The sequence below is a fragment of the Pectobacterium actinidiae genome (genome assembly GCF_000803315.1).
GTDB classification, from domain to species: domain Bacteria; phylum Pseudomonadota; class Gammaproteobacteria; order Enterobacterales; family Enterobacteriaceae; genus Pectobacterium; species Pectobacterium actinidiae.
Genome location: NZ_JRMH01000001.1, coordinates 1,613,416 through 1,671,086 on the forward strand (window position 1 = coordinate 1,613,416; position 57,671 = coordinate 1,671,086).

Consider the following 57,671-nt stretch of genomic DNA (forward strand, 5'->3'; position numbering starts at 1 on the left):
GGTTGATAGTCAGGGTCGGTGCCGAGGCCAGCGTCCAGTAGCCATTGCAGTTGGACTGGCGTGCAGTCAAATAGATCAGCAGCATGGCGGGAAAAATAGTGCCAGAGCTGTTGTGCATCGGTACGGATTGCGTCCGGGACGATCATCAGCGTGTGGCCTGATAGTATTTGAATCCAGTTTTGCACCGAGGCATCGAACACAATGCTGGCATTGAGGGCAATGCGCTTGGGGTGTTCGAACGCGAGTAGCGTTTTCAGACCGGTGGCAAGGTTGAGTACGTTTCTGTGTGTGACCATTACTCCTTTGGGCTTACCCGTGGAGCCGGAGGTATAAATCACATAGGCCAAATGTGTTGACGTCACTCCCAGCGCCTGAGCATCAGGATTCGATGTGTCGTAAGCATCAAAGTTATCGGTATCAAGCATGATCGCCGGAATATCCGCGGTCTGTATTACTATCTGGTTCGCCTGAGTCAGCAATGCCACCGGTTTAGCATCATCGATCATGTAGGCCAATCGCTCAGCCGGATAGGTCGGATCGAGCGGTACATAAGCGGCACCCGATTTCAGTATCCCCATCATGCCAACGATCATTTCCAGACTGCGTTCTACGCACAGCGCTACCCGATCGTCTGGCTTAATGCCCAAAGTAAGCAGGCGATGCGCTAACTGGTTCGCACGACGGTTGAGTTCTGCATAACTGAGCGATTGCGTTTCAAAGACCACTGCGATTGCATTAGGCGTGAGTTCGACTTGCTGTTCGAAACGCTGATGTATCAAGGTGTGTTGCGGGAACTCGGCATCAGTGGAATTGAAATCTACGACGATTTGCTGGCGTTCTGTGGGGGGCAAGATCGGCGCATTCTCAACGGTCATATCCAGAGAAGCCATCGCTGCATCCACCAGCATGGCCAGACGTGATTGTATGGTCATCACGTCTTCACGATTCAGGTAGCGTGTGTCGAAATTGAATTCTATTGTTACGGGGCTATTTTTATCTTCAAAGTCATACTGATAAATACTGATGGCGAGAGGGAACTGTGTTGCTCTGTGCGGGGTTTGGAGGGTAGTGTGAGTCCCTTCCATATGCACGTTAATATCAAACCACTCAAGCGATAACGTAATATCAAAAAGCTGAGCACGACCTGTTTTTTGTCTAATTCGTGTGTTCTGGTTAATTTCTGTTATGGGTAATCGCTGGTGTTTATAACAATGGCGTAGCTCCATTGCCACGTTACGCATAATATCAAGGAAAGAATCTTCTTTTTTAATGCTCACGCCGATAGGAATAACGGATGAAAACATCCCTATTGTATTCTTTTGTTTTGCATTTCTACGATTATGAATCGGAATGCCAATAACAATGTCTTCTGTTTCTGTCGTCCGCGAAAAATAACAGGCGAGAATGGCGTACATAAAATGAAGAACTGAGAGCCCATGTTCCGCCGCAATATTTTCAATCTTATGAAAGTATTCACTTTCTAATTGCCAAAGATGAGGAGCAGGGAGTTCGTTCGTCAACTCCTCATCTTGGCTTGAGATTGGAATCAATGCTGGCGGTAGCGTTTTGTAACGATCCAACCAGAATTTCAGATCAGACTGATAATGTTTCGAATCAAGATAAATTAAATCCTCAGCGATGTAATCAAGGTAGGAAGGAGCGACTTCGCCCGCATTATCATCTTTGTTTTTCAATCGGTTGTAGGTAATAACAAGTTCATTAAGCAGTAATTTCAAGCTCCACCCATCGGCTACCAGATGGTGGCAGCAAAATTGCCAATACCAATGTGTATCGCTAACCCTCAAAAGATCGGAAGACCACAGTTTTCCACGGAGATCAAAGGGACGCATCCATGTTGCATGGATATGCTGCTGTGCTCGCTCTTCCGCATCGTCATATTGCGAAAAGTCATACACGTTTATCGATGAAGAGGATGCATTTACCAGTGTCTGGAAAGGAAGACCGTGAGTGTGGACGAGCTGTAAATGCAATACATCATGGCGAGCGACAAGTATTTCAAAAGCCTGGTTAAAAAGCGTTTCATCCAGATATTCATCGATACGAAGTCGTGTACCAATGTTGTAATTCGGTGATTCTGGGTTAAGTGTCTGATCGAGCCAGACAACCTGCTGTGTGGAGCTAAGCGGTAATTTGTTAGAGTCAGAGGAATGGTCACTGTTTAAGACGGATTGGTTTTTCGAAGAATGATTTTGAATAGATGACATTGAAGGACTCCAATTCTGGTTCACTTAGGCTGTGTTTTTAACTAAGTTCACATTCCTACTAGATTTTTATGACTTTATTTGCCTGCTATTAATTAATTTAAGTAATGCTTTGTTTTTGGGCATAGCTCAGCGGGCGAAGATAATTTCGCTCAATTTATGCATCTAATTGATTAATTAAATTGGTTTTTATGTTATGAAAATAAAATTTAACAGCGTGATTTTTTGAGGTTTGGATTAAATATAGACGTGGATTTTGGTTTATCAATTAAAAATATTAATTAATTGTCGGTGGTGAAAAAGTAATACGCAAAATATTAACCGTCACGATGGATGTCATAACTTGCCTGGGACATGGAGAATCATGTGAGTCGGAGATAGTAGGGCGTTTATCAAGGGATTTTTGAGTCGTTAAGAGACATGTGGGGGTCACTTCGTCATCGAACCAACGTGACCCTTAATCTGATCACCACATTCTTCCGATGCGGAGGGAAAACGGAACGTACACGGGGAACATTTTTCCCGTGTACGTATTGAATAAACGACTAAAAACAAAAATCCCGCTTAAGTTTCCTTCAGCGGGATTTTTTAAATTTGGCTCCTCTGACTGGGATCGCCTTTGCCAGTAACTGGCTAATAAATAGGCTAAACATGAATTTCCTTTCTGTCAAGACCACCAGAGTGACCACCAATAGTTTTTGGTTACTTAAGGCAGGTTTAAACGCTTCGCTTCATGTGTTGGTCGTTCTACTGAGTTCGCGCAAAGGAAGGGAAATTAGAATGAGCATAAAAAAGTCGGATCGAGGCGAGATTGTGTCCAAAGGCTCTGACAGTCTGTTCTGTGAGTTCAACCGATGGATGCAACATACTAATTGAACTCACAGTACAGAGCAGACATACATTCTGATATTCCTATGATGAAAAAATATAGCTATTGACCTGTTCCTCGTTGTGTAAGTATCCCGCTAAACCGAACCATTCACTTTTAGAGATCTTCCGACATACTGAGCATGTTCCGTGAGGAGATCGTCATGCGTAAAGCCCGATTCACTGAACACCAGATCATTGCCGTTTTGAAGTCTGTCGAAGCTGGACGTACCGTCAAGGATGTCTGCCGCGAAGCCGGCATTTCCGAAGCCAGCTATTACAACTGGAAAGCGAAGTTTGGCGGTATGGAAGCCTCTGATATCAAAAAGATGAAAGATCTGGAGGACGAAAATCGTCGTCTCAAACAGATGTTTGCCGATCTGAGTCTTGAGTGTCGTGCTCTGAAAGATGTCATCGAAAAAAAGCTTTAAAACCAGCGATAAAGCGTGAGCTCGTCAGTTACCTGACCGCGCAGTTTACGATGAGCATACGCCAGGCATGCAGGACGTTATCGCTGAGCAGGACGGTGTATTTTTATCAGCCGGACACCTGTCGTGATGAACTGGTGATCCAGGCTCTGTCGGAGGTGGCTGAACGCTACCCCCGTTACGGCTTCAAGAAGCTGTTTCAGGTGCTGCGCAGGCAAGGCAATGCCTGGAATCATAAACGCGTTCACAGGATTTACTGCCTGCTTAAACTGAATTTTCGTCGTAAGGGAAAGCAACGTCTGCCGGTGCGCAATCCTACTCCGTTGGCGACGCCGGAAGCACTTAACCAGAGCCGGTCGATAGATTTTATGCATGATGCGCTGGTCTGCGGCAGACGCTTTCGGACCTTCAATGTAGTAGATGATTTTAACCGCGAGGCTCTCGCAATAGAAATCGATCTGAATATCCCAGCGCAGCGGATGGTCAGAGTACTGGACAGGATCGTGGCAAACCGTGGTTATCCGCTGAAACTGCGGATGGACAATGGCCCGGAGCTAATCTCGCTGACGTTGGCGCAGTGGGCTGAAGAGCATGGCGTGGTGCTGGAATTTATTAAACCGGGAAAACCCACGCAGAATGCCTTTATCGAACGTTTTAACCGAACGTACCGGACAGAAATACTGGATTTTTACCTGTTCAGAACACTGAATGAAGCGAGGGAAATCACAGAGCGCTGGCTGACGGAATACAACAGCGAACGGCCTCATGAATCCCTGAATAACCTGACGCCGGAAGAATACCGGCTGATGACCGAGGAACCGGAAATCTCAAAAAGTGTGTGGAACTAAAAGCGGTCTACTTACACAAGGATTCGGCTAGTAATATTTTAACAATCGAGTGCTCATGACCAACTAACCAAGTGTCTATGATTTGTTGATTTGGGCAAATATACTTACCCTCTGTACATACTGAATAATATTCAGAGCTGAAATGGAAACTTTCACTGATAAATTCATTTTTGTCTTCTACAGTAGTATTTATAACCTTGAGTTTTAACTTATCCTCTATTTTCTGTACCTTACGTACTATAACTGGAGATTGGAAATAAATTGAGAGAATAATATCTCCGCAAAGCGCATTGCGATATATATCACTATCAGTGATTGGTGAGTTATAAATCTGTTTCGAAATATAAATGGCCTCCGATATTGTTATCCACTTTGGCATGATTTCTGATTTTGAGTTTGTTTGTATTTGAGGCATGGTAACATCTCCATTTTTACATGACAAATAGTCCTAAACCTGGTTTTGTGATGTAATAGGAAGAAGTTATTTATAAATTAAGTGGTCAAGAGTATGGTTTTTTTGTGGGTTTAGAAAATGGTTGTAGTATCTAGGTTATTTAAATTTATATTTTCCTTTCGTATTTTTTAAATTTCTTGGTTTTATTTTTATGTATTTTGCTTCAACCCAGAGATTCTTTAAGGAGGTTTTGAGAGGTGAGGTTTTGTTTTTGTTAAGTGTTTTGTATGGATGTTTTTATGAAATAACTTATAGGGGCTTGCTATATGGAAAATATTTTTTGTAATAATGATTTTTTTGTTTTTATTCAGAGTGCAAATAAAAAACTTATTTAAGTCGTATAATCTTATTTTGACTGAAATTATCCAAGGATGTCTTTAAGCACCGTTCTATAAAAAATTTTATCACGATGAGGTTTTATGCTATGGTTCTGCTAATAACTAAACACATCGGTTTACTTATGCGAGGTAAAGATAAGATGAGAACGCTTACCGAAGAGCGGAGAAAATCCATCATAGATGCAGCATCCAGTATTTTTCAGGAGATGGGGTACGAGCGGGCCTCTATGAACGAAGTAGCAAAGCGAGTCGGGGGCTCGAAGGCTACTTTGTATAACTACTTCAATTCTAAAGAAGAACTATTTGAAACAGTTGTTCGTACTTACAGCACACGCTTTCTAAGCGAGGCAGCAAACGAATTACTTGATGCCAAAAATGCCAGTTTAACGCTGGAGCAAAAGCTCAATCGATTTGGAGAGCGTATGCTTCAGGTGCTTGCTGGTGATGATCAGGCTTTACAGATTTATCGGGTTGTCATTGGTGAAGCCGGGCATTCTGATATTGGCTCACTTTTCATTGAATCAGGTATTAGTGAAAGTATGGGAACACTATCTATGGTTATGGCAGAAGCGATGAGCAAAGGAGAATTGATAGAAGGCGACCCTGTAATGAGAGCTGCTCAATTTACCGCGTTGGTAAAAGCAGAGGCCGATGCAATGATTCTAAGACGTGATCTTCCTCGCTATACAACTGCGCAGATCAATCAGATGGCCCAAAAAGGTGTACATTTATTTCTTTATGGAGCCCTTCCCCGTAATAGCTAAGATAAACATGCATTTTTACCTTACAGGAATCGACATATTTACATTTCGATTCCGTAAGATCTCGCTGAGTTTTAATCATTGCCATTCTGCTACATTCTCAGTTTTCTTAGCTACATCATCTGCAGTTCTTCAGGTTGACAATTACATTAAGGTAAGGTTAAACTAAACCGTACAGTTTAACTAAGGGGTGAATCATGAAGAAATTAGCGATGATTGCAATGTTGTCGTCAGTCGTTCTTTTGTCAGGTTGCGTGTCTCTTTTCTGATAAAGAGATCTTTCAAATACATCGGGAGAAGATATGAAGCTGCTTGCGCTAAGTTCTGTTATCGTGACTGTAATGTTAATAAGTGGTTGCTTATCTATTGGAAGCCATCTTTAAGTAAAAATCAATCCAGTATCAGTCACAAGTTTCTTTTTCATAGACTGATACTGGATAGAAAACATTATTCCTGTCGCCTATTTAGGACGAATTTTATATACAGTTTCAGTAACTTACTTCGCAATATGACGATCCAGCCTCTATCCATTTTTTTGCCGTTTCTGAAATATTGATTGCAAGTCGATTAACCAACTGCTGGGCTACAGGTACCACTTGCAGATAGTTTCCAGGTGCATTCTGGGTTAGCTGGCTCTGGCAAAGGATAAATTGTCTTTTGTCACCTTTTCTTGTTGAAAGGCTCCAGTCTGCCTCAAGACGTACTTGGTCCCCAGGCCAGAGGTCAAAACGCCGTATCTGTATCAGTATCCTCACCACTTGTTTTTCATCAGCCTTCGATAAACCTGACACATCCTGAGTGCCTAAGCGCTGTGCGATCTCAGTTGAGAGGGCTGAATGCATTTCGTCCCCCAGAGTACTCAGCCACCGGTCATTATTGAGCACCTGAATAGTGCTTTCACCCTGGCGCACCACTACTTGTTTCATATCCAGTTGAACCGGCACACCTACGGGCAGAAGTTCTATGGCAAAAGAAACTTTTTTTGCTTGGCTGGCTGAGGGAGCTGGTAGCACTAAAGTGTGGTACCTGATTTGTGGGGAAGAACAGCCACTTATCGCGAACAGCAGCACCAGCACCGAAACATACGACAGCAATTTCATTAGCGTTTACCTTGGTATGAATTAGCGGGGTTCACCGTGCTCTCAGGTACGGGGTCCACGGGTGTACCCTGTAATAAGGATTCCGGATGACGGTCTAACTGATCTGAAAGACCGCGTAATGATTTGAGTGTTCTGCTGGTTTCCTGAAGTGTCTGCATGATATTGATAATGAGGGGTGAGTCTTCAGCTATCAGGTCCTGAACACCTTCAGTAGTTTTTTGTGTCTGGCTCATCAGTCGGTTTGCCTCAGGCAGTGTCTGGCGGTTAACCATCCGAAGAGTTTTACTGAGTTCTGCCAGTGTGGTGTCCAGATTGTTGCCGATTGACTCCAGGGGGAGTTTGTTGATTTTTGTGACGATCCCGGCTACCTGCTCCTGAATTTTATCCAGTCCACCGCTGACGGTAGGCACCAGCAGAGGACGAGCAGTCAGGTCAAAAGGGACCTTAGGGGCGTCGGGTACAAAATCGAAAGTAATAAAAAGCTGACCTGTCAATAAACTGCTAGGAACCGCCTGCGCTCGTAAACCATGAGAGACAAGATCACGCACGAAAAGCGCAGCGATATGTTCAATGTCTTCCGATTCTGCCGGTTGGGGTAATTTTTTCAAAACTTGGCCAATGCGGGACGGATATACGTCAATCCCTACTATAGTGGGAAAACGATAGCCTGTCGGATTGTAATCGAGATCAATCGATGTCACACGTCCAATTACCACACTCGAGAATTGTACCGGAGCACCGACAGAAAGGCCGCGAAGAGAGCGCTCGAATCGCAATCTGAATGGAATGGCAGGACCATCTGGATGAGCCAGTGCGGTAGCCTCATCGGGGGCAAGTGAGTAACGGACGTTTTTATTATGAGGGTGAGGATCGCTGGTTGTGGCTGATGCAAATGCAACACCTCCGGCCAGCATGGCGGCAACCGTCTGCGTTTTCAGGCGGAATCCTTCAGTTCCCACAGAGAGGTCAATACCACTGACATTCCAGAAGCGTGTCTCGGACGTTACCAACCGGTCATAGGGCGCGTCTATGAAGACTTTAAGAATGACACCGACACCATCCTCCCTCAGATGGTAAGAGGCGACCCTGCCAACCTGAATCCGCCTGTAATAAACAGGTGAGCCGATATCAAGCGATCCCAAGTCTGCGGCTTCAATAATGAACTGGCTGCCTTGTACATCACTGATAATTGATGGAGGGATTTCAAGCCCAACGAATTCACGCCTACTTTCGGCTGATTTACCTCTGTCCATGCCAATATATGGCCCTGAAAGAATAGTATCGATGCCACTAACACCGCTTATTCCAACACGAGGCCTGACTACCCAAAAGCGTGTATCTTCCCGGATAAGACTTTCTGCACTCTTTGCTAATTGGACTCTCACAAGCACCGCCGAATTATCTGTGCTGAGAATAATTTCTTTAACTGTACCCACGGTGACGTCTTTATATTTAACTGTAGTTTTACCTGCCTCAAGCCCTGCGGCACTACGAAAAGATATAGAGATCTCCGGTCCTTCAGCCAGTTTAGTCTGCAGCAACATAGAAAGGCCCGACAGCAGGGCAATTACCGGCACAATCCATATAAGAACATTACGCCAGTTTTTTCGGGCAAACACAGGTTCACCACGTAGCGTTTGCTTCATTTATCACCTGCCCAGATTAGTCTAGGGTCAAAACTCAAGGCGGATAACATCGTCAGAAATACGACCAGTCCAAAAAAAAGAATCCCGGCGCGAGGCTCTGCTTCTCCCAGTGAATGGAACTGAATCAGCCCGCTGACTACAGCCACGACAATGACGTCCAGCATTGACCAGCAGCCAATCCATTCCGTAATGTGATAAAGCCGTGTTCTTTCACTTTGCGCCCACTGACTGCGGATCGCTGAACTTATCAGGAGTACAGCCATGGATAGAAATTTCATACAAGGAATTACCACACTTGCAATAAAAATAATTACGGCAATGCCGTATGAACCCGCATGCCAGAAATCCACGACTCCCTCCATAATCGTGCTTTCTTTTCCGCGGCCAAACAGACTGGTAAACATTACCGGCAAAACGTTGGCCGGGACGTAAACAATCACAGCGGCAATCAGCAGGGCCCAGGAGCGTCCGAGACTTTTTCTGTCAGGGAGACGTTGCCGAGTGTGGCAGCGGGGGCAACTTTGCATAGAGTCAGTTGCTGGCTGAAATACCAGGTGACAAAAATGGCAGCCAGTAACGCCAGCCTTACGAGCAGACAGAAGCCTACACATGTTCGCTCTCTGCAAAAGGAACAATCGGGCAAAGAGTCCACAAGGACTGCAGGTCATGACTGGTCACTATAATGATGAGCACTACGGAAACTGCCAGTGCCCAACCACCGATGCCGGGAGCCACTTCCAGCAGTGAAGATAGCTTAATCGCAGCAACCAGAAAGCCCAGCACACCTACTTCCACCATACTCCAGGGGCGTAGCCATACCAGCGTTTTCATCATGGCAATAAAACCCGGTGCCCGCTGTTTGAAATGAGCAAACACGAGTAGCCAGAGCATAAGTAAGATTTGCAAAAGAGGGGCGATAATAAGCAGAAAGGTTGTCAACATTGCCATAAGTGGAAAGCTCTCCCCCTTTGCTAGCGCCCACACCGCCTGCCATAGGGTGATTTCATTTCTGACGCCATGGAAATTAACCATGATGACCGGATAGATGGACGCAAGTGAAAAAGTGATGAGTGCTGCCACGGTAAGAGGCAACACCAGATATATCCCCGCGCCACCGTTCTGCCAGAGTACTGAATGGCAGCGTTCACAACACGCTGTGCGGCCCAGTTGGTCTGAGCGATAACGGTACAGTGTGTTGCAAATCGGGCACACGATAAGATGATGGTATATTTTCATGGATTTCATCAGCAGCGTTAAATTATATGGCGGCGCTGATGTGTTCAGTCCGCCGCCTTTTTTCATTGTAACTTTCGTTACGTTATCCCTGGTGTTGACTACCTTTAAACGTTGACCTTTCCTGTGTTTTAATACGCTTATCGTCCATCATCAGAAGGTATAGCTAATGCCGGTGGATACTATGCCCACACCGTTTTTATCTATCATTGGACTTTTCTTCACTTCATCAGCAGTTATGTCATAACGGGCTGAGAAAAATGCTTTCCAGTCGTTGCTCATATGATAGTTAGCTGAAAGTACAATATAAGGCGTGAAGCTATCGTCAGGCGTATAAGACGGTAACCCACTGCGGCGTGATTCATCTATGCTTATGCCAGCGTAGTAATTATTTTGGTCCTTATTGTCCCAGCGAACGCCTATTTCAGGTGTCAACTCCCAGTCCGTTAAGGCGAAAGGATACATATAGGAAGTGTTTGCAAACACTCCGTCGCTATTATTCAGCGCATCATGGGCTACAGAAGCGGTAAAATGGCCGAAATAAGTTCGCAAAGAATATTCAAGTCCGGTTGTAACTGTTGACCGTCGTTTGTCTAATCGTTGTATCTTCGAATCATTACTATCCTGCGGTCGGAATTGTCGGGGATCGTAGGCGGCGAAGACATCAAACTGATTTACTCTGTCTTTCAAGAGGTGAATACCTCCCTGCCCGCCATGGAAGAATAGAAAGTCACCTTCATAATCTACAAAGGGAAACGGAAACACCCGAGGGGGCGTTTCCTTGTAAGGGCTTTCTGCCACGCCAGCCATTAACCCAAGTGCTAGGTCATCTGAAACTGCCGGAGGAGACACAATAAGCGTGAGCCCTAAGGCCAGCCTCTGTTTGTTAGCAAATCCTGATGTCATGTTTTTGTCTCCCCCGAAGATACCTTTGAGCGTATGGCTGCTATTGAAGTATTTCCGCCAGCTCATCTGCACCCTTATCAATGCCTACTTCTGCTGCACTGAGGGAGCCGATAGTGGCGGAGATATTCATGGCGTTCGGGTACTGTTTTGCTACATAGGCATGCAACAGCTTGTTTGTTGAGGTGTCATAAATTTCGACCGCATAGTTTACATAACCACTCAGCATGCCCTGTCCTCCTCGGATGGACTGAACGATATTGTACGGCCCCCCGGCAAGATCAAATTTAGTAAAAGTTCCCACGAACTGAGTCGTTGTATCTGCCCCTGTTAGTGTCAGCTTCAGGCGTAAAGTTGATGGTGAAGGAGATCCTCCTTCACGAAAACGCGGGCGTAACTTCTCTGCAAATTTCTCCTGCATGTAACTGGCCAGTTTCTGACGATCTGATTGCTCCATATCACCAAACTGATTGTCTGGACCCTGATAAATAATTACCGGGTCAATAATGAGGCTGTTATATTTTTTCCAGTCGATCTGAGGTCCATAACGGAAGGGGATACGATCAGACTCGGCTCCAGTGTTGGGGGTCAATTGTGAGGATGAGTCGAGGCCAGAATAACGGACGGGATCATCACTCGCGCAACCAGCGAGCAAAGCTACCGCAGCCAAAAGTGTCAGGCGTATTGCCCGTGAGAATGTAATCATCTGAAGTTCCTTTAGTTAAATGCGTCTATAAATCAGTCTGTTATCTGGGCCGTCAGTAGCAAGGAAAGCTAGACTCATTTCAAAATCTCATTGAAGAAATGATTTAACCTATGACTAAACTGTACAGGCTAGTTTTGATCCACTACGATTGCTATGTCAAGGAAATGTTTCGTGATCTAAATTTTTGTTTAGGGTTGTAATTTATGGGGGGAAAGGAATTCTTGGTCGTGAAATGTGCACGGCTTCTCGATGATGCGGCTAGATTTTCTATCCATCAGGATGTGATGCATTGTATTTACGGTTGCTTGCCAGTCTTATGAACTGCCCGCAGAAATTAATCAGCTATTATCTTTCGAGATCATTAAGCGCATCATGATGGAAATTATCTGAATTTATGGTTATAAGCATCTCTGAAGAGCAGTAACCTTTAAGTGCTCGCCTAGAACGAAGTTGATGCGTTTTGCAGATACCATTGCAGTTGTTTTTGAGAGAAGATGAAAAGTTGATTGTATTTTTCGGGGTAAATTAAGGGATATCGCCCAGTACCGGCAGAAGTGCGGATTGCGGTTGGCTTAGGAAAGACTCACAGATGCTATTGATAAGCCGATACAAAAAAGGGATATACTTACCTTTTATCAATATATTTTTATGTAACTGTGAATGATTTCATTGGGAAACATCTGATTATACAGGAAAATAAAAGTTTAGTTTCTATCAGACTAGATAATCTGCAGGCTTTTTTTTCATGCACAACAGCATGAAAGTAAGAAATTATATTTAACATATAATTAACCATCCATCAATCAAATTGGTTTAGTAACTATTGTTATTTAATGATGGAGAGGTTTTGGGGATTGAAAATATTATCAGCGACAGTGGTAGTGGAACCTTTCGACTGATATGCATCTGTTAAAAAGAAAAATCAATGACAGGCGCACTGCATGAGTTTGTTTTTTTACCCCTGATTTCTTTCTGTAAGTATTAGCTGAAGCTTAAAGTATAAATCTTTACATAATCATATCTCTCGAGTGAGCTTTGCTTTATTTTAATTTGAGCTTACGTCATAGGCTCAAAGCACGCAAACGTAATAGTTAAGAATGATTTGATCCTGTTTGGAAGGGTAATAATAAAACAGATGTGGCATTATTTTTAGAACAAAGCGGGCAAGTACACTGTAGAAGCTTGCACTTTTCATTAAGTAGTTATATTTTACCAATGAATAGATGTGCCTCTGAATGCATATCTATTTACTGGGTGGTTTCAACGTTGCAAGTGCGAAAATGTTGCACCAGTGAAATTTTATTATTCCAATTTCAGCTACTGTATTTTTACATAGCCACCCATTATTTAATGCTAATGCATATTTCTCGTAATTCTGGCGAGATCTTGCTTTGCATTTTCAGGCTCGTCTGCAAGTGGCATGTTCAGGGAGTCCATCGCACCATCAATCCCGTTATCAGCAACCAGTTTCTTAAATAGTGCGCCCCATTCATCGGGAGCGTTGCCTTGACCAGCCACTAGCTCGAATGTTTTACTCAAGGCAGTGTTATTTAACAAGCTTTGTACCAGTACATCTGCAATTTGTCTACGTCCAACCCCGCCATCTAATTTGTCCCCCTGGCCCAAAATGAGACAATCATCCCCTGGTTTGATGAGATCAAAATAACCCGGACGAACAATTGTATATTCCAGACCGCTCGCACGGAGAAGACGCTCAGAACGTCGTTTCCAATCTTTTAATTCCATCAAAGTTCCAGAACGTTGGGTCACATAAATTGATGTCATAAGCACGATTCGAGGCCGATGACATTCCAAGGCATGCAAAACGTTTGCGACCCCTGCATAATCCAACTCCATCGCCCCTGCATTACTGGATGAACCATGTGTGAAGATTATTGCATCTATATTTGCTCCGATATTTTTAAGCGAATGAATATTTTGAAGATCACAAATAAAAAGCTCTGTATTCCCTAACATTTCCTTTCCCCGAAGGGCATCCCGTACCATAGCCACAGGAATAAGATTGTTTCGAACTAAGATATTGACGACTTCCCTGCCAACGCTGCCAGTTGCACCGGTTACTAAAACACGTTTGATATTGTTATTCATCATAGCTCCTTTCGTATGAACCCGACATTCGTCACTTTTGCTCTTAATGGAATGCCGGGCACTGTTGATCTGTACTAATCCCTCAGAGATGTTCTTTGAAGAACGGCACAATTTTCTTCAGGGCAAGCTCAGTCGGTTCGGGTTTATCATAAAGGTCATAATGTGACCAGCCTGCAATCTCCACGATTTCTTTTTTCCTAGATGCTGCTTTTCCAAAAATTTCATAACCGTCGCGGTAAGCACCAAAAGCACCAACCTTGTTACCGACAACAACCATAAGAGGCTGTGTAAGAAGTACTTCAGCTAAATGGAATGCGTCCCAGCCAACTGCTGCAGACTGGTGTGAAAATAACCAGCTATTAACTCCATTGGGTTTTTGTCCTCGCGGTGTACGGTAGTATTCTGTGGCCTCAAAGACATCGATTTCGGTTAAACCAAGGCGTGTGGCCTCTTCCGGGCTTGAAGGTAATACATCGTCAACTCGAGCAGTGCTACCAAGTATCTCTGCAGTGCGTTGATTGCTTATCGCCTCCAGTAAAGGCAGTGGGTCATTGCTGCTGAATGCTTCCCGCATCAGTCGGCCAATATTAACCCCGGTCACTGAAACAACTGCCTTGATCCGCCGTTCAGTCATTGCCGCATTAATTGCATACCCACCACCACCACATATTCCAAGTACGCCAATCCGTTCCTGCTCAACGTAAGGAAGAGTTATTAGATGGTCGACAACAGCTTTAAAATCCTCAACACGTAGTGCCGGGTTTTCAAGATGGCGTGGCTCACCAGTACTATCACCTTGGAATGAAGCATCAAAAGCGATGACAACATAACCTGCGAGAGCAAGACCAGTGCCGTAAATGTTACCTGAAGTTTGTTCCTTACAGCTTCCAATCGGATGTGCACTGATAATGGCTGGGTATTTTTTAGTTTCGTCAAAGTCAGGAGGGTAATAAAGGTTTGCCGAAATGGTGCTGTAGAAATTCTTGATATTGATGGAATCCATAAAGTTCACCTTCTTGAATAATTACCTGTTTGATAGAAATGTTGCTCAAAACAACAATTAAGTGTAGGTAGGTAGTAACGCTGGAACAAGACAACAATATCAACTATAGTGTCAATTTGAATTTGACAATAGGATGAGGTTATGGAGCCATATCTACTCCCCCAACTCGCACTTTTTGCAGAGATAGCACGTCATAAAAGCTTTACCCGAGCTGCCGCAGAGTTAAAAGTATCAAGGGCAGCTATATCTCATAGTTTAAAGACACTTGAGCAGCGTCTTAACGTGCGTTTACTCAACCGTACTACCCGAGATATGTCATTGACTGATGAGGGGTTACATCTACTCCGTGCCCTTGAGCCTGCACTTGGCTCCATTGAGCGCGCGATTCGTGAGATAGGCAATTCCCGTAATCATCCCTCAGGTCTTTTACGTGTGAATACTTCGAGGTCGGCCGCCAAAATGCTCATAGAGCCGCATTTGGCAGAGTTTCTTGTGAGATATCCCGATTTACAGTTGGAGCTGGTAATGGACGATGGTCTGGCGAATATTATTGCAGATGGTTGTGATGCGGGTATACGACTGGGCGAAAGTCTGGCTGAGCATGTTGTTGCAGTGCCTGTTACCCAAATGCTGGAGATGGTGGTGGCGGGTTCCCCCTCCTACTTCGCCAAAAATGCTATTCCAAAGACGCTGGCAGATCTTGCGGAGCACAATTGTATTTCTTACCGCAGGCTGACAAGTGGCGCAGTATACGATTGGGAATTTAGTGCTGAAGGCGATGCGCACCATCAAATCACGGTAGAACCCAAAGGCACTTTTATTACTAATGATGACGAAGGAATGATTAATGCAGCCCTCCAAGGAGTCGGGCTTATACAACATATCAACCTTTGCCTGCATCGTCATCTTGAAGAGGGATCGTTAGTACGAGTGCTTGACGAATGGTGTCCACCATTCCCAGGCTTTTATCTCTATGTTCCTACAAGGGAAAATATGCCAGCAAGGGTGCGTGCATTCATGGATTTTTTAATTGAGAAACGGGATGCATTTCAAGGTTAATGAGTCGTGGAGAGTTCGTTAAAATAATATTTATCAGGATTTAATAATATTGTATGTCTTACTATATTTATATCATTTGATGAAATAAAAAAGCTGTCATTGTAATTATTTCAGGTATGAACCATACCTGAAACTCGCACGTCAAAATAAATACTTTTTTGTGATTTTATGTTAAAGCGAAGAGGCTATATAATCAGACAGGATTTGCTGTTTTGTGAGATTATAAAATATAATCTTTCTAACTTTTATTGTAAGGTCAATATATTCTTTATGTTTTATTTGTCATTTATACTTAATTTTAATCTTGGTAATTAGGTGCCAATTTAAGCTGTTTGTCGGATTGTGTGAAGTAGCTCACGTCCGTTCTGCTATAGCAGATTCTTACTGATCGATAGCGATATATTTATGATCACTCTTTTTGTGGGGCGCTAACTTAATTGCGTTTCTACAAATATATTCCCTTGCGAGGAAAAGAGGGTGTCATGAATAAAAACTATTCTAGAAGTTGCTTATTTTTCTTTTTCTTTTTTATCGGGTGGGGTTGTTGTTACCCTTACCTTTCTCTTTGGTTGACAGAAACAATTGGCATCAACTATAGAGATGTCGGTATGGTTTATTCGTTCACCGCCATTATCTCTGTGTGCGTGCAGCCGCTCTTTGGTTATATATCCGATAAACTTATCTACCGCAAACATCTTATGTGGATGCTGGCCATCATTATTACGCTGTTTGCCCCCTACTGGATCTACGTGTTTGCACCTTTGTTAAAGTTCAGCGTGCTTCTTGGCGCGCTGGCTGGCGGTGTTTATATCGGTCTTGCGTATGGGGCTGGTTGTGGTGTCTGCGAAGCATATATTGACAAAGTAAGCCGGGCTTCTAGTTTTGAGTTTGGTAGAGCACGTATGTTTGGAGGAATTGGGGCTGCGATTGGGACATTTGCTGCTGGAAAACTTTATGGCTTCGACCAGACCATGATTTTCTGGTTGGCTAGCGCAGCTGGTGTCTGTCTGTTGCTCATCGTCTGGAAAACACAGGTAGATACAACAAAAGATGCAGGTAACCATGTCAAAGCCAAAGCAGTTACTATTAACGATGCAGTTGCGTTGCTGAAAAAGAAAAAATTCTGGTTTTTCGCCTTCTATATGATTGGAGTCGGAGCAGTATATGAAACTTACGATCAGCAGTTCGCTATTTACTATAGTCATTTTTTTGAGAGCAAAGCTCGAGGCGCAGAAGTTTTCGGTTACCTCACAACCGGACAGATAATTCTCGATGCTGTAGTAATGTTTTTTGCCCCTTGGTTTGTTAACAAAATCGGGCCCAAAAATGCCCTGCTGTACTGCGGTATGATTATGAGTCTTCGCATCATTGGCTCCGCATGGGCGATAGGTCCAATATCAATCAGTCTGATTAAGCTATTGCATGGCTTCGAAAGCTCAGTGCTGCTAGTCGCAGCATTGAAGTATATCTGCACTAACTTCAATCCAATGCTTTCCGCTACGGTGTATTTAATTGGTTTCCAGTTTTCCAAAAGTTTCAGCTCTATCTTTCTCTCTACCGGAATCGGCTACATGTACCAAAGTATGGGGTTCACTAGTAGCTACATTGTTCTCGGAAGCATAGCTCTTTGCTTTACACTTCTCTCTATTATCACACTTGAAAAGGCGCGGCTTATCAATCATCAGCCCGCACTTTCTAATTAATTCACGAGGTAACCTGAATGTCTTATCTATATTACGGAGTCGCTTATTACGATGAATATATGCCGGAAGACCGCCTTGCAAAGGATATCTCACTGATGATTGAAACTGGCATTAATGTGGTTCGCATTGCAGAATCTACCTGGAGTACCCTAGAACCTAAGGAAGGTGAATTCAACTTTTACCATATCGACCGTGTTCTTGACGCTATGCATGGTGCTGGGATTTCCGTAATCATTGGTACACCCACTTATGCAGTTCCAGCTTGGCTCGCAGCTAAGCATCCGGATATTCTGGTGACCACTATAGAAGGACATCAGAAATATGGCCCGCGACAGATTATGGATATTGTTAACCCCACTTTCCGCCTTTATGCGGAAAGGATTATTCGTGCGCTACTGGAGCACGTACAGCATCATCCGGCAATTATTGGTTGGCAGTTGGATAACGAAACAAAGCATTATGGCAACGTAGGGCACCATATGCAGAAGGGTTTCATATATAGCCTGAAGGAAAAATACGCAAGCCTTGATAGGCTAAATTACGATTTTGGCCTCGACTATTGGAGCAACCGTATTGACAACTGGGATGATTTCCCGTCAGTTGAGAAGACTATTAACGCCAGCCTTGCTTGCGCGTTTTCCCGCTATCAGCGCCAGCAAGTAACGGATTATCTTGCATGGCAGGCCGGGCTCGTTAGGGAGTACGCGAAACCGCATCAGTTCGTTACCCATAACTTCGACTTTGAATGGCGTGGTTATTCTTTCGGCCTGCAACCGAGTGTTGATCATTTTACGGCCTCGCAGGTACTGGATATCGCCGGAGTTGATATTTATCACCCTAGCCAAAAAAATTTGACAGGTCGAGAGATAGCATTTGGAGGCGCCATTTCTCGCGCACTTAAAATGGGGAAAAATTATTTCGTGCTTGAAACACAAGCTCAGGGCTTTGCGCAGTGGACACCTTTCCCTGGCCAGCTACGACTTCAGGCTTTCAGTCACATTGCTTCCGGTGCCGCAATGGTTTCATACTGGCATTGGCACTCCATTCATAATTCCTATGAAACGTACTGGAAAGGTCTGCTGAGCCATGACTTCTCGCGTAATGCAACTTGGCAGGAGGCCACGACGATAGGTGCAGATTTTGCACGATTATCACCAAAACTTATCGGGCTGAGGGCAGTTAATGATGTCGCCATTCTCATTAGCAATGAAGCCATGGATGCACTCAATCAATTCCGGCCGGGGGATGAGCAAGGAAATGTTTATAATGATATTTTTCGTCGCTTCCATGATGCCATGTACGACCACAACATTGGTCTAGATATCATTAACGATGTGAACGAAGGAACAATGCGATATAAGGCGATAATTATACCCGGCCTCTATGCCGCTGATGACGGTCTCCTTACGCGCATTAATCACTATATTGAACAGGGGGGACGAGCCTTAATTGGCTTTAAATCCGGATTTAGCAACGAGCACGTTAAAGTGCGCAGTAGTACGCAGCCAGGCATTCTGTATCAGGCCTGTGGGGTAAGTTATAACCAATTTACCTTACCGAATGATGTTCAAGTTACTGCTTGCATCCCGACACTTAACTGCCGTGAGCACAATAAAGTGGAATTGTGGATGGAATTACTGACCCCGGCACCAGAGACTCGCATGTTACTACGCTATCAACACCCTGAATGGAATTCATATGCGGCGGCAACTGAGGCAGACTATGGAAAAGGCCGTGCGTTATACGTCGGGTTTCTTCCGCATAAAAAGCTGATTAGTCAGTTGTTTAACAAGCTTACTAATGGGTTAAAATTGACATCACACACCTCGAGTAATACCTATCCACTAATTACCAGAACGATGAGCAACAGTGATGGCAACCTTATCCATTTCTTGTTTAACTATAGCGGCGACGCGTGTGACACCACAGCGGAAACAGAGGGCATTGATCTTTTGAGCGGTGAAAAAGTATTCTGTGGCGAACCATTGCGCCTCAATAGTTGGGGTCTTCGTATCATAGAGAGCTAAAGGCAACAACTTATCCTAGCGGAGGGTATATGGAACTGGATATTCACGAACTTTTACATTCTTCACCATTGTTCAAGACCTTTACCTTCAACGCCTGGATGGTGGCGGGCTTTACGCCGATTACTCGGGGTTCAAAACTAGACTACTACATTAACCGACCGCAAGGAATGAAAGGCTATATCATCAACCTAACGCAGCGTGGTCAGGCTAGGGCAAGAGCTGGAACGGGGTCGCTGCTATTTCGTGAAAACGATCTGCTGCTTTTCCCACCCGGTGTGCCTCACCACTACGGGCGTGATGAAAATAGCGAGCACTGGGATCATCTATGGATTTACTTTATTCCACGCCCTTATTGGGTTAACTGGTTAAAGTGGGATAACACCACTTATGGCATCGGTAAAACCACAGTGATGGATCAGCAGCAACTTAAAATTCTTCAAGATCTCTTTTACGCTGTGATTCTCGAACATAATGCTACGGCACCACTCTCCGAAGCACTAGCTATGAATGCACTGGAACGGCTTATTTTAAACTGTTTCCAGTTGCAGCCAATTGGCAACCAACACATACACGATCCGCGAATAAAAGTTATCTGCGAGTATCTGGATGAAAATATAGCTCAGGAAATTAAAATTGAAACGCTTGCATCAATGGTTTTCCTTTCTCCCTCGCGTCTTGCGCATCTATTCAAACATGAAGTGGGGCAAACTATTTATGCTTGGAGAGAGATGCAGAGGATTAATCGGGCAAAGTGGCTGGTGCAAACTACTACATTGCCCTTCAACAAAGTGGCGCTGTCAGTAGGATACAGCGATCCGGTCTATTTTACACGAATCTTTCGTAAACATAATGGCATCGCACCGGGAGCATATCGTAAGCACTATTCGACAATGAGAGGATAAAATAATAAAAACAAGATTATTAAACGTTTTAACTGGCCTAGCCTCATCACTCGATGAGGCTAGCGCTTGGACTATAGTGAAGTTTGAAAATAATGATTTTTTAATTGCTAATAATTGTTATGGGTATTTCCGAAAGCGCGGGCTACGCTTCTGACAATCACGAAAAACAAAGGCACAAAAAATATCGCAAGCAACGTAGCAGCAAGGGTGCCACCGATTATACCGGTCCCAATTGCGATACGGCTATTAGCTCCAGCACCAGTGGCTATAGCCAGTGGTACCACACCAGCGATAAAGGCAAGTGATGTCATCAAAATGGGACGCAGGCGAGTACGGGCCGCCTCAACAGTCGCAGCAGCAAGGGGACGACCATTTCTGACAGATGCTTCAGCAAATTCAACTATCAAAATGGCATTCTTGGATGAGAGACCTATGGTGGTGAGTAGTGCAACCTGAAAATAAATATCGTTGTTCAGACCCCTCAGCGATGCGGCGATAATCGCTCCCAGAAGTCCAAGCGGGATCACCATGATGACAGAGAAGGGCACCGACCAGCTTTCATAGAGTGCCGCAAGACAGAGAAAGACAACCAGTATGGACAGAGCATACAGGCTGAATGCCTGTCCGCTGGCCAGTTTTTCCTGAAGGGAAAGTGCACTCCAGGCCCAGGTTGTACCCGGAGGAAGGTTATTGGCGAGTGCCTCCATTTTCTGCATTGCATCTCCTGAGCTGAATCCTTCAGCACTGTCTCCCTGTATTTCGAAGGCGGCCGAACCATTGTATCGTGCAAGACTCTCCGGTCCCCAGGTCCAGCGGGCAGTGGCAATAGAGGCAAAAGGCGTCATTGCTCCATCCTCTCCCCGTACGAACCATTTGTCTAAGTCCGATGGCTTTGACCGGAATTCACCATCACCTTGAATGTATACCCGCTTCACGCGTCCCCGATCGATGAAATCGTTAACATAACTCCCTCCCCATGCAGCGGAGAGCGTGGTGGTAACATCACTAATCGGCAGGCCCAGCGCGACCGCTTTATCGTTATCTATGTCGATCTGTAACTGTGATGTTTCCGGCAAGACATTGGCCCGGATTGAGCGAAGTTCCTGACTCTGGTTTGCATCATCTATCAACTGGTCACGAAGTGACATCAAGGTACTGCGGTCTGTTGAACCGCTGGCCATCAGCTCAAAAGTGAACCCGCTGCTTTGACCAAGTCCCTGAACAGAGGGGGGGATGAGTGCAAAAATACGGGCATCGCGGATAGGAAATAACTGCTGTGTTGCCCGAAGTGAGACGGCTTCGGCAGAGTTTTCTCTGCCTTCACGCTGATCCCAGTGTTTAAGTTTGACGAACGCCATCCCGGCATTCTGAGCACTTCCGGTGTAATTAAATCCTGTGATGGTAAAAATGACTTCAGTATTGTCCTTTTCCTTGTCAAGGAACCAGGAGGTGATCTGGTCATTGACAGCATTTGTCCGGCTGGCGGTTGCGCCTGACGGGAGTGATACCTGCAGCATAACTTCCCCCTGGTCTTCGTTAGGGAGGAAACTGCCGGGAAGGCGCCACATCAGCAGACCCATAACAACTCCCATTGCGCCATAGACCAGCATTAACGTGAGGGGGCGACGAATAACCTGGAGTACTTTGTGGCAGTAGCGACGCTCTGTATTGCCATAGAAACGATTGAAAGCACCAAAAAATCCTTTATCACGGGGGGGACTGTGATGAAGCAGCGTGCCGCATAATGCAGGGGTGAGCGTCAATGCAACGACGACAGATAGTGTCATTGCAGAAATAATCGTGACTGAGAATTGTCGGTAAATGACGCCTGTGGCACCACCAAAAAATGCCATCGGCAGAAATACTGCGGACAGTACGAGAGCAATGGCTATCAGCGCACCGGAAATTTCGCTCATCGATTTTTCGGTCGCTTCTTTAGCAGATAGCCCCTCATCACGCATTATGCGCTCTACGTTCTCCACGACCACAATAGCATCGTCGACAAGTAGTCCAATAGCCAGCACCATCGCAAACAGCGTCAGCGTATTGATGGAGTAGCCAAACAAGGACAACACGGCAAATGTTCCAAGCAGTACCACTGGGACGGCCAGTGCAGGTATGAGTGTCGCGCGCAGGTTTTGCAAAAACAGGTACATCACAGCCACGACCAGCACGATGGCTTCGACCAATGTTTTGACGACATCCTGAACGGACAGTCTGATAAACTCAGTACTATCCTTTGGATAGGCCACATCATATCCTGCAGGCATACTGCGCTGAAATTCGGCAATCTTTTCCTTTACTCTCAGAGATGTATCGAGCGCATTCGCTCCCGGTGCCAGCATCACAGCAATACCAGCAGAAGGATGCCCGTTCAATTTTGCGGACATACTGTAAGATTCACTCCCCAGTTCTATACGGGCTACGTCGCCAAGCCTAACAATGGCACCTGTGCTGTCATGTTTGAGGATAATGTTGCTGAACTGTTCGGGGGTCTGCAGACGGGATTGTGCCCTCACAGTAGCCGTAAGTTGTTGCCTGTCAGAAGAGGGGAGTCCGCCAATTTTACCGGCGGAAATCTGAATGTTTTGCGCCCGAATTGCATTGGCCACATCTCCGGGCATCAGGGAAAAAGATGCCAGTTTTATAGGGTCAAGCCAGATCCGCATTGCATATTCACCCCCGAAAATTAGCAGATCACCCACACCATCCACTCTGGCTAAAGGATCTCGCAAGTTGCTGACGAGCCAATCGCCAATATCTGCACTGGTCGATGCATCGGTTTTGTCGTACAGCGCCATGATAAGTAAATAGTTTGACTGAGCTTTAGTGACAGTAACACCAGCCTGCTGGACTTCGGTGGGAAGACGGGATTCTGCTTGCTGAATTTTATTCTGCACCTGTACCTGTGCTGTGTCAGGATCGGTTCCCTGTGCAAATGTGACAGTAATGCTCACTGTCCCTTCAGATGAACTGCTGGAATTAAAATAAAGCAGGTTATCGAGTCCGGTTAGCTGTTGCTCAATTACCTGTGTCACACTGTTTTCCAGTGTCTGGGCTGATGCGCCGGAGTAATTTGCTGTTATTCTCACTGAAGGCGGAGCAACATCAGGATATTGCGCCACTGGTAGTGTGCGAAGTGCCAGTAATCCAGTCAGCATGATAAGAATTGATATTACCCAGGCAAAGACTGGTCGTCTTACAAAGAAACGAGAGAACATCAGGAGTTACCTCCCGGTTGCTTAACTTCAACAGGCCGAACGCTTTGTCCTGGGCTCGCTTTATCCGTTCCCTCAATAATCAACCGATCGCCGTGCTTAAGCCCTTTAAGTACAAGCCAGTTGTCACCTTCGGCATTGCCCGTTTCCACTTGCCGTCTTTCAACACTATTATCCTCAGTAACGACCAGTGCTGAAGCATTACCTTTTACATCCCGGGCAATACCCTGCTGTGGCGCAAGTATGGCATTTTCAAGGATACCTTCATTGATTCTGGCACGGACATACATACCCGGAAGCAGCAGATGCTGCGGGTTAGGGAAAATAGCCCGCAGAATAACAGAACCTGTTGACTCGTTAACTGCAAGTTCAGTTAGTTGGAGATGACCTTTTTCCGGATATACACTGCCATCTTCCAGAATCAGTGAAACGCTAAGGCTTTCTCCATTCGAAGATAGCGCTTGTTGACGAAGACGTAATAAGTCGCGGCTTGAACGTGTAACATCAACATATATGATATCGATCGCTCGAATGGTTGTCAGTGCTGTTTCCTGTTGCGCAGTAACTAGTGCACCAGGTGTTACAGAGGAAATTCCAATCCGTCCATTAATGGGTGCAGATACAGTGGTCCATTCCAGCTGTATGCGAGCACTTTCCAGCAACGCTGTTTTTTCTGACACACTAGCCCGTGCTTGCTCACAGGTTGCACGGGCATTATCTAGATCCTGACGGGCGATGTTATGTGTGTTTGCCAGTTCTGTATAGCGACGGGCTTTGGCGCAGTCAGCCAGCATAAGTGCCTGCACATTCTTAAGGGATGCAGTTGCCTGATTAAAAGATGCGCGGTAACTGGCGGAATCAATTTGATACAAGGGCTGTCCGGCTTTGACATCGTCACCTTCATTGAAAAGGCGCTTTTGGATTATCCCCCCCACCTGTGGACGAACCTCGGCGGTTGTGGAGGAAACAGTTCGTCCGGGCAATTCGCTGATGACAGAATAAATTTGAGCATTGAGGGTTGTCACTCCCACTTCAATTGGTGGACTACTTTGTGTTTGCGGTTGCTTATTGTCGCATCCGTAAAGTCCCGCGATTGCCATGATGGAAATGATTTTCAGATACATAATATTATCCAGAAGTTGAATTAACTAAACTTCCTCATTTTTCATGAGGTTAAGTGATGTTCAGTTTCGAAAACTGGTTGATAGACAGTTAAAGCAGCTAAGCGCATCTGATTCTTTTCATCAACTGCAGCTTAAGAAACGTATGATGAATCGGGATAATTCGTTCATTTTGATTACGAAACTAGGGTGCCATACCTTTCTTATACAGTACGGTTTAGTTTTGTGGAAGTCTCGGTATTGGTTAATGATTCATTCTTTCAAAGGGGGAAGGTCGTGTATCAAAATTTCGTCTATCACCAACATATGAGCCTAAAACCTGACGAAAACTATACTTATCAAGGTATTAACTTCTTTATTTTTAAAGGAACCATAGTTTGGTTCTGAAACTTCTGTAGCATTGCTGCCAGATCTCATTGTTTTGACTTTGTTTTAGAAACCGAGTTCAATCCCATCCATGGGAAATGGTAGTTTCTACCAAGCTCGTCTTTCCCGAGCCCTATCCTTTTCCATCTGCTGAACTCTCTCCACATCGCGGGCACGTTCTATCTCACGATTTCGTTCCCGGTTGCGTATACGATCGATTTCACGTTGCCGATCCGCTTCAAGAACCTGAGACTCATATCGTCGTTCCCCTCGACGATCATAATCATCATGAGGCACGCAACCGCTTATTGAGCATACTGATAGGAAAAATGATAACGGTAAAAATTTTTTCATGATTTCGCCTTCATTCATCAAACGTTCTCGTTGGAAGCAAATTGATGCTTACCTAAACCGACACAAAAACTCACCATTAAGAAACTCCACTTGCTAAAAATTTAAAGCTTGGCAGCTGCTTAGTGTGTTGGAGCCCAATGCAATTCAAATAACTGTACCGTACGGTTATGCTGAGGGCAATGTTATTTTTCCGTATTCATCTATAACGCACAAAGCGAATTACGATTAGAGATTTATTTTTGTAAAAAAGATCAACACTTTCAGCAAAAAGTAGTTATGCAGTTTTGACTTTTGTTAAAGGTGTATGCTTAATCATTTCGTTTTTTTGCCGCACACATAGGGTGGAATATAGGACTTATGGCAAATACCCAAATAATCGGACCACCATTGCATCATCTCTTTTCGGGCATCAAGGTATACAGCTTTGTGCATGTATGCTGCACGTACTTTATTGCGCTCCTGGTGACTCATCTGACGCTCAACCGCATCCTGCGCCCACAGTCCGGATTCCATCAGGGCACTACAGGCCATTGCGCGGAATCCGTGGCCACAGATTTCATCTTTCGTGTCATAACCCATCAAGCGCAACGCCTTGTTGACCGTGTTTTCGCACATGGGCTTATACGGATTATGGTCACCGGGAAATATCAGTTCCTGATGCCCGGAGATTTCCCTTATCTGTTTCAGAATAGTGATGGACTGACTGGATAGAGGAACGATATGCGGGGTACGCATTTTCGCGCCACGCCCTGAATAGCGGACTCCGGGGATGGACTCACGAGTGGCAGGAATGGTCCAGATTTTGTTTCTGAAATCAATCTCAGACCAACGGGCGAAACGCAGTTCGCTGGAACGGATAAACAGGTGCAGAGTGAGTGATACTGCCAGGCGGGTTAACTCTCGTCCTTGCTGGTAACCCTCAATGCGAGTCAAAAGTTCCGGGAGTTTTTCCAGCGGAAGGGCAGGGTAGTGGCGTTTGATGGGAGGGGCGATTATGCCATCCAGATTTGCCGCCGGATTGTGCTCTATCAACTCCTGATGCACAGCATGACGCATAATGTTGCACATATGCTGTCGGGTACGTGCCGCCACTTCCAGCAGACCTCTTTTTTCAATCCCTTTCAGCAGGTCGATGAAATGACGGGTTTTCAGTTCGGTGACCGGCAGGTGTCCAATTATTGGGAAGATATGATTGTTCATGCTGGCGAGCAGACGGGCGGCATGGTTCTCTGACCATGTTCGGTTGCTTTTATGCCAGCTCAATGCCACGGTCTTGAAGGTTTTTTCTGGTGAGGAAGTGGTTCGTTCAGCGGATCGCTGTTGTGCTGGGTTGATATTCTGCGCCAGCAATTTTCGAATACCGTCACGTTGCTGACGAGCGTCGGCCAGAGATACATCAGGGTAGGCACCTAAGCCGAGGCGGGATTCTTTTCTATTGATGCGATATTTGAGATACCAGAGACGTGAACCGCCGGGATTAACTAAAAGGTACAGACCATGAGAATCGGAAACTTTGAAGGGTTTTGCTGATGATTTTAAGTTGCGGATTTTTGAGTCGTTAAGAGACATTTGGGGGTCACTCCGTCATCGAACCAACTTGACCCCAAATCTGACCACCAAATTCTCCCGATGCGGAGGGTAAACTGAAAATCCATCGGGAAGACTTTTCACGCTAACCTATTGAATCTGAATCACATAAGGATTCGCAAAGCGGCATGAAAACAAGAATTTGGCTCCTCTGACTGGACTCGAACCAGTGACATACGGATTAACAGTCCGCCGTTCTACCGACTGAACTACAGAGGAATCGTGTGAACGGGGCGCATGATATCCGCCACCTGCGGTACTGTCAACGGCAAAATCAGCTTTATCGTCTGACTGTTTAGGCTGTGTACAATTCGCTGTTTTTTTATGAGCTAGTAAATGGATGGCGCACGGTAGTTGGTGCTGCTTTGCCAGTTTTTTAGACGGGCGAGCGGATCCTGTCGATAAAATTTTTGGAAGCAGCGGTAGAGGTCGGGGAAACGCTCTTCGAGAAGTTCGGGGGCGCTGAAAAAGTATTCTGACAGTACCGCAAAGCACTCTGCCGGATCGTGGACGGCGTAGGGATCCATGCTGGCCGCCTCTTCACCCACCAGATCGATCTCTTCCTGCATGGTATCCATCGCACCGTGCAGATGCTGTTCCCAGGCGGTAATCTCACGCAGCGGAATCAAGGGAACGCCGGTTGCTTCACCGCTGCTGCGAATATCCAGCTTGTGCGCGACTTCATGAATGACGAGGTTGAAACCGGAGAGGTCGAAGGAGTCCTGCACCTCCTGCCAGTTGAGAATAATCGGCCCCTGATCCCAGCTTTGGCCGGATTGCACCATTTTCCCTTTATGCACGAGCCCGATGTCGTCCTGCCACTCTTCCTCGACAATAAACGGGCCGGGATAAATCAGAACTTCATGAAAGCCATCCAGCGCATCCATTCCCAGCGACAACACCGGCAGAGAAAACAGCAGGGCGATGCGCTGCTGCATGATGTCCGTTAACACCAGCTCCTGCAACGGAATCAGGCGTTTTTGCTTCAGAAACTGATCGGCCAGGGCGACCAGTTTCTGGCGCTCTTCGTCGCTTAACGGCGCGAGGAGCGGGATGGAAATCGCAGCTTGCCAGTGTTCAAGCGTCTGCACCTGAGGTTGAGTGTTTTTCCACGGCCATTTAATCATTGTTATTGCTCGTTCAGTCGTCACTTGAATTTAAAGGCGAGGGCGGGTGCAGTTAACATGCCGTAAAAGTAGGCATCATGGCAACTGCTAAACGGAGAGATGCCGCAGCGGCTTAACGGATCAGTCTTGGAAACTGGAGTAGGGGCAACGCTACCGGGGGAAAACCTCCTCTCTCAGCCACTATTCAAACACTTGCCCCACGTTTAGTCTGTGACGCTTTCCACACTTGGCGGTGGCTTAAAGCGGGCAGCTCAAATCCCCCTCTTCACAACGTAGCATGGTTTTGAACTCTTTTACGCGCTCGGCGGTTTTCTGCGTCAGGCACTGGGAATACACCATGCCATGAACCGATCCTCCGGTTGTTGGGAAGGTCTGAAATTCACAGTCAGCGTCGCGGTACGCTATCCATTTTCTCTGTGCGGACTTGAGCAATGCCTTGTGTTCTTCATTAACGACCCGTTTTACGACATCCTGATAAAGCGTATTAAGCTCACCATCCACTTTTTTATATTCCTGAGATGCGCACTGATTCATATCGAGTTGTGTATTGGCGTTATTGCAATCTAAAGCAGCTGCTTGCGCTGTGGGCAATATAAAAAACAATGCAATGGCTAATTTTTTCATTATTTATCCTCTGTAAATAAACACTACGTATGACATTTATTATATCCGCCATAAGGCTAGCTGCACATAAACGGAATGACGGCATGCCGTTTTGCGAGTTTCTTGGTTAATGCGGCGTATCGCGTTAACCAATACGTCGTACTGAGTTCGGGGGCGATAACCTGTTCAATACCACCGACAGTGAGCCTCTCAACCTCGCTGGTCATAGCAGCTTCGGTGACTCAGCCAAAACGCCATAAACGGGGCGGGTCGAACCTACCGGGCGAAGGGATACGCCGCGTGAAACATGTAATGGCATGTTTTCTGCGAAGATTAGTCTCAATTATTCCGATGAATGCTGACAAATCCCGAACGCTGAACTATTTTCATAAGTAATTATCACGTTACGGAGGTTGACATGGGGTTTTGGCGCATTGTACTGACTATTCTTCTGCCACCGTTGGGCGTGTTATTGGGGAAAGGGATTGGTGGAGCATTCATTCTGAATATTATTCTGACGCTATTAGGCTATTTTCCCGGTTTGGTGCATGCGTTTTGGGTGCAGTCAAAAGATGATGGAATTTAATGGCTGAAAAGCTGAATGAATAATGGTCATGACGAAACAACGGGAGGCAAAGGGCCTCCCGTTATTTTTTGCGGACGTATAAGACCGACGATCAATAATAGCCAATGAGTTTCCACCACGCCAAACCGACGATAAAAATCAGGGCGACGTTAAATGTGACGATGCAGAAATTGATTTTATAGAAACGGTGCCGTTCAAAATATCCCTGAGCAAAATAGATCGGGCCAGGGCCACCGCCGTATTCGGTATTTCCCCACATCAGGTTGCTAAAAATCCCAAAACAGATGGCGACCATCATGGGCGGCGCGCCTGCGGCTATTGCGGTGGCGGCGAAGGGAGCATAGAGCGCGGCTACGTGACCAGAGGCGGTTGCAAACAGATAATGCACATAGATATAGAGGATGCCGAGAATAACGAAGGTTTCCATCGCGCCAAAACCCTGTATGGAATTACCTAGCTTAACGGTCATCCACTTGATGAAGCCGAGGTCAGACAATCCTGCGGCGAGGCTGATAATGACGCTGAACCAGATGACCGTATCCCAGGCTGCGCGATCGCTAAGTACGTCTTTCCACTGGATAGCCTGAGTGACGAACAGATAGGCAACTAATGCCAACCCGACGGACGTGGCGGAAAAACCGGTGATCAGGCTCGTGCCCCAGCCAAGCAGCGCGAGAATAAAGCCAAACGCGACTTTCTTCTCTGCCGATTTCATGCTGCCCAATTCCGCCAGCGACCGGCGTCCCATCTCTTTGGCTTCTGGCGTTTTTTTCAGTTCCGGGTTCAGTATTTTGTACACCAGCAACGGCATCAGGCAGAAGCAGCACATGGCGGGTACGACAGCGGCAATAAACCAGCCGCCCCAGGTAATCTCTACGCCTAGTGAGGTTTTTGCCAGGCTGCCGACGAGCGGGTTGGCGGCCATTCCGGTGAGGAAGATTGCACCGGTGATCGGAGTAAACTGAAAGCAGACCATGATCAGGAAGTCCCCGATCTTTTTACCGCTAACGCCGGGTGTTGAGCCTAATACTTCATTAATGGAACGCGCGATAGGAAAGATAATTCCCCCCGAACGCGCCGTGACGGATGGCATGGCAGGTGCCATGATGAGATCGGAAACGCCCAGTGAATACGCGATCCCCAGGCTACTTCCGCCGAATAGCGACAGCATTTTGTAGGCGATGCGTTTTCCTAATCCGGATGTCACAAAACCCAGAGAAAGAATATAGGCACAAAAGATGAGCCAGACGGTGCCGCTGGAAAAACCGGCTAGTGCTTTCGCTTCTGTTAATGTTCCAGTGAAAATAGTGATGCAAAGGACAAGCAGCATAATCGCGCCCGACGGCAAAGGCTGCGTCAATATTGCTGCGATGGTGGCGGCAAAAATCGCGAACATATGCCATGCCTGCGGCGTAAGGCCATCGGGAACCGGAGAAAACCAGATAATCAGGCCCAGCAGGAGAGGAATAATAACCGCGACTATTTTTTTCTTGGTGGATGATTCGGATGACATAACGTCTCCTTAATCGTGCAAGCCATTATTATCCGCTATCATTCCCGGCAACAGAGAGCCTGCCCAGACGCGTGATTATTTTGCGTCTGGGACGTATCTCTCTCAGTCTGTTAATTAGGGTGATACCGGATAATCGCCGGTGATGACTATTTTCTTTCCGTTTTATTTAATACCTGATCAACCATTTCAGGCGCGCTACCCAAATAATTGACGGGATTAGTCAGGTCTTCGATTAATTTGGGATCGAGTCGGCTGGAGACGCCAGGCATGGCATTGAGAACATCGGCCAGCGTGCCGCCTTTTTCATTCACGATACGGCAGGCATCGTAAACGATGTCATGGGCTTCCTGACGCCCTATATACGGTGCCAGCCCCATCATAACGGCTTCTGCCACAATCAGGCCGTTGGTCATATTGAGGTTTTTCAGCATCATTTTCTCATCAACAATAAGACCGTTTAGCATGAACTTGGCCTGATGAAGTGCGCCCGCAGAAAGAATGAAACTTTCCGGAATAGCGATCCATTCTGCGTGCCATGGGCCTGTGGCGCGTTCCAGATCTTGCACCATCGCATCCAGCATTAACCCTGCCTGTTGGCGAACGCCCTTGGAACAGGCCAGCATCAGTTCGCTGGAAATAGGGTTACGTTTTTGCGGCATGGTGCTGCTGGCTCCACGGCCTTTGACAAACGGTTCATACAGTTCGCCGAATTCGTTTGAGGCCATCAGCATGACGTCATAGCCAATTTTCCCCAACGAACCCGTGATTACTGCCAGCAGGTTGACGGCTTCGGCAAATCCATCACGAGCAACATGCCAGGTTGAGGTCGGTACGCCCAGGCCAAGCTCGGTCATCAGCGCTTTTTGTACCGCGAGTCCTTTGTCGCCCAACGACGCCAATGTCCCCGCAGCCCCCGCGAACTCGCCGACCAGTACGCGAGGGCGCATCTGGGCTAGGCGCTCGGCATGACGGTCGAACATATCCAGCCAGATGGCGGCTTTGTAGCCGAATGTAATCGGTAATGCCTGTTGTAGATGGGTGCGTCCAGCCATTGGCGTATTACGGTAACGCGCGGCCAGTCCGGCCAAAATAGAACGCAGGGCGTCGATATCCGCTTCAATTAACGCGAAGGCATCACGGATTTGCAGCACCACGGCGGTATCCATAATGTCCTGTGTTGTTGCGCCCCAGTGTACATAACCGCCAGATTGACCGGCCTGTTTGGAAATCTGGTGTACCAGCGGGAGGATAGGGTAGCCCACAATTTCTGTTTCGTGGCGCAGTAGCTCAAAATCGAGCGTGTCGGCGTTACAGCTGGCCGTAATTTCTGCGGCAGCGTCTTCTGGAATTACACCACAGCGCGCCTGCGCGTTGGCCAGAGCGATCTCTACTTCTACATACTTACGGATGAGTTCCCGATCATCGAAGATCGCCCGCATTTCCGGGGTACCAAATGAATCACGGAATAGGACTGAATCAAGCACATTCGAAGCCATAACGCCTCCTGAAGCGAGTGTATTAGTGATAAGATGCGGGCCATATCCGCAATAAAATGAAGCGTGTTTCCGTTGATAATTGATATGGCCTGAAAGAATTAATATACGGACAGGTTTAAATGTCCGTACATGTTGCGCTTATGACAACATGTACGGACAAGTTAGGGAAGCAGCTGATTGTCATTTTGTGATGCAGGGCATCAATATTGATTAAGAGCGTGAGCCGATGAAAGAACCCTTGTATAAGCGTATTGCCCGTGAACTCAGCCAAAATATTACGCTAGGCCAGTATCCGGCGGGGTCGTTAATCCCCTCCGAGCTGGAGCTCTGTGAGCAGTATCAGGTCAGTCGGCATACCGTCAGGGAGGCGCTGCGCGATCTAACGGAGGCGGGGTTGTTATCCCGTCGCAAGGGCGTGGGCTCCGTTGTTGTCGATAATGATGAAAAGCGCGAACGCAACCATCCTCTGGCTAGCCTTGAGGATCTGTTCGTGCTGGCAAAAACCAATCTGCGCGTCGTGAAGAAGATTGATGAAATCGTGGCGGATGTTGAACTGGCGCAGATCATCGGCGGCAAGCCGGGCGATCGCTGGCTGCATATTGCCAGCATTCGTGAAGACAGCGAGAAAAAGGATTCCCCGATCTGCTGGACTGATAGCTACGTTAGCCCGGATTATGCCAAGGTCAAAAGTCTGGTGCGCAGCGATCCGTTTGCTTTAATTAGCGATTTGATTGAAAAGCACTACGGCGTGCAGGGGGAAGAAGTGCGCCAGACGATTTCTGCCGTAGGTGTTCCGGCCAAAATAGCGAAAACGCTGGGCGTTGACGTCGGTTATCCGGCATTAAAAATCATCCGCCATTATCTGGACCGCTCGGGAAATGTCTTTGAAACCACGGTGTCGATCCATCCGGCAGACCGATACACCTGTTCTATTACGCTGAAACGACAAACGGGAAACCGAACGTAATCCGTTTGATACCTTCGCTGGTTTTCTATCGATATGTGCCTGCGTATTCATGCAGGCACGATTCCTGTTGCGATTGCCCTGACGGCTATTACGCCGAACTTACCACCCGATTACGCCCCTGCTGTTTGGCCTGATAAAGCGCGATATCGGCGCGGTTAATCAGCATACTCAGTGTCTCGCCCGCCCGATATTCAGCGACACCGCAGCTGGCCGTTACCTTAATGGTTCCTTCACTGTAGGGAATCTGGGCTATCTCAATACTGTGTCGTAAGGCTTCGGCACGCTGCTGCGCGGCGTTGATATCGCAATCGTCGAGTAGAATAACGAATTCCTCGCCTCCCCAGCGGCAGGATTGATCGCTGGAGCGGGTTTTAGTCGACAAGATGGCGGAAACCTCTTTTAAAACTAGATCTCCGACGTTGTGGCCGTACTTGTCATTAATTTTCTTAAAGTGGTCAATATCAATAAGAATCAGGGAGAGTGATTTGTGCTGGAAGGCACTTTTCGTACCGAGACGGTGGAATAAATAATCAAATGCCTGACGGTTCATCAGACCCGTTAATTTATCGGTGGTCGCCATCTGTTCCAGACGACGTTGATAGCCGCCAATAGTCAACCACAGCAGGAACAGAAAGAGGACGCTGACGAACGTGCTGATACCCAGATTTTTAAGCAGCGTGGTGAACAGGCGTTTTTCACTGGGGTGACTGGTTTGCTCAACCATCAAATACCAGCCGAATTCAGGGATTAGCCGGGTGTTGAGGAAGATATGTTTCTCGTTGGACTGATATTCATAAGCACCGCCGGGGGAAGTCAAAATCGTGGTCGCGATCCGGTTCAATCCCTGCTGTTGTTGAATTTGCAGTGGGCGGGAATAACTTTCTCCATGTAGTGTAATGTTGCCTTCTTTATCAATGAAATAGATTGTCCGGTTATAGCGCTGTTCGTATTTTTCAATGAGATGTTTAACGCGCTCAACCGGGATGCCTACGCCAGTAATGCCAATAAAATTATCTTCATAATCCATGACTTTGTGGTTGATGAAAATATCCAGACGCGTGCGGTCTTCAGGGTCGAGGCGGAGATCGATGGCATAAGGCATATTGTCCGATAAGGTTTTGTACTGAAAATACCATTGGTCGTCTGGGGAATCTTCCGAGACGGTTTTGATAATACGCTGAGGATCGTAGTAGCGTTTGGTTTTATCAGAAATGAAAAACGAAAATACAGTATCGAAACGGCGATCGATTTCCCTTAGATAACGGAACATGGCCTGTGGATCGCTTTCGTCTTTCAGTACCCAGTCGCGTAAAAAAGTATCGTGCGCCATCAGCGACGAAATAAAGATAGGTTTTAACAAATCCTGCTGGATTTCCGAATAAACGTTATCGCTGGTCAGTGGCAGGGTATTTTCTTCGATCTCTTCTTCCAGAGCTTCTTTAGCCACTTCATAACTGGTCCAGCTAATCACCAGAAAGGCGGCGAGCAGCATGGAGCCGAATATTATGATTGCGCGTGTTTTGTCCAGCCAGCGTGAGTGATTGATGAATCCAGTCTGCAAAATAATCTCCCCAGAGAATCATTGATGAGATAACTGAGTAAATCCCTGTGTTCACATAGAAATGGTGATGCAACGTTTTACTGGAATGACGTTATGGAACAGTGGGTATAGGAATCGCTGACTCGTAGAATTCAGTATAGTGGTTCCCGTGTGGAAGTATTAGCCACAGATTGCCGGAACGTAATGTTTTGTATTTTATTGTGGGCTTGTTAAAGCTCCCTTGCCGGTTTGATTATCCCTATGGTTAGATTTAATCAATCAATGATGTTGGTGGATGACGATGAGCCATTATTCAGCAGCGAAGGAATCAGGCCCAACAGCGCTTTTATTTATTAATAAACATGCGCGTAACGGTGATTCCTCCGCTCGCTATGTGAAAGAATTATTACAACAAAGCCAGATCAGCATCGTCGAACCGGATGAAAAAGACACGGGGTCGTGCAGCGATATCATACGTGCGTATGCGGATCGGGTGGATTTTGTGATTATCGGCGGTGGCGATGGCACGCTGAATGCAGCCGCCCCTGGCCTGGTGGATACGGGATTGCCGTTGGGCGTGCTGCCATTAGGGACGGCGAATGACTTTGCCCGTACGGTGGGGATCCCCAGAGAAATTCGGCAGGCCGTGCAGGTTATCGCTAACGGGCAGCGGCGCGCCGTTGATTTGGGGGAGGTCAACGGGCATCTATTTTTTAACGTTTCCAGTATTGGGTTTTCTGCTGCATTGGCGCGCGGGCTGTCGGCGAAATCCAAGAAACGATGGGGAACATTAGGCTATGCGCTGGCGGCCTTTAAGCTCTTGAAACAAAGTCGTCCTTTTCGCGTGGAAATTGAGCATGACGGTATCAAAGAGCGCGTGAGAACGGTACAGGTGTCGGTGGGAAACGGGCGTTTCTACGGCGGTGGCATGGCGGTAGCGGACAGTGCTGCGCCTGATGATGGTCGACTGGATGTCTATAGCCTGGAGGTTTCTCATTGGTGGGAAATGGTGGCACTGATTCCTTTTATCCGCAAGGGAACGCATGGTCGCTGGCGCAAAGTCCGCGCTTTTTCCGCCAGAGAACTGACGTTGAGTACCTCAAAGCCGCACGACATCAATGCCGACGGCGAGCTGATTGGCAAAACGCCAGCGGTATTCGGGATCAGAGAAAAGGCGATTCAGGTTTTTGCGCCACCGGTGCCTGATTAAAGTTTGAACGCAAAACAAACAGGGACACCGCATGGTGTCCCTGTTTGTTTATCAAGAATGAATCAGCGGATTATTTAAATACGCGGAAACGCTCTTCAAAGGAAATATAAGTTTTCTCACCAGCGGGTTGCTCGATTGAGCCAAATGGCATTTGAGCACGCAGCTTCCAACTGGCTGGCAGATTCCACTGTGCTTTAACATCATCGTCGATCAGGGGATTGTAGTGCTGGAGCGAGGCACCAATTTTTTCCTGCGCCAGCGTAGACCACACGGCAAACTGAGCAATTCCGGTTGAATGTTCAGACCAGACTGGGAAGTTATCGGCATAAAGCGCGAATTTTTCCTGTAGTGCCTCAATCACGGCGGTGTCTTCAAAGAACAGGACGGTACCCGCGCCAGCGGCAAAGGACGCCAGTTTGCTTTCTGTTGGGGCGAAAGCGTCCGCCGGTACAATTTTCTTCAGTTGCTGTTTAACAATATCCCACAGTTTGTGATGCTGCTCGCCGAACAGAATCACAACGCGTGAGCTTTGTGAATTAAAAGAGGAGGGGCTTTCATTAACGGCTTCGGTAATGAGGGCGGTAACCTGATCTTCTGATATCGGTAATTTATCGCCGATGGCATAGATTGAACGACGGGCCTTGATTGACTGCAAAAAAGCATTACTCATGGTGTGTTCCTCAGTTTACGTTATAACTTACCTTGATACTGTGTCACTGATGTTCGCCGTATTCAATGGCTTATCGTGCCGGATGCCAATCTTCCCACTTTCTGCTTTATCCGCCACAGATTTCGCAGTGCGGATTTTTCGGCAGCATTATTTCGCGAAATTGCAGCGTCATCGCATCGAACATCAGCAGCCTTCCTGTGGTCAGCCTGCCGTAACCGGTCAACAGCTTAATGGCTTCCATCGCCTGCAAGCTTCCGATGGTACCTACCAGCGGCGACATCACGCCTGCTTCGACGCAGGTCAGCGCATTGGCACCGAACAGACGGCTGAGACAATGATAGCAAGGTTCATCAGACTGATAAGTAAAGACGCTGAGTTGACCTTCCATCCGAATCGCCGCCCCGGAGATCAACGGTTTCTTGAGCTGAAAGCCAATACGGTTTAGGCGGTTGCGAATGGCAACATTGTCGGTACAGTCCAGCACGGCATCGTGTTGGCTGACCAGCTCGCTCAACGCCTCGTCATCGAGATCGCCGTCAATCGTATCGAGCGAAAGATGCGGATTCATGTCGGTTAGCGTCAGACGCGCCGATTCAACCTTCGCCATCCCGATACGGGTATTGCGGTGCAGAACCTGACGTTGCAGGTTAGATAGAGAAACGGTATCAAAATCCAGCAGTGTTAAATGGCCGACGCCCGCCGCGGCAAGATACTGCGCGGCAGCACAGCCTAGCCCACCGAGCCCGACAATCAGCAGGCGTGAAGCCTTCAGCTTTTCCTGTCCGTCAAAATCAAATCCGCGTAGCACAATCTGTCGATTGTAGCGCAGCATCTCTTCATCACTCAGCTCCGGCAGCATACTTAGTGTCCCAGCAACGCGTTGAAGGGCTCGATGTCGACCCATTCGCCAGCGGCGACGCGACCGCGGTCTTGCTCCAGTACGATGAAGCAGTTACCGAGGCTGAACGAGCTGAAAACGTGTGACCCCTGATGTCCAGTGGTTCTCACTTCCAGTTCACCCTGCGCGTTACGGCTGAAAATGCCGCGCTGGAAATCGGTACGCCCCGGTGTCTTTTTCAGTGTGCTGGTAGTTTTGACGCGAACACGCGGCGGCAGTCGCCATTGTGTATAGCCAGACAGACGGGCCAACAGTGGCTGAACCAGTTGATAGAACGTCAGCGCAGCAGAAACCGGATTCCCCGGCAGGCCGCAGAACCAGGCGTGTTGCAACTTGCCAAAGGCGAAGGGTTTACCGGGTTTAATCGCCAGCTTCCAGAAATGGATATCACCCAACTCATCCAGCATTTGCTTGGTGTAATCCGCTTCACCAACGGAAACGCCACCGCTGCTAATCACCAAATCGGCAAGCCGGTCAGCCTCGTGGAATACAGCGCGCAGCGCGGCCGGATCGTCACGGACAATCCCCAGGTCGTGCACCTCGCAGCCCAGCTGTTCCAGCATCAAACGGACGGCGAAACGGTTGGTGTCATAAATCTGACCGTCTGCCAGCGGTTCGCCGACGGGTTGCAGCTCATCACCGGTTGAAAACACCACAACTTTCAGGCGGCGCACCACGTCAATCTGCGCAATTCCCAGTGACGCCAGCAGCGGCAGCTCGGCTACGCCCAGCTTGGTGCCTGCGGGTAGCACGCTGGCTCCCGCCTGAATATCTTCTCCCGCCAGACGAATATTCTGGCCGGGTTTTACCTCATGGGGAAAGCGAATACCGTCCTCGCTGACGTCAGCTTCTTCCTGCATGATCACCGCATCAGCGCCAGTGGGAATCGGCGCGCCGGTCATGATGCGAATGCAGGTTCCGGCAGGCCATTCGCCGGTAAAGGGGGCGCCAGCGAAGGCTTTTCCAGCCAGCGGGAGCGGTGAGGCAGCGGATAAATCGGCGCAGCGTACGGCATAGCCATCCATCGCGGAATTGGCGAAAGGCGGGACGTTAATCGGAGAGGCAATCGCATGGGCGCTGATCCGTCCTGCGGCGTCGAACAGGGATACGCGCTCTGTCTCGGTAAGGGAAGGAACCTGAGAAAACATGTTTTCCAGAGCGTGTTCAAGAGTCAGTAAACCTGCGTTAACGCTTTCCATCTTCACTCCACAGTGTGTTTCATCAATACGACTAATTTTATTAATATGACTTATTTCATCAGTAAGCATCGTGTTCCGGCAATGCGTCATTCATGGGCGAAAACCCGTTTCCTATGCCAATATTAATTATGTCAGAGTTCGTCACGGGGGTGAATGTATGCAGGTCAAGGAACACGGCTTTTATACCCGTCATACTTGCGCTCACGCACCCGAATCATTTACCTGAGTAAGATCATCGGGACGCCTTCTCTTGCCGCCTGCCTGAAACTCGGATTATTTAGGGTATAGCGCATGAATTCTTGTTAGGCACGGAGCGGCAGGGTCATGGCGTAAAACCGCGGCCTTCTGCCCACACGTTGAACCATTTCGGGCAAACGTGAGCGGATTTGCAGGACATATTGCCCCTGATTACGTGTCTTTATGGCAATTAACTTAATGTTATAAAAGAAATTTTTCACCGTGCCGATTTCAGTTTCCGCTTTACATCATACTTTGCGCTAAATATAGTCGAAAATCGCTGATAATTTGTCCCTGACCGCGTTGCGCTGATTCCAGCCGCATTTATATGGAGATTCGCCGTTCATGTCGCCCAAACAGGATCATTTTGCCTCGCTGTCTTCCCCTGTTCCGGGGCTGGTTTTGCCTGAAAAACGGGTGGTAGAGGTGCGCAACCTGAGTGTCTATTTCGAGCAGCAGGGGCAGCGCACCGACGCGGTGCGTAATTTGACGTTCTCTGTCGATCGGGGAGAAACGCTGGCTATCGTCGGGGAGTCGGGATCGGGCAAGTCGGTCACGTCGCTGGCGCTGATGCGTTTGGTTGAGCATGCGGGCGGTGTGATTCGCCAAGGAGACCTGCTATTCCGTCGCCGTGATGGGCATGTGCTGGATCTTCGCGGTGCCCGTCAACGGGTGATGCGCACGTTACGTGGTGCGGATCTGGCGATGATTTTCCAGGAGCCGATGACGTCGCTGAATCCGGTTTTTCCCGTCGGCGAACAGATCGCCGAGTCGATTCGTTTGCATCAGGGGATGGACAGGCGCGCTGCGCGGGCAGAAACCTTGCGCATGCTGGATTTGGTAAGAATACCGGAAGCACGCAACGTGCTGGATCGTTATCCTCACCAGCTTTCTGGCGGCATGCGCCAGCGGGTGATGATTGCGATGGCGCTCTCCTGCAAGCCCTCGCTGCTGATTGCCGATGAGCCGACCACCGCGCTGGATGTCACCATTCAGGCGCAAATTCTGCAACTTATCCGCGTGCTGCAACGTGAAATGGACATGGCCGTCATTTTCATTACCCATGACATGGGGGTAGTGGCGGAAATGGCCGATCGCGTATTGGTGATGCACCGTGGAGAGTGCGTTGAAGCGGGGAGCGTTGGGCAGATCTACACGGCACCCCAGCACTCGTATACGCAGGGGCTGCTGGCCGCGGTACCGGCGTTAGGGTCTATGCGCGGCCAACCTTTCCCAGAGAAATTTCCACTGCTGGATCAAAACGCGCGGCGTATTGCGGACAACGTACCGCAGGATACCGTTCCCGCACACGCGGATCCGATCTTGCGGGTGAGTAATTTGGTTACACGTTTTCCTATTCGCAGCGGTTTATTGAACCGCGTAACCAGACAGGTGCATGCGGTGGAAAACGTCAGCTTCGATCTCTGGCCGGGTGAAACGCTTTCACTGGTTGGCGAATCGGGATGCGGCAAGTCCACCACCAGCCGTGCATTGCTCCAGTTGGTTGAAAGTCAGCGGGGCGAGATTACCTTTAACGGTCAGCGAATTCATCAACTGAAAGGTGTCGCATTACAGCACCTGCGGCGTGATATCCAACTGATTTTTCAGGATCCCTATGCATCGCTGGATCCTCGTCTGACCGTTGGGTTCTCGATTATGGAACCGTTGCTAGTGCACAACATTTGTCGCCGACAGGAGGCAGAAAAGCGTGTTGAGTGGCTGTTGTCGCGCGTAGGGCTGGAGCCCGAGCACGCCAGGCGCTACCCGCATGAGTTTTCCGGCGGCCAGCGGCAGCGCGTTTGCATCGCCAGAGCCCTGGCGCTAAATCCTAAAGTGGTGATTGCGGATGAAGCCGTATCTGCGTTGGACGTGTCGATTCAGGCACAAATCATCAACCTGATGCTGGAATTGCAACGTGAATTCGGCATCGCGTTTTTGTTTATTTCACATGATATGGCGGTGGTTGAGCGTATTAGCCATCGTGTGGCGGTGATGTACATGGGGCAGATTGTCGAGATTGGTTCACGGCAAGATGTATTCGAACGACCTCGGCACCCTTATACCCGCAAGCTGATGTCGGCAGTACCGGTTGCCGATCCCTCACGCCGCCAGCGTGAGCAGGTACTGCTGGTTGATGAAATACCCAGCCCGATTCGGGCGCTTGGCGACGAGCCGACCACGGCGCCTCTGGTTCAGGTCGGTGAGCGGCACTTTGTTGCTCACCATCCAATAGCCGGCGCGTATTGACAGGGATTCACAAGGAGAACGTAGCATGAGCGTAATGACGATAAAGCGGCGCTGGTTAGTGGCCGCAGGGGTAACCGCAGCGATGGCGGCGTCACCCGTCTGGGCAGCCAAAGATGCGGTGATCGCCGTGGGGTCCACGTTTACCAGCCTGGATCCGTATGATGCCAACGATTCGCTATCGCAGACGGTGGCGAAGTCATTCTATCAGGGACTCTTTGGCTTCGATAAAGACATGAAGCTGGTGAACGTACTGGCGGACAGCTATGACACCAGCCCAGATGGCCTGACGTATACCGTCAAGCTGCACCCCGGTGTCAAATTTCACGATGGCTCGGCGTTTAACGCCGCCGCAGTGAAAGTGAATCTGGATCGCGCCAGTAATCCTGACAATCGCCTGAAGCGATATAACCTGTTCAAGATGATCGACAAAACCGAGGCGGTTGACGATCTGACGGTGAAAATCACGCTGAAGACGCCGTTTTCAGCCTTCGTTAATAATCTGGCGCATCCAGCGGCGGTGATGATCTCTCCGGCGGCATTAAAGCAGTACGGTAAGGACATTGGTTTTCATCCGGTAGGCACCGGCCCGTATCGCTTTGTGGCCTGGAATCAGACCGACTTTGTCAAAGTCGAGAAATTCAGCGGCTACTGGAAGGCGGGATTGCCGAAACTGGACAGCATTACCTGGCGGCCGGTGGTGGATAACAATACGCGTGCGGCGCTGTTGCAAACGGGTGAAGCGCAGTTTGCTTACCCGATACCGTTCGAGCAGGCCAAGGTACTGGAGAAGAATGACAAGCTGGCGCTGGTGGCGTCGCCCTCGATTCTGCATCGCTACATCAGCATGAATGTCACGCAGAAACCGTTTGATAACCCGAAAGTACGCGAGGCGTTGAACTACGCGATCAACAAAGAAGCGCTGATTAAAGTGGCGTTCTCCGGCTATGCGACGCCAGCCGAAGGGCCACTGCCGAGCAGCATTGATTACTCGGTAAAATATCACCCGTGGCCTTACGATCCGGCCAAAGCGCGTGAGTTGCTGAAAGAAGCAGGCTACCCGAACGGCTTCACTACCACGCTCTGGTCGTCACATAATCACAGTACGGCACAGAAAGTCTTGCAGTTCACGCAGCAACAGTTGGCACAGGTTGGCGTGAAGGTGCAGGTGACCGCGATGGATGCGGGGCAACGTGCCGCTGAAGTAGAAGGTAAGGGCGTGAAGGAAACGGGCGTTCGCCTGTTCTACACCGGCTGGTCAGCCTCGACGGGGGAAGCGGACTGGGCACTGTCGCCGCTGTTTGCCACGGCTTCCTGGCCACCGGCGCAATTCAACACGGCCTTTTACAGTAATCCACAGGTGGATGCGGATCTGGCGAATGCGCTGAAAACGACGGATCGGACGGAAAAACAGAAACTGTACAAAGATGCGCAGGACAAAATCTGGGCGGATGCGCCGTGGATCTTCCTGGCGACAGAGCGTTTGGTGTCGGCGAATAGCAAAAAACTGACCGGATTCTACGTGATGCCGGATACCTTGTTCAGTTTTGAAGAAGCCGACCTGAAGGAATAACTCACCGTAAAAGCATGACCAGGGAGTCGGCTGTGGTCAACACACGTTCACTCATTGGGAGTCCGACGCATGTCTGTGGAAAACCGTTCATGCTGAATTATTTTATTAAACGACTACTGGGACTGATCCCCACGCTGCTGATTGTGATGGTGCTGGTGTTCCTGTTCGTTCATCTGCTACCCGGCGATCCGGCGCGTTTAGCCGCCGGGCGGGAAGCGGATGCTGCCGTTATCGAGATGGTTCGGCAGGATTTGGGGTTGGATAAACCGCTACCACACCAGTTCTGGCATTTCTTTACCAATATCCTGCAAGGGGATTTTGGTACGTCGATCGTATCGAAACGCCCCGTCACTGAAGAGATCGCCATGCGCTTTATGCCGACGTTTTGGCTGACGGTGTGCAGCATGGTGTGGGCTGTGATGTTTGGCATGGCGATAGGCATCGTGTCCGCCGTGTGGCGCAACGGCTGGCCGGACAGAATCGGGATGACGCTGGCGGTCTCCGGTCTCTCTTTCCCTGCGTTTGCACTCGGCATGCTGTTAATGCAGGTTTTTTCCGTCGAACTGGGGTGGCTGCCGACGGTGGGGGCGGACACCTGGCTGCACTACATTTTGCCCTCTCTGACGCTGGGGGCGGCGGTGGCGGCGGTGATGGCGCGTTTTACTCGTGCGTCGTTTGTCGATGTCTTGCAGGAAGATTATATGCGTACGGCGCGAGCAAAAGGCGTACGCGAATCGCTGGTGGTGGTGAAGCACGGGCTGCGCAATGCGCTGATTCCGGTGGTTACAATGATGGGGCTGCAATTTGGTTTCTTGCTCGGTGGCTCCATCGTTGTGGAGAAGGTCTTCAACTGGCCGGGGCTAGGTCGGCTGCTGGTGGATGCGGTGGAGATGCGCGACTATCCGGTGATTCAGGCGGAGGTACTGCTGTTCTCACTGGAGTTTATTCTGATCAATCTTTTGGTGGATATGCTGTATGCCGCGATTAATCCAGCCATTCGTTATAAATAAGGAAAGGGAATGAGACACTGGCGACGTAAAGCTATGCTGGCGACGCTCCCTGTCATTAGGGATAAACCTGTTCGCACGCCGTGGCGTGAATTCTGGCGGCGTTTTCTTCGGCAGCACGTTGCAGTCGCCGCTGGCATGTTTGTACTGCTGCTGATTGTGGTCGCGTTTCTGGCACCGTATCTGATGCCTTATGATGCCGAGAACTACTTCGATTATGAACGCCTGAATGAAGGCCCGTCGGCGGCACACTGGCTGGGCGTGGATTCATTAGGACGTGATATTTTCAGCCGGATCCTGATGGGAACGCGCATTTCTCTGGCGGCGGGGATTCTCTCAGTGCTGGTCGGGATGATTATCGGCACGACACTCGGTCTGGTGGCGGGCTACTACGGAGGGTGGGCGGACAGAATCATCATGCGCCTATCCGATGTGCTGTTTGCCTTCCCTGGTATTCTGCTGGCGATTGCTGTTGTGGCGATTATGGGGAGTGGGATGGCGAACGTGATTGTCGCTGTCGCAATCTTCAGCATCCCGGCTTTCGCCCGTCTGGTGCGGGGGAATACGCTGGTGCTGAAGCAGCTTACCTACATCGAATCGGCTCGCAGCATTGGTGCCAGTGACGGGACAATCCTTTTTCGACATATCCTGCCGGGCTCGGTATCTTCCATCGTGGTGTTTTTCTCGATGCGTATTGGCATGTCGATCATCACCGCAGCCAGCCTGTCATTCTTAGGGCTTGGCGCACAGCCGCCGATGCCGGAGTGGGGAGCGATGCTGAACGAAGCGCGGTCGGATATGGTGATTGCCCCGCACGTCGCGATCTTCCCCAGTTTGGCGATCTTTCTGACGGTTTTGGCGTTTAATTTATTAGGTGACGGCCTGCGCGATGCACTCGACCCGAAATTGAAAAGCTGAATAAAAAAAGCGCGACACAAGTGCCGCGCTTTTTAGCAGTAAGGCAGTTAGAACGAGGTACGTTTGTAGCTGCGGTACTGCGGTTGCCAGAAGTTGTGCTCAATCGCTTTCTGCAATGCATCAGCAGACGTTACGACGGCGACACCTTGCAACTGTGCGGCTTTACCTACGTCCAGTGCGATACGTTTGGACACCTGCTGGATATCGGACAGATCCGGCAGCAGTGCGCCTTCACCGTTATTCGCCAGCGGTGAGCAGTCAGCCAGAGCGCGGCTGGCGGCCATCAACATACCGTCAGTGATACGTTTGGCACCCGACGCCAGTACACCTAACCCGATACCAGGGAAAATGTAGGAGTTGTTGCACTGTGCGATAGGGAAGACTTTGCCCTGATAGTTAACCGGAGAGAACGGACTACCGGTTGCGACTAGCGCTGAGCCTTCTGTCCAGCGAATGATATCTTCTGGACGGGCTTCCACGCGGGATGTCGGGTTAGACAGCGGCATCACGATAGGACGCGCGCAGTGCTTGTGCATTTCACGGATGATTTCTTCCGTGAACAGACCCGGCTGGCCGGATACCCCGATCAGGATGGTTGGCTTGGCATTGCGTACCACTTCCAGCAGTGAAATCGCGTCGCTGTTGCAATCCCAATCAGCCAGCAGTTCACTTTTTTGCACCAGCTTGCTCTGGAAATCGAGCAGGTTCGGCAGTTTGTCTGTCAGCAAACCGAAGCGGTCAACCATGAAGACGCGTGCGCGCGCTTCTTCTTCGCTCAGACCTTCAGATTTCATCTGCGCGATGATTTGCTCGGCAATACCACAACCTGCGGAGCCTGCGCCCAGGAAGGTCACGGTTTGATCGCGTAACTGAGTGCCTGCTGCACGGCTGGCGGCAATCAGGCTGCCGATAGCCACGGCGGCAGTGCCCTGAATGTCATCGTTAAAACTACAGATTTCATCACGATAGCGGTTCAGCAGCGGCGTCGCGTTCTTCTGTGCGAAGTCTTCAAACTGCAACAGCACATTCGGCCAACGACGCTTAACGGCCTGGATGAATTCATCAACAAACTCATAGTATTCGTCATCAGTGATACGCGGATGACGCCAGCCCATGTACAGCGGATCGTTCAGACGCTGTGGGTTGTTCGTACCGACATCCAGAACCACTGGCAGGGTGTAGGCTGGGCTGATACCGCCACAGGCGGTGTACAGTGACAGCTTACCGATTGGAATCCCCATCCCGCCGATACCCTGGTCACCCAGACCCAGAATACGCTCACCGTCGGTCACAACGATGACTTTCACGTTCTGCTTGGTGGCGTTTTGCAGCATATCGTCGATATGTGCGCGGTTAGGGTAGGAGATAAACAGGCCACGAGCGCGACGATAGATATCGGAGAAATGTTCACAGGCTTCGCCAACGGTCGGGGTGTAGATGATCGGCATCATCTCACTGAGGTGACCGTCCAACAGGCGATAGAACAGCGTCTCGTTGGTATCCTGAATGTTGCGTAGGTAAACGTGTTTTTCAATATCGTGTTTGAATTCCTGATACTGACGCCAGGCGCGTTCTGCCTGTTCTTCGATGGTTTCGACGGCTTCAGGCAGCAGACCATGCAGGTTAAAGTTAGCGCGTTCTTCTTCGGTAAACGCACTGCCTTTATTCAGCAGGGGAAATTCAAGCAATATTGGGCCAGCGTAGGGAATATGGAGAGGTCGTTTGCTTTCGTATTCTAATTCCATGACTTTTTACTCTTCGGATAACAGAAAAAAACTCAGGTGTTGTCGATAAAAACTGTTGCGGATCTTAAATTACCCAGAAAATATGTACAGAAATTGTTAATTAAAATAGTTACAGATGGCTTGCATCTTAGTGGAAATGCAGGCTTTATCGATTCACCTCTCGTTTTTCACGCTTCCCTGTGCTGAAATCGTGCGCTCACCTCTGCCGTTATTCCCCAATAAAGTGATGTTCAATGTCGGTGCAGCCTAATTCGGCCAGCATAATTTGCGAAATAGCCCAGTGGCTGACAACCGCATTGCGACGCTCAACGACGGCCGCGTGTTTAATGGTGCACGGATCGTCGCCGGCAAGGTTCATCAGATTCAGTGCGATTTGCAAAGGCGGCAGGCTAGGATTAAATGCCGCATTTTCTGCGTAGCGTCCGGTATAAATGTTGCCGCTTACGGTTTCCAGCGCAATGCCGCTGATCGCCTTGCTATAGGGCGCGTGGCTACGGTTGGCGGCATCCAGTCCCAGACGTGCCAGCACGCCCACATTGTGTAAGGTCGCACCGTGGTTGACGGCATCCATTAATAAGGTATCAATTTGTAGATCGACAGGGCCAAAAGCATCCGGCAGATAGTGGCTGAGCAGTGCAGGCTGGCGACCCGGCAACTGAATGCGTAGCGACGCCGCATTGCGCAACTCATTCATAAACTGGCGACAGTGGCCGCACGGCGTGTAGTTCACGGTCACGGTTCGCAAGCCATGCTCATTGCGTAGCCACGCATGGCTGATGGCGCTTTGTTCGGCATGCACCGTTTGCTGTAGCTGAACGGCACTGAACTCCATGTTGGCACCAAAGTAGAAATTGCCGCTAAGCCCTTGTGCAATCGCGCCAACCTGAAAATTCGAGATCGGCGCTTTGGCGTAGGTGGCCGCCAGCGGTAATAGCGCAAAGGCCAACGCGTCGGCGTCTAACTGGCTGGCTTCACAGACGGCATTCACGTCGTCAGCGGTTAGCATGGCGGCGAAATCCGGTTTATCGATCAAGGGACCGATCGCAGCTTGCAGACTGTCAGGGAGTTGCTGGAAGGCGTTTTCAAATCGTGGGTGCATGTTGGCGTACTCTTTTTACCCGTCAATGACATCATGTTAGTAGCAGAGTAGCAATAATTTGTGATCAAAATCTCTTTGTTGAATGAAAGGAATGCAAATTAACTGCTAAATGCGAGATGAATCTCAATTTTATAGCGGACGATGCAAGGTACGCACCGTCCCCGCGAGATTCAGCCAACGACATGCAAGAGTAGAGGGAAGACTAACGGCGCAATCAGCGACGTGATGATTCCGCAGATGACCAGCGCCAGCGAACTGAATGCGCCTTCCTGATAATCAACTTCTGCACAGCGTGCCGTACCGAGCGCGTGCGAAGCGGTGCCCATCGACAGCCCACGTGCGGCTTTGGTTTTGATTCCGACGCGGTTGAACAGGCTGTGGCCTAAGACCGCGCCGAGAATACCGACAAAAATCACGCAGACGGCGCTGATAGCTGGGATCCCGCCAATAGAACTGGCAACGGCCATCGCAATCGGTGTGGTGACGGATTTAGGCAGCACCGAGGCGGCTATTTCTGGCGATGCGCCCATCCACAGCGCTACCAGCGTGCCGGAGATAATGGCGGTTAGGCTACCGATGAAGCATACGCTGATGATTGACTTCCAGCGCGCGCGAATTTGATGCAACTGTTCGTAAAGCGGGAATGCCAGCGCGACCACCGCGGGTTGCAGCAGGTCGTTAAGGACTTTGCTGCCCTGAAAATAGTGCTCGTAGGGAATCTTCAATACCAACAGCAGCGGAATAATAATCGCCATCGACACCAGCAGTGGGTTCAACAGTGAAATTCTGGTCAGTACGGCCAGTTTGCGCGCGGCGAAAAAGACTATCAGAGTGAGGGGCAGTGACCACCACAAATAGCTGAACATTATTCGTTATCCTTCGGCGGCGTGCGATCGCCAGCCACGGCTCGTTCACGCTGCATTATCTGGGTACTGAAACCCACAACCAACATCACAATAAAGGTACTGATCAGGCAGGAAACCACGATGGGGCCAAACTGTTGGCTGACCAGCTCGTAATAATTCATCACCCCGACGCCGATAGGGACGAACAGCAGCGCCATGTGACGAATAAGCAGATGGCAGCCCGGTTTGACCCACTGTGCGGGCAGAATTTGCGAGGTAAGCAGGGTGAACAAGACCAGCATGCCGATGATACTGCCGGGGATAGTGAACGGAAGTAACGCGGATACCGCATTGCCTGCCAGCAGGCAGAGATAAATCAATGCGAAAGCGCGTAAATACTGCCAGCAAACGATGAACGTATTACGCATGGGAAATTCCTGATTAGCATAGAGCATTATCATAACGCTAATGGAATTGACGTGCCATAGATCACGAATTTTGTTGGGAAGGGAAGGCAAATCCGTCTAAAAGATGAGCGATAGTTGTCCGGTCCGACAGAAATCGAGAAGCCGATGGAATAAATTCGGTTCAACCCCGCGCCAGTGTGGGCGTCGGCGTTGAACCGGAAATGATCGAGACGACAGGCGTGTTATTTTACGTCTACGCTCCACTTGGTGATGTCAATCTGCCCATCACCACCAAAGATCTCAGTGCCAAACTCAACGCTGCTGATATATTTTGCATTACTCATCCATTTCTTGGTTCCCACCAAATAGTTGGTGAAATGGCGAATATTGAGTGACGCACTATTGGTATTGGAAGTACGCACAAAGGAAAAGACATTCCACCCTTTACCGTTACCGGCGTTGATCCAGCCTTTGAATACGTTCCAACTGCTGCCACCGAGGAAAACGGTTTCAATATAATCACCCGCCGGGCCTGCATTAGTATTATTTAGCCAGATCATTAATTCATCCGTAGGGGTAGAATCCCAACTGGCTTTGTCTGTGGTGTGGAACCAAATGTCATAAGCCGCGTTGTAAGTCCCGGTGGATTTGATGGAATAGGTGACGTTACTGGTAATACTTTTATTGCTGGATAATTTTATCGGCAAGCCACTATTTGCTGTATAACCCGCCGTCCAGTGCCAACCGCTCACCAGCGACGGATAGGCTTTAACGCTGGGGGAGCTACTTGGCCAGTGCCAGTTCCACCCCATGCTGGTTGGGCTATTATAGAAAACCGTTTGTTGCCATCCTTTTACTTCATCCTTTCCCCAAACGTTATTGAATACATAATATTTATTATTCTCAAAATAGAGTTTGTCCGCGTCTTTGGACGAACTGACCGCAGAAGCAGCGAGTGGAGAAAGCAACAAGGCAGAAAAGAATACGGGAAATAATGTGCGGAAGATACGGAACGGCTTCTTATTTTCTGTAAGCATAATAAATCTCCTTTTAAATATATGCTTGAGGTGTTTCACGTTAAAATCTAACACGTATTCATCACGTGTCTATGGTCGGTTGAATATAAATTGTGGTGTGCTTAACATTTTATATTTATTTTACCGCTATCAGAGTAATTCAATACGTTAACCATGAATAAAATGAAAAACTTATTCGTGTGTATAATTATAAGAGCGGTAATAAATAGCTGTACCCGTCATACTTCAAGTTGCATGTGCGTTGGCTTCATTCGGTCACCCGAATCACTTACTTGAGTAAGCTCATCGGGATTCCCTCATTCGCCGCCTTCCTGAAACTCGAATTATTTGGGGTATATCATTTGAGATGAAATAGGGGACATGTTTTGCGGCGCACGAATGCGTGCGCCTTAGCTGACTGATTAGTCAAATAGCTGTTCATCACGTATGGCGGCACAGACGGCGTCGGTCAACTGACGTAGCTCATCAGGCTGAATGATAAACGGCGGCATCAGATAAATGAGTCGACCAAAGGGGCGAATCCAGACGCCACGCTCGACAAAGAAACGCTGTAGCCGCGCCATATTGACCGGACGCTGCGTTTCTACCACGCCGATAGCACCCAGCACGCGGACATTCGCCACCAGCGGAGAATCCGCGCAGGGTTGCAGCGCTTCTCGCAACTGCCGCTCAATATTTTGCACTTGCTGCTGCCAACGGTTCTCGGCGAGCAGCGACAAACTGGCATTGGCTGCCGCGCAGGCGAGCGGATTGCCCATAAATGTGGGGCCGTGCATAAAACAGCCTGCTGCGCCGTTACTGATGGTTTCAGCGACTCGCCGGGTGGTCAGCGTGGCGGAGAGCGTCATATAGCCGCCGGTAAGCGCTTTTCCCAGACACATAATATCGGGAGAAATTCCCGCATGTTCGCAGGCAAACAGCTTGCCGGTGCGGCCAAATCCGGTGGCGATCTCATCAGCAATCAGCAAGATGCCCCACTGGTCGCACAGTTCCCGCACCCGACGCAGGTAGGCCGGATGGTAAAAACGCATTCCGCCCGCGCCCTGCACGATAGGTTCCAGAATGACGGCCGCGATCTCATGCGCGTGCGCCGACAGCATTGCCTCTAACGGCGCGATATCAGCTTCCTGCCAGTCATTGGTAAAACCGCCTGCGTTGATCGCGGCGCATGGCGGTGAATCGACAAACAGATGGGTAGGCAGATAGCCCTGATACAGGCTATGCATCGAATTCTGTGGGTCGCACACGGACATCGCACCGAAGGTATCACCGTGATAACCGTGACGTAGGGTGAGAAAACGTTGACGGGTTTCACCGCGTGCCTGCCAGTATTGCAGCGCCATTTTCATCGCCACTTCGACGGCCACTGAACCGGAATCCGCCAGAAAAACGCATTCCAGCGTGTCTGGCGTGATGTCCACCAGTTGGCGGCACAGCGCCACCGCCGACGGATGGGTGATCCCGCCAAACATCACATGCGACATCTGGCTGAGCTGATCCTGCACCGCCTGATTGATCGCCGGATGATTGTAGCCGTGAATCGCTGCCCACCACGATGACATGCCGTCAATCAGGCGACGTCCGTCATCCAGATGAAGCGCGACGCCGCTGGCTGCTATCACAGGATAGCAGGGCAGTGGTTCGGTCATCGAAGTGTAGGGGTGCCAAATGTGGCGCTGGTCAAAAGCAATGTCTTCCGGGCTCATGATGATCTTTCGTAAACCAAAATGGATTCTATTTGGTTGACAGTATATCGGGTTAATTTACACTGGCGAAACGTTTTTAGTTTGGAGATGCCGACATGGCTGACCGCATGTACTGGACGCTTGAGCAAGCGCAAGACTTATTTAATAAACCATTTCTGGAACTGATGTTTGAAGCGCAGCAGATCCACCGTCAGCATTTTGATCCCCGCCAGGTGCAGGTCAGTACGTTACTGTCGATTAAGACCGGTTCCTGTCCCGAGGACTGTAAGTATTGCCCGCAGAGCTCCCGCTATCGCACCGGGATTGATACTGAACGCCTGATGCAGGTTGAACAGGTGCTGGAATCGGCCCGCCAGGCGAAAGCCGCAGGATCGACGCGCTTTTGTATGGGCGCGGCGTGGAAAAACCCGCACGAGCGCGATATGCCATATCTGGAACAGATGGTGCAAGGTGTCAAAGCGATGGGGATGGAAACCTGTATGACGCTGGGAACGTTGCACAACGATCAAGCCGAGCGTCTGGCGTCTGCTGGGTTGGATTTCTATAACCATAACCTCGATACCTCGCCAGAATTTTACGGCAGCATTATTACTACCCGCACGTATCAGGAGCGTCTGGATACGCTGGATAAAGTGCGCGGTGCGGGCATTAAGGTCTGCTCGGGCGGTATCGTCGGGCTGGGGGAAACGGTGCGTGACCGTGCCGGGCTGCTGGTGCAGTTAGCTAACCTACCGACGCCGCCGGAAAGCGTACCGATCAATATGCTGGTTAAGGTGAAAGGCACGCCGTTGGCGGATAATGATGATGTCGATCCGTTTGATTTCATTCGTACTATTGCCGTTGCGCGTATCATGATGCCGGCGTCCTATGTGCGTCTGTCCGCCGGACGCGAGCAGATGAGCGAACAAACACAGGCGATGTGCTTTATGGCGGGGGCGAACTCCATTTTCTACGGCTGCAAACTGCTCACGACGCCAAACCCGAAAGAAGACAAGGATCTGGCGCTGTTCCTCAAGCTGGGTCTGAATCCGCAGCAGACGGCGACCGAATACGGCGATAACCAACAGCAGCAGCGGTTGGCCGAACAGTTGATTAATGCCGATAGCGAGCAGTTTTATAATGCCGCGGTATAACGCCCTGTACGCAAACTGCTGGATGGGGCATGTGCAATCATGAGCTGGCAGCAACGTATCGAAGCCGCGCTGATGCAGCGTCAGCGCGATGATGCCTACCGCGTACGGCAGGTTAATCAAGGCGGCAGCGGGCGCTGGCTGATGCAGGGCGATCGCTGCTATCTGAATTTTTCCAGCAACGATTATCTGGGGCTGAGCCACCACCCTGAGATTGTGCGTGCCTGGCAGCAGGGCGCTGAACAATATGGGATTGGCAGTGGCGGTTCCGGGCATGTGACAGGCTATACCGATGCCCATGCCGCGCTGGAAAGTCAGCTTGCCGACTGGCTGGGCTATCCGCGTGCGCTGCTGTTTATTTCCGGCTATGCCGCGAATCAGGCTGTGGTGGCGGCGCTGGCACAGTCAGAAGACCGTATTTTCGCCGATAAACTCAGCCATGCTTCACTGCTGGAGGCCGCCGCACAGTCACCTGCGAGCCTGAGGCGCTTTAAACACAATCAGGTCGATAGCCTGCAAGCGCTGCTGAAGAAACCCACAGACGGCCAGACGCTGGTGGTGACCGAGGGCGTTTTCAGCATGGATGGCGATACCGCGCCGCTATCGGCACTACAGGCTCAGTGCAGGGCGCATAATGCCTGGCTGATGGTGGACGATGCACACGGAATTGGCGTGCTGGGTGATGAAGGGCGCGGGAGTTGCTGGCAGCAAGGCATCAAACCCGAGTTGCTGATTGTCACGTTCGGCAAAGCGTTTGGCGTGAGCGGCGCGGCGGTACTGTGCGCCGAACCGCTGGCCGAGTATTTCCTGCAATTCGCCCGCCATTTGATTTACAGCACCTCAATGCCAGCAGCACAGGCCTGTGCGCTGAGTGCGGCAATCAACGGTGTCCGGCAGGGCGAAGCACGGCGTGATGCGCTACGACGTAATATTGCGCTGTTCCGTGCGGGTTTTTCCAACTCCACCTATCAATTGATGGATTCACAGAGTGCGATTCAACCGCTGATTGTTGGTGAGAATGCGCGGGCAATGGCACTGATGAGCCATCTGCGTGAACAGGGCGTGTGGGTTAGTGCGATGCGGCCACCAACGGTGCCTGTCGGTAGCGCGCGTCTACGCATTACGCTGACGGCGGAGCATCAGCCGGAAGATATCCATCGCTTGCTGACGGTATTGCACCATGCTGACAGAAAACTATAACAAGCAGGCGATTGCGCAGGCGTTTGGGCGTGCAGCAGGGTGCTACGACCGCTTTGCCGAACTGCAACGCACCAGCGGAGAACGTCTGCTGGCGCTGATGCCGTCGCACAGCGGTCTACAAGTGCTGGATGCGGGCTGCGGAACCGGGCATTTTAGTCGCCGCTGGCGCCAGGCTGGTAAAAATGTGACTGCGCTGGATTTGTCGGTGGACATGCTGGCGCATGCCCGTGAGCAGCACGTTGCCGATCGTTATCTGGAAGGCGATATCGAAAATCTGCCGTTGGTGGATTGCTGTGTGGATATCAGCTATAGCAATCTGGCAGTGCAGTGGTGCGACTCGTTACCGCGTGCGCTGGCCGAGCTGTATCGGGTCACGCGGCCGGGCGGCGTTATTGCGTTTGCGACGCTGGCTGATGGCTCCTTAAGTGAACTGTCACAGGCGTGGCAGCATCTGGACGGCACGCAGCGGACGAATCGTTTTCTGCCACTCTCCGCTATCGAAGCAGCCTGTCAGCCCTATCGTCATCATGTGGTACAAGAGCGTGAGATCTGCCTGTTCCCAGATGTATTGGCGTTGATGAAATCGCTGAAAGGGATTGGTGCGACCTGGTTGCACGAAGGACGTGCGCCGGGGCTATTGAGCCGGGCGCGTCTGGCGGCGCTGTCTGCCCATTATCCGCAAGAACAGGGCGGCTACCCGCTCAGCTATCAACTGGTTTATGGAGTGATTTATCGTGATTGAGCGCTGGTTTGTAACGGGCACGGATACCGAAGTCGGGAAAACGGTCGCCAGCACGGCGCTACTCCAGGCTGCGAATCAGGCCGGAAACCGCACCGCAGGCTATAAACCCGTGGCGTCCGGCTGTGAAATGACGGCTGACGGCATTCGCAACAGCGATGCGCTGGCGCTTCAGGCCAATAGCAGCGTCCGGTTGGATTATCAGGCGGTGAACCCGCTGGCGTTTATGGAACCGACTTCGCCGCATATTATCAGTGCGGTGGAACAGCGGCCTATCCCTCTCTCCAGCCTGTCCGCAGGGCTGCGGGCATTAGAAACAGAGGCAGATTGGCTGTTGGTCGAAGGTGCTGGTGGGTGGTTTACGCCGCTGTCGGAGCAAGAAACGTTTGCCGACTGGGTCGTTCAGGAACAACTCCCCGTGATTTTGGTCGTCGGCATCAAGCTGGGTTGTATCAATCACGCGATGCTAACTGCCCACGCGATTCAACACGCTGGCTTGCACCTGGCTGGCTGGATCGCAAACGACATCACGCCGCCCGGAAAATGGCATCAGCCGTATCTGCAAACGCTGCAACAGCGCCTACCTGCGCCGATGCTGGGCGAAATTCCCTATTTATCGGATCATCAGCAGCATAACTTGGGGCAGTATATTGATATTACATTATTAGTGAAATAAGTAACGTCACTAAAAATAGTGGGATATGTTTTATTATTGGCTAACTATTTTATGCCAAATAATAATAGTGTTATTTATTGGTTCTTCACTCAATGGATTTGCGTGTTTTTTTAATAAAAACGCTAATCCATTTTTTAAAGAATACATTCATTAATGTCTGGTTGTTCGTGAAATAATAGTGATAGAATAAATGTTGTGACATTTTTTATTGTATGTTTTTTATTAAAAAACTTACGCAAACAACTAACATGATTCAAGGAATGTATCATGGCAAACATTATTTATCTTTCACTTAATGGCGAGAAACAAGGGTTGATATCCGCAGGGTGTTCCACGATTGCATCGATAGGCAACCTGCATCAGTCTGGACACGAAGATGAGATTTTTGTTTACGAATTAAATACCAGTGTTATGCGGGAAGACAACGTCTCATTCTATCCCCTCCAAATCAGAAAGCCTATCGATAAATCTACGCCGCTATTATCCCAAGCTCTGGGCGATAAAGAAAAATTAACCTGTGAACTGTCTCTTTATCGGACCGCCATGGCAGGCGGTAATGAGCTGTATTTCAAAATAAGGTTATTAGGCGGAATTATTTCTGGTATTAATGCTATGTACCCTAATTCTTTAACACATAACGATTTACAGCCGAGCGAAAGCGTGTCTTTTAAATTTAACACCATTGAATGGGAACATGTGGCTGCACGCACCAGTTCCTATCTGTTCTGGCAAGATGCCGTTATGTGAAATGATGACTGATTCATTTCATTCTGGCTGAAGCTATCTTCCGGCGCTATTGCCTGTAAATAAGAAGGCGTTGAGAATTTTATGAGTAAACGATCGGATATCGTGGATGGTCCAACGGCAACGACGAATAAGAGCGGTTTAATTTACAGTGAGGTACTTGGCTGGGTTGATTTGGGCCATGCTCAGGGCGACGATATCAGAAAGTTGTTACTGCAATTTGAGGCAGGCGAGAGTGGGGATAAACCGTATTACGATGTGAAATATTTCCAGGATATGCGGAAATTTAGGAAGAGGGTCGGTACATCTAAATATTCCGTCTGGCGCATCAAGAAAGGTGTATCACGTAGCGAACAGTTCAGCATCGCGTTAGCGATGATGATGGCAGTCGCTCCCCGTTTTGAGGGGTTCCAAGATGGTTTTCCGTTTAATTTTTTCACCGACAGTGGGTTTAGCGGCGAAGATCTTGTCTCTGATTTATTGGGTTTTTATCGTGTCGTTGATGGCATCCATTACTTCTCAGAACTCAAACCGATTAGCAGGGATGAGGCATTAAAACGCTGGGATTTTTACGGCTCGATCGGTGGGTTCAAGAATAAATCATTCAGGCCGTTACTCTTCCCCGATCCAGAGCAGAACCCGAATGCGCGGCCCTATTTTGGCGTGTTACCTGCATTTATGACGAGAATAAAACCCTACGCTTCCGTTCCGTCTGAACGGGTTGATATTGTGATTGATGATGGAACCGGGTGGCACCTGAAGTTTTCAGGAGGGTAAATGGCGACGCTATATCGTTTGCTGCAAAATCTACTTATGGGGTGTCTCATCGCTGTGGGGTTGTTGTGGTGGTTTTCGACTGGTTCTGATTCTGGTTTTGATTCTGGTTTTGAATTTTACACAGTGGAGGACCAAGCCCTGTACGAAACGCTCACTGACGATATTGTCAAAGGCGCGCCACGCATCTCGGCGGTTTATCGGTTTGTTTACTATCCACCACAGAGATCGGCATCGGAAGTGAGCGCAGTATATTTTGAAAACACTGCGGATATTGCCTTATTGAGAGACTACCTTATTTCCATCGGTTGTACCCTTGAGAGGACGGAAGTAAATATCGAAAACTGGCTAAGTAAGGATAAAACCAAAGCAATAACGATTTTTGTCGACCCAAAGGGAAAAACAGTGGGTTTGGAAATTCGATTGCCGCCACCGTCGTGGTGATGATGAGGAACTGGGGGACATGGGGGCTTTTGGGGAGGATAAATGGCGACGCTATATCGATTTCTGTGTGACCTGGTTATGGCTTGTATCATAGCGGCGGGGTTGCTGTGGTGGTTGTTTTCAGGCTTCGATCTTGAAAGTAAACACTATACCATGGAAGACAAAGCCCTCTATGAAGAGCTTACTGACGATATCGTCAAAGGTGTACCTCGTATATCGGCAGTTTATCAGTTTGTGAACGCACCTCAAGAGGGGTCAGCATCGGAAGTGAGCGCAGTATATTTTGAAAACACCGCGGATATTGCCTCATTGAGAGACTACCTTATTTCCATCGGCTGTACCCTTGAGAAGGTGGAGGGAAATGGCGAAGAATGGCTGAACA

Annotated in this window: 48 protein-coding genes and 2 tRNA genes (2 of these 50 only partly in view); 22 read left to right on the forward strand and 28 right to left on the reverse strand. The window is 48.9% G+C overall.

From position 1 onward, the window contains the following. Positions 1-2,225: the 5' portion of a non-ribosomal peptide synthase/polyketide synthase gene (locus KKH3_RS06650; protein ID WP_052201304.1), read on the reverse strand. It extends 23,506 nt beyond the left edge of the window; the window shows 2,225 of its 25,731 coding nt (coding positions 1-2,225); the start codon lies at positions 2,223-2,225; its stop codon lies beyond the left edge, outside the window. A 1,028-nt stretch (positions 2,226-3,253) separates the two neighbouring features. Between KKH3_RS06650 and KKH3_RS06660 the strand changes: the two genes are divergently transcribed. Further along, positions 3,254-4,365 (forward strand): IS3 family transposase gene (locus KKH3_RS06660; protein ID WP_181939650.1). Its coding sequence is split into 2 segments (ribosomal slippage): positions 3,254-3,515 and positions 3,515-4,365, totalling 1,113 coding nucleotides; the frame shifts between segments, so codons are not numbered across the junction. 7 nt (positions 4,366-4,372) lie between these two features. On the opposite strand, the gene KKH3_RS06665 is transcribed toward KKH3_RS06660, so the two are convergent. Next, positions 4,373-4,780, reverse strand: a complete 408-nt coding sequence (locus tag KKH3_RS06665) for a hypothetical protein (protein WP_052201306.1) — start codon at positions 4,778-4,780, stop codon at positions 4,373-4,375. 517 nt (positions 4,781-5,297) lie between these two features. Between KKH3_RS06665 and KKH3_RS06670 the strand changes: the two genes are divergently transcribed. Continuing rightward, the gene (locus KKH3_RS06670) at positions 5,298-5,921 is read left to right on the forward strand and encodes a TetR/AcrR family transcriptional regulator (protein ID WP_039362219.1); all 624 of its coding nucleotides are present in this window, start codon (positions 5,298-5,300) and stop codon (positions 5,919-5,921) included. 485 nt (positions 5,922-6,406) lie between these two features. Here KKH3_RS06670 and KKH3_RS06675 read toward each other — a convergent pair whose 3' ends face one another. The 8 genes from KKH3_RS06675 to KKH3_RS06710 all read right to left on the reverse strand — a co-directional run bounded on the left by KKH3_RS06675 (position 6,407) and on the right by KKH3_RS06710 (position 14,618). After that, positions 6,407-7,018, reverse strand: a complete 612-nt coding sequence (locus KKH3_RS06675) for a PqiC family protein (protein ID WP_039357242.1) — start codon at positions 7,016-7,018, stop codon at positions 6,407-6,409. Beyond that, the gene (locus KKH3_RS06680; RefSeq protein ID WP_039357245.1) at positions 7,018-8,664 is read right to left on the reverse strand and encodes a PqiB family protein; all 1,647 of its coding nucleotides are present in this window, start codon (positions 8,662-8,664) and stop codon (positions 7,018-7,020) included. Before KKH3_RS06680 ends, KKH3_RS06675 begins: the two co-directional genes overlap by 1 nt. Further along, on the reverse strand, positions 8,661-9,275 hold the full coding sequence (locus tag KKH3_RS06685) for a paraquat-inducible protein A (RefSeq protein ID WP_039357248.1): 615 nt from the start codon (positions 9,273-9,275) through the stop codon (positions 8,661-8,663). Before KKH3_RS06685 ends, KKH3_RS06680 begins: the two co-directional genes overlap by 4 nt. After that, positions 9,268-9,966: a paraquat-inducible protein A gene (locus KKH3_RS06690; protein WP_327083060.1), complete on the reverse strand. Its 699-nt coding sequence runs from the start codon at positions 9,964-9,966 to the stop codon at positions 9,268-9,270. The genes KKH3_RS06685 and KKH3_RS06690 overlap by 8 nt, the downstream gene beginning before the upstream one ends. A gap of 84 nt (positions 9,967-10,050) precedes the next feature. Beyond that, a complete protein-coding gene (locus KKH3_RS06695) occupies positions 10,051-10,869 on the reverse strand; it encodes a MipA/OmpV family protein (protein WP_052201307.1) in 819 nt (272 codons plus the stop codon). Further along, entirely contained in the window at positions 10,844-11,506 is a 663-nt protein-coding gene (locus tag KKH3_RS06700; protein WP_039357251.1) for a DUF3313 domain-containing protein, read from the reverse strand. The genes KKH3_RS06695 and KKH3_RS06700 overlap by 26 nt, the downstream gene beginning before the upstream one ends. Positions 11,507-12,859: 1,353 nt before the next feature. Further along, on the reverse strand, positions 12,860-13,615 hold the full coding sequence (locus KKH3_RS06705; RefSeq protein WP_039357254.1) for an SDR family oxidoreductase: 756 nt from the start codon (positions 13,613-13,615) through the stop codon (positions 12,860-12,862). A gap of 82 nt (positions 13,616-13,697) precedes the next feature. Continuing rightward, a complete protein-coding gene (locus KKH3_RS06710; protein WP_039357256.1) occupies positions 13,698-14,618 on the reverse strand; it encodes an alpha/beta hydrolase in 921 nt (306 codons plus the stop codon). Between the two features lie 141 nt (positions 14,619-14,759). On the opposite strand from KKH3_RS06710, the gene KKH3_RS06715 reads away from it, so the two are divergent. The 4 genes from KKH3_RS06715 to araC all read left to right on the forward strand — a co-directional run bounded on the left by KKH3_RS06715 (position 14,760) and on the right by araC (position 20,309). Beyond that, complete coding sequence (locus tag KKH3_RS06715) at positions 14,760-15,677, forward strand: LysR family transcriptional regulator (protein ID WP_039357259.1); 918 nt, start codon at positions 14,760-14,762, stop codon at positions 15,675-15,677. Positions 15,678-16,159: 482 nt separating this feature from the next. Further along, positions 16,160-17,380, forward strand: coding sequence for an oligosaccharide MFS transporter (locus KKH3_RS06720; protein ID WP_039357262.1), 1,221 nt, complete (start codon positions 16,160-16,162; stop codon positions 17,378-17,380). Between the two features lie 17 nt (positions 17,381-17,397). Continuing rightward, positions 17,398-19,407 carry a beta-galactosidase gene (locus KKH3_RS06725; protein ID WP_039357265.1) on the forward strand — a complete coding sequence of 670 codons (2,010 nt, stop codon included), beginning with the start codon at positions 17,398-17,400 and terminating at the stop codon, positions 19,405-19,407. Between the two features lie 29 nt (positions 19,408-19,436). Further along, positions 19,437-20,309 (forward strand): arabinose operon transcriptional regulator AraC, encoded by an 873-nt coding sequence (gene araC / locus KKH3_RS06730; RefSeq protein ID WP_039357268.1) that lies wholly within the window; start codon positions 19,437-19,439, stop codon positions 20,307-20,309. Positions 20,310-20,416: 107 nt separating this feature from the next. On the opposite strand, the gene KKH3_RS06735 is transcribed toward araC, so the two are convergent. The 5 genes from KKH3_RS06735 to mtfA form a co-directional block, all read right to left on the reverse strand. Then, positions 20,417-23,530 carry an efflux RND transporter permease subunit gene (locus KKH3_RS06735; RefSeq protein WP_039357271.1) on the reverse strand — a complete coding sequence of 1,038 codons (3,114 nt, stop codon included), beginning with the start codon at positions 23,528-23,530 and terminating at the stop codon, positions 20,417-20,419. After that, on the reverse strand, positions 23,530-24,651 hold the full coding sequence (locus KKH3_RS06740) for an efflux RND transporter periplasmic adaptor subunit (protein ID WP_139338689.1): 1,122 nt from the start codon (positions 24,649-24,651) through the stop codon (positions 23,530-23,532). The genes KKH3_RS06735 and KKH3_RS06740 overlap by 1 nt, the downstream gene beginning before the upstream one ends. Positions 24,652-25,680: 1,029 nt before the next feature. Beyond that, a complete protein-coding gene (locus KKH3_RS06745; protein WP_039357273.1) occupies positions 25,681-26,937 on the reverse strand; it encodes a tyrosine-type recombinase/integrase in 1,257 nt (418 codons plus the stop codon). 161 nt (positions 26,938-27,098) lie between these two features. Then, positions 27,099-27,174, reverse strand: a tRNA-Asn gene (locus KKH3_RS06750). Positions 27,175-27,284: 110 nt separating this feature from the next. Next, the gene (gene mtfA, locus KKH3_RS06755) at positions 27,285-28,082 is read right to left on the reverse strand and encodes a DgsA anti-repressor MtfA (protein ID WP_039357276.1); all 798 of its coding nucleotides are present in this window, start codon (positions 28,080-28,082) and stop codon (positions 27,285-27,287) included. Positions 28,083-28,174: 92 nt separating this feature from the next. On the opposite strand from mtfA, the gene KKH3_RS06760 reads away from it, so the two are divergent. Next, positions 28,175-28,262 (forward strand) — tRNA-Pro (locus tag KKH3_RS06760). 57 nt (positions 28,263-28,319) lie between these two features. On the opposite strand, the gene KKH3_RS06765 is transcribed toward KKH3_RS06760, so the two are convergent. Beyond that, positions 28,320-28,706: a lysozyme inhibitor LprI family protein gene (locus KKH3_RS06765; protein ID WP_039357279.1), complete on the reverse strand. Its 387-nt coding sequence runs from the start codon at positions 28,704-28,706 to the stop codon at positions 28,320-28,322. A 397-nt stretch (positions 28,707-29,103) separates the two neighbouring features. Between KKH3_RS06765 and KKH3_RS21635 the strand changes: the two genes are divergently transcribed. Further along, complete coding sequence (locus KKH3_RS21635) at positions 29,104-29,271, forward strand: YqaE/Pmp3 family membrane protein (protein ID WP_039357282.1); 168 nt, start codon at positions 29,104-29,106, stop codon at positions 29,269-29,271. Between the two features lie 91 nt (positions 29,272-29,362). Here the strand turns inward: KKH3_RS21635 and KKH3_RS06775 are convergent, their stop codons facing one another. Both KKH3_RS06775 and KKH3_RS06780 read right to left on the reverse strand, forming a co-directional pair. Next, positions 29,363-30,784, reverse strand: a complete 1,422-nt coding sequence (locus KKH3_RS06775; protein ID WP_039357285.1) for a DASS family sodium-coupled anion symporter — start codon at positions 30,782-30,784, stop codon at positions 29,363-29,365. Between the two features lie 146 nt (positions 30,785-30,930). Further along, positions 30,931-32,280, reverse strand: a complete 1,350-nt coding sequence (locus tag KKH3_RS06780; RefSeq protein WP_039357288.1) for a class-II fumarase/aspartase family protein — start codon at positions 32,278-32,280, stop codon at positions 30,931-30,933. Positions 32,281-32,506: 226 nt separating this feature from the next. Here KKH3_RS06780 and KKH3_RS06785 point away from each other — a divergent pair, with 226 nt between their 5' ends. Then, positions 32,507-33,247, forward strand: a complete 741-nt coding sequence (locus KKH3_RS06785; RefSeq protein ID WP_010308003.1) for a GntR family transcriptional regulator — start codon at positions 32,507-32,509, stop codon at positions 33,245-33,247. An 88-nt stretch (positions 33,248-33,335) separates the two neighbouring features. On the opposite strand, the gene KKH3_RS06790 is transcribed toward KKH3_RS06785, so the two are convergent. Then, positions 33,336-34,808, reverse strand: a complete 1,473-nt coding sequence (locus KKH3_RS06790; RefSeq protein WP_039357292.1) for a sensor domain-containing diguanylate cyclase — start codon at positions 34,806-34,808, stop codon at positions 33,336-33,338. A 274-nt stretch (positions 34,809-35,082) separates the two neighbouring features. Here KKH3_RS06790 and KKH3_RS06795 point away from each other — a divergent pair, with 274 nt between their 5' ends. Further along, positions 35,083-35,997, forward strand: coding sequence for a lipid kinase (locus KKH3_RS06795; protein WP_039357295.1), 915 nt, complete (start codon positions 35,083-35,085; stop codon positions 35,995-35,997). Positions 35,998-36,067: 70 nt separating this feature from the next. Here the strand turns inward: KKH3_RS06795 and KKH3_RS06800 are convergent, their stop codons facing one another. The 3 genes from KKH3_RS06800 to moeA all read right to left on the reverse strand — a co-directional run bounded on the left by KKH3_RS06800 (position 36,068) and on the right by moeA (position 38,764). Further along, positions 36,068-36,667 (reverse strand): nitroreductase family protein, encoded by a 600-nt coding sequence (locus KKH3_RS06800; RefSeq protein ID WP_039357298.1) that lies wholly within the window; start codon positions 36,665-36,667, stop codon positions 36,068-36,070. 106 nt (positions 36,668-36,773) lie between these two features. Next, a complete protein-coding gene (moeB, locus tag KKH3_RS06805) occupies positions 36,774-37,526 on the reverse strand; it encodes a molybdopterin-synthase adenylyltransferase MoeB (RefSeq protein WP_039357301.1) in 753 nt (250 codons plus the stop codon). A 2-nt stretch (positions 37,527-37,528) separates the two neighbouring features. Next, on the reverse strand, positions 37,529-38,764 hold the full coding sequence (gene moeA / locus KKH3_RS06810) for a molybdopterin molybdotransferase MoeA (RefSeq protein ID WP_039357304.1): 1,236 nt from the start codon (positions 38,762-38,764) through the stop codon (positions 37,529-37,531). A 582-nt stretch (positions 38,765-39,346) separates the two neighbouring features. Here moeA and KKH3_RS06815 point away from each other — a divergent pair. From KKH3_RS06815 to gsiD, 4 genes are all read left to right on the forward strand, one after another. Then, positions 39,347-41,248, forward strand: a complete 1,902-nt coding sequence (locus tag KKH3_RS06815; RefSeq protein ID WP_039357307.1) for a dipeptide ABC transporter ATP-binding protein — start codon at positions 39,347-39,349, stop codon at positions 41,246-41,248. Positions 41,249-41,273: 25 nt separating this feature from the next. Beyond that, positions 41,274-42,818, forward strand: coding sequence for a glutathione ABC transporter substrate-binding protein GsiB (gsiB, locus tag KKH3_RS06820; protein WP_181939651.1), 1,545 nt, complete (start codon positions 41,274-41,276; stop codon positions 42,816-42,818). An 89-nt stretch (positions 42,819-42,907) separates the two neighbouring features. Continuing rightward, entirely contained in the window at positions 42,908-43,828 is a 921-nt protein-coding gene (gene gsiC, locus KKH3_RS06825; protein WP_039357311.1) for a glutathione ABC transporter permease GsiC, read from the forward strand. Between the two features lie 9 nt (positions 43,829-43,837). Beyond that, positions 43,838-44,743, forward strand: a complete 906-nt coding sequence (gene gsiD, locus KKH3_RS06830) for a glutathione ABC transporter permease GsiD (protein ID WP_039357314.1) — start codon at positions 43,838-43,840, stop codon at positions 44,741-44,743. Positions 44,744-44,790: 47 nt separating this feature from the next. Here gsiD and KKH3_RS06835 read toward each other — a convergent pair whose 3' ends face one another. The 6 genes from KKH3_RS06835 to bioA form a co-directional block, all read right to left on the reverse strand. Beyond that, the gene (locus KKH3_RS06835; RefSeq protein WP_039357317.1) at positions 44,791-46,488 is read right to left on the reverse strand and encodes an NAD-dependent malic enzyme; all 1,698 of its coding nucleotides are present in this window, start codon (positions 46,486-46,488) and stop codon (positions 44,791-44,793) included. Between the two features lie 208 nt (positions 46,489-46,696). Beyond that, complete coding sequence (cdd, locus tag KKH3_RS06840; RefSeq protein ID WP_039357320.1) at positions 46,697-47,587, reverse strand: cytidine deaminase; 891 nt, start codon at positions 47,585-47,587, stop codon at positions 46,697-46,699. Between the two features lie 170 nt (positions 47,588-47,757). Beyond that, entirely contained in the window at positions 47,758-48,453 is a 696-nt protein-coding gene (locus KKH3_RS06845; protein ID WP_039357323.1) for a CidB/LrgB family autolysis modulator, read from the reverse strand. Further along, complete coding sequence (locus KKH3_RS06850; RefSeq protein ID WP_039357326.1) at positions 48,453-48,860, reverse strand: CidA/LrgA family protein; 408 nt, start codon at positions 48,858-48,860, stop codon at positions 48,453-48,455. Before KKH3_RS06850 ends, KKH3_RS06845 begins: the two co-directional genes overlap by 1 nt. Before the next feature lie 221 nt (positions 48,861-49,081). Continuing rightward, positions 49,082-49,876, reverse strand: a complete 795-nt coding sequence (locus KKH3_RS06855; RefSeq protein ID WP_039357329.1) for a GH12 family glycosyl hydrolase domain-containing protein — start codon at positions 49,874-49,876, stop codon at positions 49,082-49,084. A gap of 401 nt (positions 49,877-50,277) precedes the next feature. Next, complete coding sequence (gene bioA / locus KKH3_RS06860; RefSeq protein WP_039357332.1) at positions 50,278-51,582, reverse strand: adenosylmethionine--8-amino-7-oxononanoate transaminase; 1,305 nt, start codon at positions 51,580-51,582, stop codon at positions 50,278-50,280. A 95-nt stretch (positions 51,583-51,677) separates the two neighbouring features. Here bioA and bioB point away from each other — a divergent pair, with 95 nt between their 5' ends. The 8 genes from bioB to KKH3_RS06900 form a co-directional block, all read left to right on the forward strand. After that, positions 51,678-52,715, forward strand: a complete 1,038-nt coding sequence (gene bioB / locus KKH3_RS06865) for a biotin synthase BioB (protein WP_039357335.1) — start codon at positions 51,678-51,680, stop codon at positions 52,713-52,715. A gap of 39 nt (positions 52,716-52,754) precedes the next feature. Then, positions 52,755-53,912 carry an 8-amino-7-oxononanoate synthase gene (bioF, locus tag KKH3_RS06870; protein WP_039357338.1) on the forward strand — a complete coding sequence of 386 codons (1,158 nt, stop codon included), beginning with the start codon at positions 52,755-52,757 and terminating at the stop codon, positions 53,910-53,912. Beyond that, on the forward strand, positions 53,893-54,654 hold the full coding sequence (gene bioC, locus KKH3_RS06875) for a malonyl-ACP O-methyltransferase BioC (RefSeq protein WP_039357341.1): 762 nt from the start codon (positions 53,893-53,895) through the stop codon (positions 54,652-54,654). Before bioF ends, bioC begins: the two co-directional genes overlap by 20 nt. Further along, the gene (bioD, locus tag KKH3_RS06880; RefSeq protein ID WP_039357345.1) at positions 54,647-55,327 is read left to right on the forward strand and encodes a dethiobiotin synthase; all 681 of its coding nucleotides are present in this window, start codon (positions 54,647-54,649) and stop codon (positions 55,325-55,327) included. The genes bioC and bioD overlap by 8 nt, the downstream gene beginning before the upstream one ends. Positions 55,328-55,594: 267 nt before the next feature. Then, positions 55,595-56,074 (forward strand): Hcp family type VI secretion system effector, encoded by a 480-nt coding sequence (locus tag KKH3_RS06885; RefSeq protein WP_039357347.1) that lies wholly within the window; start codon positions 55,595-55,597, stop codon positions 56,072-56,074. 81 nt (positions 56,075-56,155) lie between these two features. Continuing rightward, positions 56,156-56,848, forward strand: coding sequence for a hypothetical protein (locus KKH3_RS06890; protein ID WP_039357350.1), 693 nt, complete (start codon positions 56,156-56,158; stop codon positions 56,846-56,848). Continuing rightward, the gene (locus KKH3_RS06895; protein WP_039357353.1) at positions 56,849-57,289 is read left to right on the forward strand and encodes a hypothetical protein; all 441 of its coding nucleotides are present in this window, start codon (positions 56,849-56,851) and stop codon (positions 57,287-57,289) included. It begins immediately after the preceding gene. Between the two features lie 42 nt (positions 57,290-57,331). Next, positions 57,332-57,671 carry the 5' portion of a hypothetical protein gene (locus tag KKH3_RS06900; protein ID WP_039357356.1) on the forward strand. 86 nt of this gene lie beyond the right edge of the window, so the window shows 340 of its 426 coding nt (coding positions 1-340); it begins with the start codon at positions 57,332-57,334; its stop codon lies off the right edge, out of view.

Excerpts from the sequence above, each read along its gene's own strand:
- KKH3_RS06850 (WP_039357326.1), bottom strand. The coding sequence starts at position 48,860 with ATGCGTAATACGTTCATCGTTTGCTGGCAGTATTTACGCGCTTTCGCA.
- araC (WP_039357268.1), top strand. The coding sequence starts at position 19,437 with ATGGAACTGGATATTCACGAACTTTTACATTCTTCACCATTGTTCAAG.
- KKH3_RS06780 (WP_039357288.1), bottom strand. The coding sequence starts at position 32,280 with ATGGCTTCGAATGTGCTTGATTCAGTCCTATTCCGTGATTCATTTGGT.
- KKH3_RS06680 (WP_039357245.1), bottom strand. The coding sequence starts at position 8,664 with ATGAAGCAAACGCTACGTGGTGAACCTGTGTTTGCCCGAAAAAACTGG.
- KKH3_RS06675 (WP_039357242.1), bottom strand. The coding sequence starts at position 7,018 with ATGAAATTGCTGTCGTATGTTTCGGTGCTGGTGCTGCTGTTCGCGATA.
- KKH3_RS06740 (WP_139338689.1), bottom strand. The coding sequence starts at position 24,651 with ATGTATCTGAAAATCATTTCCATCATGGCAATCGCGGGACTTTACGGA.
- KKH3_RS06695 (WP_052201307.1), bottom strand. The coding sequence starts at position 10,869 with ATGAGCTGGCGGAAATACTTCAATAGCAGCCATACGCTCAAAGGTATC.
- bioA (WP_039357332.1), bottom strand. The coding sequence starts at position 51,582 with ATGAGCCCGGAAGACATTGCTTTTGACCAGCGCCACATTTGGCACCCC.
- KKH3_RS06685 (WP_039357248.1), bottom strand. The coding sequence starts at position 9,275 with ATGTGTAGGCTTCTGTCTGCTCGTAAGGCTGGCGTTACTGGCTGCCAT.
- KKH3_RS06895 (WP_039357353.1), top strand. The coding sequence starts at position 56,849 with ATGGCGACGCTATATCGTTTGCTGCAAAATCTACTTATGGGGTGTCTC.
- KKH3_RS06835 (WP_039357317.1), bottom strand. The coding sequence starts at position 46,488 with ATGGAATTAGAATACGAAAGCAAACGACCTCTCCATATTCCCTACGCT.
- KKH3_RS06705 (WP_039357254.1), bottom strand. The coding sequence starts at position 13,615 with ATGAATAACAATATCAAACGTGTTTTAGTAACCGGTGCAACTGGCAGC.
- KKH3_RS06715 (WP_039357259.1), top strand. The coding sequence starts at position 14,760 with ATGGAGCCATATCTACTCCCCCAACTCGCACTTTTTGCAGAGATAGCA.
- KKH3_RS06725 (WP_039357265.1), top strand. The coding sequence starts at position 17,398 with ATGTCTTATCTATATTACGGAGTCGCTTATTACGATGAATATATGCCG.
- KKH3_RS06800 (WP_039357298.1), bottom strand. The coding sequence starts at position 36,667 with ATGAGTAATGCTTTTTTGCAGTCAATCAAGGCCCGTCGTTCAATCTAT.
- bioF (WP_039357338.1), top strand. The coding sequence starts at position 52,755 with ATGAGCTGGCAGCAACGTATCGAAGCCGCGCTGATGCAGCGTCAGCGC.
- gsiD (WP_039357314.1), top strand. The coding sequence starts at position 43,838 with ATGAGACACTGGCGACGTAAAGCTATGCTGGCGACGCTCCCTGTCATT.
- KKH3_RS06775 (WP_039357285.1), bottom strand. The coding sequence starts at position 30,784 with ATGTCATCCGAATCATCCACCAAGAAAAAAATAGTCGCGGTTATTATT.
- KKH3_RS06765 (WP_039357279.1), bottom strand. The coding sequence starts at position 28,706 with ATGAAAAAATTAGCCATTGCATTGTTTTTTATATTGCCCACAGCGCAA.
- KKH3_RS06690 (WP_327083060.1), bottom strand. The coding sequence starts at position 9,966 with ATGAAAAAAGGCGGCGGACTGAACACATCAGCGCCGCCATATAATTTA.
- KKH3_RS06885 (WP_039357347.1), top strand. The coding sequence starts at position 55,595 with ATGGCAAACATTATTTATCTTTCACTTAATGGCGAGAAACAAGGGTTG.
- KKH3_RS06670 (WP_039362219.1), top strand. The coding sequence starts at position 5,298 with ATGAGAACGCTTACCGAAGAGCGGAGAAAATCCATCATAGATGCAGCA.
- KKH3_RS06795 (WP_039357295.1), top strand. The coding sequence starts at position 35,083 with ATGACGATGAGCCATTATTCAGCAGCGAAGGAATCAGGCCCAACAGCG.
- KKH3_RS06815 (WP_039357307.1), top strand. The coding sequence starts at position 39,347 with ATGTCGCCCAAACAGGATCATTTTGCCTCGCTGTCTTCCCCTGTTCCG.
- KKH3_RS21635 (WP_039357282.1), top strand. The coding sequence starts at position 29,104 with ATGGGGTTTTGGCGCATTGTACTGACTATTCTTCTGCCACCGTTGGGC.
- moeB (WP_039357301.1), bottom strand. The coding sequence starts at position 37,526 with ATGCTGCCGGAGCTGAGTGATGAAGAGATGCTGCGCTACAATCGACAG.
- bioC (WP_039357341.1), top strand. The coding sequence starts at position 53,893 with ATGCTGACAGAAAACTATAACAAGCAGGCGATTGCGCAGGCGTTTGGG.
- KKH3_RS06855 (WP_039357329.1), bottom strand. The coding sequence starts at position 49,876 with ATGCTTACAGAAAATAAGAAGCCGTTCCGTATCTTCCGCACATTATTT.
- moeA (WP_039357304.1), bottom strand. The coding sequence starts at position 38,764 with ATGGAAAGCGTTAACGCAGGTTTACTGACTCTTGAACACGCTCTGGAA.
- KKH3_RS06745 (WP_039357273.1), bottom strand. The coding sequence starts at position 26,937 with ATGTCTCTTAACGACTCAAAAATCCGCAACTTAAAATCATCAGCAAAA.
- gsiC (WP_039357311.1), top strand. The coding sequence starts at position 42,908 with ATGCTGAATTATTTTATTAAACGACTACTGGGACTGATCCCCACGCTG.
- gsiB (WP_181939651.1), top strand. The coding sequence starts at position 41,274 with ATGAGCGTAATGACGATAAAGCGGCGCTGGTTAGTGGCCGCAGGGGTA.
- KKH3_RS06785 (WP_010308003.1), top strand. The coding sequence starts at position 32,507 with ATGAAAGAACCCTTGTATAAGCGTATTGCCCGTGAACTCAGCCAAAAT.
- bioB (WP_039357335.1), top strand. The coding sequence starts at position 51,678 with ATGGCTGACCGCATGTACTGGACGCTTGAGCAAGCGCAAGACTTATTT.
- cdd (WP_039357320.1), bottom strand. The coding sequence starts at position 47,587 with ATGCACCCACGATTTGAAAACGCCTTCCAGCAACTCCCTGACAGTCTG.
- KKH3_RS06845 (WP_039357323.1), bottom strand. The coding sequence starts at position 48,453 with ATGTTCAGCTATTTGTGGTGGTCACTGCCCCTCACTCTGATAGTCTTT.
- KKH3_RS06710 (WP_039357256.1), bottom strand. The coding sequence starts at position 14,618 with ATGGATTCCATCAATATCAAGAATTTCTACAGCACCATTTCGGCAAAC.
- KKH3_RS06890 (WP_039357350.1), top strand. The coding sequence starts at position 56,156 with ATGAGTAAACGATCGGATATCGTGGATGGTCCAACGGCAACGACGAAT.
- KKH3_RS06720 (WP_039357262.1), top strand. The coding sequence starts at position 16,160 with ATGAATAAAAACTATTCTAGAAGTTGCTTATTTTTCTTTTTCTTTTTT.
- mtfA (WP_039357276.1), bottom strand. The coding sequence starts at position 28,082 with ATGATTAAATGGCCGTGGAAAAACACTCAACCTCAGGTGCAGACGCTT.
- KKH3_RS06665 (WP_052201306.1), bottom strand. The coding sequence starts at position 4,780 with ATGCCTCAAATACAAACAAACTCAAAATCAGAAATCATGCCAAAGTGG.
- KKH3_RS06700 (WP_039357251.1), bottom strand. The coding sequence starts at position 11,506 with ATGATTACATTCTCACGGGCAATACGCCTGACACTTTTGGCTGCGGTA.
- KKH3_RS06735 (WP_039357271.1), bottom strand. The coding sequence starts at position 23,530 with ATGTTCTCTCGTTTCTTTGTAAGACGACCAGTCTTTGCCTGGGTAATA.